Raw genomic sequence first — 57671 nt, forward strand, 5'->3', positions numbered from 1 at the left:
ATGCTTGAGTAATCCCAATTTGAGGTTCTTTTATTCATATCAACTATACGTATCATTATGGTACGTATATTGTACCGCATTTATAAGTGGTTTACAGTATATACGTATTAGAATCTTGGAATTTCTAATTAATGAGAATCTTTTTGTCTCTACTAAGCTTTATCAGCTTACCAAAAGTAAGCAAAAAACTGCTCTATCTTATGAGGACTACCAAAATAAGGACACCTTTGAGCAAGTTAAGCACGAGAGCAGTTTTATGAGCCAAACTGTTAGCAGTGGGGTACGCTATGATCTCTTAGGCAAAATAGCCCAAGAAACCATGCTAACTCGCAATACTATTGCCCAAATTTTAAGCAAAATTCAGCCTTATAAGTTTGATTACTTCAAACATAATCCTGAGGAGTTCATTCAAGAGTGCATTCGTCTTATTACTGACGAGAAGTCCTTATTGATTAAAGACAATATTTCCTATCATGAAATTGAAGGCAAATTTGCTGATGAGATTTTCTTTACCACTAACATCAATCGTAAACCAGAAGATCAGCACAACAAGCTTACCAAAAGCGTGGTTGATCAAGTGTTTACCGATAGTGATGTGGAAAAGGATCTTTTAAAAGAGCTCGAATCTCATGAAGAGATTTTAGTCTATGCTAAATTACCTCGCTCCTTTTACATTCCTACCCCTGTAGGCAAATATACTCCTGATTGGGCCATTTGCTTTGCAGAGGGAGAGGTTCAGTACGTGAATTTTATTGCAGAAACTAAAGGTGATTCTAGCAAAAAAGGTTTAAGAGCTATTGAGGATGCCAAAATTACTTGTGCCAAACAGCTCTTTAATAATATGTCTTCTAAGACCATCAAATATGATGTCATAGCAAATTATGGTGAGCTTGAAACCAAAGCAGGCGTACCTTTAAGCAAAAAAGATGCACTGTCCTTAGAAGAGCAACAAAGCCTTATTAACGTGCTTATACACGACCAACAATAGGCTTAGCTAAGCCTGGCTCCTAAAAGCAAAAAAGCACGTACTTAAGTTGCTCTTAGTACGTGCTCTTTAAAAGTGTTTTTTTGAGGCCGCCAGACAGCATGATGCTAGTAGCTGTCCTGATAGCAGGCTAGCCAGCTTACTTAGGCTTGTTTGCCTGGATAATGGCTTTCAAACTCTTGTAAGAGGGAGAGCATCTGTTCATCCAAATAGCTTAGAGCTTGAGTGCGAATACTATTAGGCACACCGTAATAGGCCTCAGCAACAGCACAAGTTATGGCGGCTAAGGTGTCGCTATCTCCACCTACAGAAATGGCAATACGCAAAGCATCTTCAAAATTTTCAGACTCAAAGAAAGCCTCTAGCGCCTGCGGCACTGTGTCTTGGCAGGTTTCATTAAACTGATAAGTGTCTCTAATTTCATCGATAGTAAAGTCGATAGCATAGTAATGCTTTACTATATAATCTTTAATTTGCTCCAAACTTGAGCCAGTGCGAGCTAAATAAACAGCCACTGCAGTAGCTTGAGCACCTTTTAATCCCTCTATATGATTATGTGATACCTTGCTGACAGCATCACTAAGAGCAATCACCTCTTCAATGCTATTGCCAACATAGCCACAGGCACTAACTCTCATAGCAGAGCCATTACCAAAGCTATTGTAAGGCTGAGGATTATCGCTATACATCCAATGATAGAACCTACCGCCATAGCCTGAGTTAGGGTAAGGACGACCAATGAGTTGCATATAATGTACAGCGCATTCACTTAAGTCACTATAATCACTCTTAGCACTGAGCAATGCCTTAGCTACAGCCAATGACATAATAGAGTCATCAGTAAAACTACAGTCCTCAGTAAAGAGTTCAAAATCTTTATGCCGATAATTGTTAAACTCGAATCTTGAACCTACGATATCGCCAATAATTGCACCTATCATCCCTCTCTCCTCTCAAGCTAAATAAAACCAATACTAAATTCCAGAGACCCTTGCCTAGCAAACTACTGCATACCATGGTATACAGTCCTAAATAATTCTTGTTTTATCGCTCCTAGGCAAGCTTTGCAGCAGCTTTGCTATGACGCTATGACTATAGTAGCCATACCAGAGAACACCCCAGTTTGCTAGGCCATACAATGCACTACACTGCTCTACTTTGCACTGCAGTGTACTGCACTGCCTAAGCACTTATACTCTACCTTATAAGGGCCATCCTAGTTTGAGCGAATATACTGTGATTTTGAGCCCTGATAAGAGAGGCCCTACACAGCAAAGCTATGCTGTGCTTGTGCGTTTTTGCTGGGATAAATACAGCTACAGCTAAGGCTGTGGTACTGACCAACTTACTTAGATTTGTTGTACTGTACATGGCATAGCATAGCAAGTAAAAAGCAGAGCAGAGGCATATTAGCTGCAATGCAGCAGCTGCTTTTGTGTTGCAGCTGCTGGCGATTGGTAATTAGTGGGGCTTTAACTTAATGGTCAAGCTTGTTGTCGTGAGCGGCCTTGCCCACATGGATACGAGATGATTCTGGGCCTGTTACCAGATTAGACTTTTGCTCTTTACGGTGAATATTTGGAGTGGTAGTAGCAGCCCCCAAATCATCAATACCATGAGAAGATAACAAGCGCTCCAAAGCAAGGGCACCCTTGCTTTTTGGCATGTTTTTAACCACGCTGTCAGTTTGAGACTCTTGCTCTTTTTCTGATGTACTCTCGCCGCTAGCATTGTCTTGCTCTGAGTCAACATGATAGGCATGCAGAGCATTTTCCAAGCGCTGCCATTGCTCCTGACTAAGCTTGCCGCTGGAGTTATCAGCTGCCAGATTAGCATTGGTGGTAACACCATAATCAGCATGGTGCTGATTGGTATTTTCACCAGTGCGTATTACATAAGCACTACTACCTCTTTGTTTTTGTGACTCAAGAGTACTCTCGTATAAGCGATAATTAGTCTTATGGGTAGTACCTGAGGCAGTATGAGAGCTAAAAGCATGAATAACTGCATTTAACATAGCACTATTGTCATGTACATCATGAGTTTGAGTACTCTGTTGCTCTTTGTCTTTACCCTTACTATGAATATAACCAAATCCCTTAGCAAAGATATGAGTTTTACCTTCTGTTGGTAGTGCATTATTATCAATAAGAGCTGCTGTAGCTTGCTCTTGTTTAGAGTTAGCCTGATCTTGGGCATAAGCTTGCATAAGCTCTTGTTGAGCTTTGAGCTGAGCCAAATGCTCTTGCTCTTGGCGCTTAATCTTTTCTAATTGTTGTTCAGCAGTAAGTGGCTCTGGACCCTCCATATCACGCAATTTACGACGTAACACTTTACCTAAAGGTGACTTAGGTAAACTATCAACAAATTGAATAACACGTGGCACTTTATAAGGAGTTAAATAGGCACGGCAATATTGCTTAATTTCTTGAGCAGTAAGGCTAGGATCTTTTTTAACTACATAGAGCTTAACCGCCTCGCCAGTACTATCGCTTGGAATGCCAATAACAGCACATTCCATTACACGATTAAAGCGTGAAACAATATCCTCAATCTCATTAGGGAAGACATTAAAGCCTGATACCAAGATCATATCCTTTAAACGGTCAATAAGCTTGATATAGCCACCTTCCATCCACTTAGCAATATCACCTGTACGCACAAAGCCATCATCAAAAATGAAATCATTATGCTTATCGCACTTGTAATAGCCGTGCATTACTTGAGGGCCTTTAATCTCAAGCTCACCCTCTTGCTCCATATTACGAATTTCATTGCCCTCACTATCGACAATACGAGCAATAGTAGATGGCACTACTAAACCTATAGAGCCAGTATAGTGATCTACAGTAAATGGACATACTGAGCACAATGGTGAACACTCAGTAAGGCCATAACCCTCAAGAATGTGGAAGCCTGTCTTTTCAAAGAAGCGTTGCTCTACACCTGATTGCACCGCAGCACCGCCGCCTACTACCAAGTGCAAGTGTTCCCACTTCAAAGAAGTAAATTCCTCATGATGGATAAAGAGATTAAACAGGGTGTTAACACCTGTCATGGCCGTAATTTCAGGATGGTTCTTTAAGTCCTTAGCAAAAGATTTAAGATTACGAGGATCAGTAATTAATAAGTTCTTAGAGCCCAAATAGGTAAACAGCACTAGGTTTACGGTCAGCGCAAAAATATGGTACAGAGGGATAACTGTTAAAATAGTCTCCTGACCAATTTTCAATACTTGACCATACATACCATAGGCCTGGGCAATATTAGACAGAATATTGCCATGAGAGAGCATGGCACCTTTGGACTTGCCTGTAGTACCACCTGTATATTGCAATAAGGCAATATCATTGTAGGCAATCTTAGGAGCTTTAAATTGTGATATTAAAGTTTTGCCTTCTTGAAGAGCATTAGTAAACGAAGTACTAAAAGGGAATTTACTCTCATCTAATTTTGGCACCATGCCCTTAAGGCGCACTGCGGTATTGATTACTAAACGCTTAAGACCAAACCAATCATTAAAGGCATCACCTACCTGGGTTAAAATGATATTTTTAACTAAGGTCTCATCAATAATCTGCTCTAAACTATCTGCATAGTTGGCAATGACCACAATGGAGGTAGCATCAGAGTTTTCAAGCTGATTGCGCAACTCTCTTGGAGTATAAAGAGGGTTAATATTAATGACAGTTAAACCTGCCTTTAAAGCACCAAAGAAGGCAATAGGAAATTGCATGATATTAGGCATCATAATGGCAATTTTATCGCCTTGTTTGAGACCTAATTTCACTTGTAAATAAGCTGCAAAATAAGAAGCGTACTCACCTACCTGCTTAAAGCTAAGCTCTGAGCCCATATTCACAAAGGCAATATTGGAGCTAAACTTAGCAACAGAGCTATCAAACAACTCCACTAAATTTTCAAATTCGTGGGTATCAACAAACTCAGGTACGCCTTGAGGGTAACTTGCTAGCCATGGCTTGTAATAGTCACCATTAGGATCAATGTACTGAGCCTCACTAGCCTTTGCAGCACGTCCATAGAAGCTCTCACCAGGCTTTGCCTGAGGGTTTACTGAACAATCGCAGTTGCTACCACAACCACAACTACTCTTTTTACCCGAACCCACATAAAAAGGACTATTGGAGCAATGCTTAGGATCAATATCCAAAGGGCAATCGGTGCAATTGCTTAAACGACCACGAGCACAGCGGCGATCTATAGCGCCTAAAACAGCAGCTTCGTGTGCCGCTTTGGTAGCTTCAATGCCAGTTAAAACAGCCTCTTGAGCCTCATGGTCTTGATGCTCAATATCATAATCAACTCTATGGCCATCAAGATTATAGACACGAATATTATTAGTTTCACTCATATCTTGGGGTGGAACACCGTCATCCTTGAGGATGTGATCATGCTTACTACTACTTGTAGCCTCATGACTCTGATTGCTCATGGTGCACCTCGCAAAATATCAAAAAACTAGAAAAAGGCTCTTAGACCAGCAGCTCAAAGAACCCAAAGTGAATTAACATAAACCTACAAAGCTAATATACACCTGTATATTACTATATTCATACTAGAAATCTATGATTGTAAAGTTAATGCATAGGTTGTGACACTATTACGCTGCCAACAAACTAACCACCTGCTCTTAGAGCTCATTAATATGTTTGTTGTCTTAGTCAGATATTACTTAATACTTCTAGTGCCTATACCTACTGGTGCTAGCACTAAATTGATACTAAGCATTGTGATTTTAATTTTAATTTTAACAATCTTTTGTTCTTAGCGCAGACTAAAAGCGCCCTAGTGCTCTAAAATTGTGATCATTCGTTCACAAACAGAGCAAAAAAGCAAAAAAACACACACCATTTTCTCTAATTAATTGACATTAATTAAAAAATAAGGCCTGACAGCTTATCACCATCAGGCCTATCAAATAGTATCTTTAAGAACTATTGGTTAATTTTATTTGCCGCCATGAGATTGAGCAAATTCCTTTAAGAACTTAACAAGCACCTCAGCGCCCTCAATAGGCATAGCATTGTAAAGGCTGGCACGCATACCACCTAATACCTTGTGGCCCTTTAAGCCTAATAAGTTGCGCTTCTTAGCCTCAGCTAAGAACTCTTGATTGAGCTCTTCGTTATTGAGGTTAAATACACAGTTAACACGAGAACGATCGCTCTTTGCTACTTGGCACTTATAGAAGTCAGAGCTATCAATATAGTCATAAAGCATATCGCTCTTAGCAATATTGCGACGCTCAAGCTCCTGAACACCACCTAAGCCCTCAATCCACTCAAAGGCTAAGCCAGCCATGTACCAAGCAAAGCTATTAGGGGTGTTATACATGCTCTCGTACTTATCTAAAACAGACCAATCTAAAATAGATGGGCAGTACTTACGAGCCTTGCCTAATAAATCACGACGTACGATAGTAACAGTAAGACCAGCTGGAGCAATATTCTTTTGAGCACCAAAAATAATAGCACCAAACTTAGTAACATCAATTGGTCTGGTTAAAATGTTGGATGACATATCAGCAATTAAAGGCACATCACCAGTATCAGGTAAGTCAAATACCTCAATACCATTTACTGTCTCATTAAGACAGATATAAGCATAAGTGGCACCCTCAGTTACCTTCATTTGTGAAAAGTCAACCACATACTGGCCATCTTCATTCTTATGGAAGCACTCGTGACGTACAGTCTTACCGTAACGCTCGGCACACTCCTTTTCTGCACAAGAAGACCAGTGACCTGTTACAAAGTAATCAGCAAAGCCATCCTCTGGAAGAAGATTTAATGGAATAGCAGCAAATTGACCACGACCACCGCCTTGCTCAAATAGCACAGCGTAATTCTCAGGGATATTCATGATCTTGCGCAATAATGCCTCAGCATCATAGGCAACCTTCATGTACTCAGGCCAGCGGTGAGACATCTCAACCACACCTAATCCCATACCATTAAAATCACAGAACTCTGCTTGAGCTTTAGCCATAACCTCAGTTGGGATCATGCTTGGGCCAGCGCTATAATTCCATGCTCTCATGAAAAATCACCTCAAAAAAAATCAAACATCACAGCTTAGATCATACCCTTTATTGTGCAATTTGGGACAACATATACCAAATTTAAGCAATCGCCCTCCTAAATAGCACTAAGAAAGTGCGACCTCCCTACTATTAATCATAAACCAAATTATCAAACTTGCCCCATCAAACTCTCAACCCTTGCAAGTACCAGCACAAGTGAAAATGCCAGCACCAGCGAAAGAGCAAGTGCAAGAGCAAGATAGAGCATCAGCGAAAATACAAGTAAGAGCGCAAACATTCTCAACCCCTGCCTGCAAAAACGCAAGCAAGCAAGCATAAACTGCCAAACTGGTGCTATCCACCTACTGGCACCATGCAAGAACAAAATCAGTAACAGTACTAGTACAAACTTAAAAGGCATACAGGTATGGAGCTGTTAGAGGCTCAGTTGGCCGCCCTAATCATTGTATTAGCAGTAGTGGTAATAGTAGCATTTACACAAAACAAGCAAGGTGTAGCCTTTAAGGGCTTTTATCCTGTAGCCTTTAGCCTGAGCTGCGGAACTTGTTTAAAGGGCATACAGGTATGTAGCTCTTAGAGGCTAAGTTGGCAGCCCTAATCGTTGTATTAGCAGCAGTAGTAGCATTAGCAGTAGTACAAAACAAGCAAGGTTTAACCTTTAAGGGCTTTTATCCTGTAGCCTTTACCCTGAGCTGTGGAACTTGCTTAAAGGGTATACAGGTATGGGGCTGTTAGAGGCTCAGTTTTCAGCCCTAATCGTTGTCTTAGCAGCAGTAGTAGCATTAGCAGTAGTACAAAACAAGCAAGGTGTAGCCTTTCAAGGGCTTTTATCCTGTAGCCTTTAGCCTGAGCTGTGGAACTTGCTTAAAGTGTATACAGGTATGAAACTTTTATAGGCTCAGTTGGCAGCCATAATCGTTGTATTAGCGGCAGTAGTAGCATTAGCAGTAGTAAAAACAAGCAAGGGCTGGCTTTTAAAGCTGGAAACTATGATGCTGTGAGCCTTTATCTTGGCCATGGTACTAATCTAGTGGGTATGAAAGTATGGCTATGGCAGGCAAGCTCAAATAGCTGGCATAGTGCTACTAAAGAGGTAAAGGATAAGTTTGGGATTGTTGGTTGGACTTATGGACTGATGGGCGGTTTGCAAATTTTGGGACTTAGGGGCTGGAACTTGGGTGCTGGGCGCTGAGCACTGTGGGCTGGGCGCTGGGAGGATAGAAATTAAAAAAGCCAAGCTGGGCTTTAGTGAAGCTTGGCTTGGCTTTTTTGGTCTAAGTTAGATGAGCTTATGGCTCAATTATCTTAGATTTCATCTTGATCATTAGTGCTGTCTTGAGGCTCTTTGATTTCCATATCAAGGGAGCTATCCTCAACTGGAGCAGTCTCATGGCCATTATCTAAAATGTCCTCTGAACCCTCACCAGTTAAGCCTTCTAGACCTTCAGCTACACGGCGCTTTTCAGCAGCACGAGCTAAAGCTGATTCATTGATAGCAGCTACTACCTCAGGGCAAATTTCTTGAATACCAACAATAGATTCGCCTTCCATAGTACGCTTAATCTTTAAATAACCAGCGCCACGGGAGCGGGCGGTTAAATCAGATACACGAGAGCGTAATACGCTGCCATTATTAGAGAATACTAAGTAATCACTATCTTCGTGGGCGCTAATTACACCAACTACACGCTCAGAGCGGGCGCTGGCAGAGCAAGCAAAGTTACCTAAACCACCACGACGTAACTTACCAGGTAAGGAAATTAAGCGGCCACGCTTACCAATACCAGATTCAGTAATCATTACATAGTTAAGCTTTTCATCAGCAAGGTGATCTGCAGGAACTACGATCATGGCAGCTAACTGTGCACCTGGCATAAGCTTGATACCACGATTAGTACCAGCAGTACGGCCACGAGCACGAATACCTGCACCCTTAGCAGTATTACGAGTAGCAAGATAACGGCTAATGCCATCAAGCTCACGGGCAATACGATCTGCCTCACTTAAGCTCTCATCCTCATCGCCATTTTCGCTTTCGCTTTCGTTTTCTGTGGAGTTATCGCTAGTATCTGGTAATTCCTCAGATTCAGCATTGGAGCTATCATCTTGTTCATCACCAGTGTTAACGTACTCGCTAAAGCGCATCATACGTCCGTTGCTAGCAAATAAGAGCACATCATCCTCACCATGGGTGATTTCAACAGCAATCAACTCATCCCCCTCTTCAAGAGTAATAGACTTGATACCATTGTTGTTACAACGCTTTAAGTGGCTCTTAAATTGACTTAAGGCAACCTTCTTAACGCCACCCTTAGCAGTAGCAAAGACGATATAAGCAATCTCAGCGTCGTCCTTTTGAGCATTTAATTGCTCTAAGAGCTCTTCACTAATAGGTAAGATACGACGTACTGATTCACCATCCTCTAAAGTAAAGAGGTTTTGAATTGGACGGCCACGCCAGCTCTTATTGTTAGAAGTTGGAAGATCATATACTTTAGTAATGAAGCAACGACCTAAGTTAGTAAAGCACATTACGCTATCATGGCTGTTACATACTGAGGTAGTTACAATAAAGTCTTCTTCCTTAAGCTTAGCAGCACCCTTGCCAGCAGCACCACGATTATTAGCCTCATATAAGGATAAATCTTGGTACTTAATGTAGCCTTCTTGAGATAAGGTAATTAATACGGCCTGGCGATTAATTAAATCTGCACGAGAAATGCTACCCTCAACCATAATAAAGTTAGAGCGGCGAGGATCCTTAAAGGTATTACGAGCCTCTAACAATTCCTCTCTAATTACTGAGTTCATACGCTCAGTGCTATTGAGAATCTCTAAGTAATTATGGATGTTCTGCTGTAAAGCCTTGTAATCAGCTTGAATTTCTTCAGTAGCTAAATGAGTCAAGCGATTTAATTGTAATGCTAAGATAGCACGGGCCTGAGCATCAGATAAATGATACTTGCCTTCAATTAAACCACGGCCCTCTTCAATGCCTATAGGTAAGCAAATATTAACGCCACGCTCATCGTACTCCATAATGGTGGACACTAAAGTGCCATCCCAGCTTTGAGCCATAAGCTTTAAGCGTGCATCCTCGGAGTTGTCAGCATTAGTAACAATATCAATAATCTTTTGAATATTGCTCTTAGCTACAATTAAGCCCTCATCTAAGAAAGCCTTGCGACGGTCTTGACGTAATAAATAAACGGTACGACGAGTTACCACCTCACGGCGGAACTTTAAGAACTCTTGTAAGATCTCGATTAATGATAATTGCTTTGGTCTATTGTTTACTAAGGCAATCACATTGAATGAGAAGGAGCTTTGCATTGAGGTGTGCTGGAATAAGTTACAGAGCACGGCCTCTTCATAGGCATCACGCTTAAGATCAATAGCAATGCGTACCTGATTGTCCTTATCGGAAAGGTCATTAACCTCAGCAATACCCTCAATCTTTTTCTCACGTACTAAGTCTGCAATTTCCTTAACAATGGTGCTCTTATTAACCATGTAAGGAATCTCGTCTACATAAATAGTAGTACGACCTTGCTTGTCTGTTTCAATATGAGTACGGGAGCGAATCACGCAACGGCCACGACCTGTTTCATAAGCACGACGAATGTCTGGAGATTTAACAATTAAACCACCAGTTGGGAAGTCAGGTCCTGGAATATAGGACATTAACTCATCAAGGGTAATATTTGGGTTATCGAGCATGGCCAAGGTACCATCAATTACCTCAGCTAAATTGTGAGGTGGGATGTTGGTAGCCATACCCACAGCAATACCTGCTGAACCATTTACCAATAAGTTAGGATAACGTGTTGGTAAAACTTCTGGGATTTGCTCATTACCATCGTAGTTAGGATAAGTATTAACTGTTTCCTTATCGATGTCTTGAAGCATCATCTCAGCAATTTTGGTCATACGAACTTCGGTATAACGCATAGCAGCAGCGCCATCACCGTCTAGATTACCAAAGTTACCTTGACCAAAAATTAATGGAGCACGCATAGACCACCACTGGGCCATACGTACAATAGTCTCATATACAGCAGCATCACCATGAGGGTGGAAACGACCGATAACGTCACCTACCACACGGGCTGACTTTTTAGTAGGGCCGTTGTGCCAAATCTTAAGATCGTACATGTCAAATAGGACACGACGGTGTACAGGCTTAAGACCATCACGCACATCAGGTAAAGCACGATCCACAATTACACTCATGGCATAATCGATAAAGGATTGCTTTAACTCATCTTCAAGTTTGACGCTAGGAGAAGAGCTATCTACTGTAGAGCTTTGATAATCACCATTTTCAGTTTGTTGATCATCATCTTTTGGTAACTCAGTCTCATCAATATTAGCTAACGCTGCCAGCTCTTCTTGATTATCGTGGTTCTTATCGACCATGAAATGTACCTTGCATTAATCGGAAAAACACCAACCCAAGTAATTGAACTTATCAACTACCTGAAGTTCAAACTAATACTTAGCTATGCTTTCTACTTACCTTAGATAAAACCGCTAAAATATAAAGCTGTATTTGCCATAAATATTGCCTCCCCTTAATATGGGATACAAAGGCATATATCATGGCTTTTCATATAGTACAGCTATACTGTTTAGCTAAGGTAAGTAGCCTTGCACTCAAGGTTAAGCATTACCCTGCTTTTCAGTACCAAAAGACAACACAAGCGCCTGCAAGGCAAAACCTTACATGCTAACTCAAGTCCATACAATGGGCAGGAACTGCGCTTAGAATCAGCCTAAAAAAGACTATTAATGCGCTTGTATGAGGCAGAAAAACTCATATTATCTCTTTGTTGTGGTTAACAAATAGTTTTTGGAGCTTTTAACTGCTAGAGATACTAAAAAGACAGTAGAATAGATGAAGTTTTCTAGAACTTATCCAAGATCACATTTTAGCACAATTGGCTCATTTTCTCAATTTTTAAGCATCTAAAGCTAACTAAGTACACCCCCACATTAAAAGCCCTAATTACGCTAAATTTGCCATATTACTTAGTTTTTTCACTTTTCATCTTTCTAAGATCGCTTTTTCTCTCTTTTTTAAGCGGCCCTCCTCAGATTTTTCCCCCAAGTCACTTCACCACCACCTACCACAAGTACAGTTTTAGCGCTTAGCATATTCACTGTTAATGCTAATAGCAGAATAATAATAATATGCTCAACCATATACACCATGGCGATTAAGAGTAAACAAGGCCTTGCTTAGCAGCAGTAAAAGCCAATAGGCTTATCCTCTTTACAGCAAGCATGCAAACAAACACATCAACCTACCAACGCAAATTCATACCGCTTTTGCACTTGCCCCTTGGCACTTTAGTCCTTGGTGTCTTATCACTTGGTACCTTAGCTGTTAGAGGCTGGATAACTTTTTAAATCCCTTAGTTGTGCCATTGCCTCTCAATGGGCTTATACTTCTATGTAATTGGCCTATTTAAGGGGTTTGCCCCTTAGTTTGGTAATATATTTTGTACTTAATAATGATTGTAGTTTGGTTTCTTGGTACACTTTTGCCCACGAAAAAATAAAACTGTTAAAAGCTTTATTTGGTTGTTTTGCACACCATCAAGGAAAGAGCCATGTCATTTAAGAATTTGCGTTTATATACAGTTGATCTTTCAAATAATAGCGAGCTAAAAAACATTTTTGCTAACGAAACCTTATTAGAGGAGTGCATTGCCTCTTGTAAGTTTAGAAAAACTATGGAGCAAGAAATGTCCACTTGTGGCTTTGCTCCTTTATTTGGTCGTCATACTGATGCCTTTACTTTTAGCAGCAACCATAATCACTTCTTTAGATTTGTCGAAGAAAATAAGCTCTTACCAAGCACTATCATTAAAGAGGCCTTTTTAGATGAGGTTGATAGAAAGGAAAACGAGCTTAATCGTGCTTTAAAGAAAGACGAAAAGCAGGCTCTTAAGTTAGCTCTTACCAATAAGATGATGGCTCAAGCTTTTGTTACTCGTCGTGAGCTCTTTGTTTGGGTTAACTCTCTTTATGGCTTTGTTGGCGTATCAGCAACCTCAGCTAAGCGTGCTGAGAGTGCTATTACTGTATTAAGAAAGGCTTTGCATGGCTCTTTCCCAGCCAAGCCACTCCAGCCACGTTGTGTAGTTGAAGATCGTTTAACTTCTTTCATTGCCAAAGGCGATCTCCCACAAGACTTTAAGCTAGGCTATGATTGCGTACTTAAGAGCACTGATGATACTGGTGCTACCGTACGTGCCTCTAAAGAAGACTTAACCTGTAAGGAAATTAACTCTCACATTGAGGCTGGCAAGCGTGTAACCGAGGTTCAATTAGACTTCGTAGACAATGCTCAATTTGTTATTACCAGTGAATTAGCCATTAAGCGCATTACCTTAGATGACCAGTACTTAGAGCGCTCCTTACCTCAAAAGACTGATGATAAGATTGCTGATATGCAAAGCTATATGCTAGTTGAAAGTGACGTTTTAACCGCCATTTTTGACAAAGTTATGAAGGCTTTTGACTGCGTAACCAACTAACCAATTAGCTAACTATTATTAGCTCCAGCTCATAATTAAAGGATAGCAAGTTGCTTGCTATCCTTTAATTTCATCAAGCCTCTTTAAGGCTCACAAATATCCCTACCATCATAACCCCCCACCTATCTAACGATCGATCTAACTAATTACCTATATAACTACCTTCATTCCTACCAGCCAACATGTCTATCTACCAGCCTACCAACTAGCGATTAAAGTGAAAAACCATTACCTACTAACGAACCAAAGAGGTAACTTAATTAGCTAATTGTTTTGTGCTTTTCGACAATTTTACTGGCTAATTGGATTAGTGGTATTTGTGCAATGAGATTTCAATTTAACCACTAGCCTGCCAGTTTGTCTGTCTGCTTGCCTATGCCAGCCAGTCAGCATGCCAAAAGCCTATCAGCTTGCCCTCACAATATGATGCTTAGGTATCAAACCTATTGGGCTTTTAGCTTGGCAAAATAATCACTAATCTTTATCTGCTCTAAAAGCACTTTTGGTGGTAAAAATAGCAATTTGGCCCTTAAACGCTAAAAATAAGCGTTGCACTAATACCGTTTTGGTTTAATTTTTTTGTACAATAGAGCGCTTTTTAATAAGCATCCTCAGTAAGTTTGGCTCTTATTTAGGCCAAGTCTTTTACAAAGTGATACTATTATTAAGATTTTCAGGCGGCAGTTAAACTAGATCTAACTGCTAAGCTTTTAGGTGCTACGCGCTTGTCTTTGTGGGTGCGTGGCTAATGCTTTTTTTATCGGTTTTTTACTGGTTATGATTAAGATTAGACCAAATACCCATTTATCTCATCAAACTCTTATGTCAGGCTGCTCTTGTGGTAGCTCTTGCGGCTGCTCTAGCAATGCCTTTGAAGAGGAAAGCTATTTAGAGTCAGCTACTAAAAATGGTGCCTTAAATGACACTAAAGTAGCTAAGAAGGCCTCTGGCTTAGGTGTAATTGGTGATAATGGCAGTGGCAAGATTCTGCTTAAAAAGCCTGAGATTTTAGCCCCTGCTGGCTCCTTACAACATCTTTATATGGCATGCGATTACGGTGCTGATGCCGTATATGCAGGTATTCCTCGTTGGTCTTTACGTGTTCGTGGCAATGGCTTTACTCGTGATGACTTTGAGCAAGGTATTAACTATGCCCATTCTTTAGGCAAGAAATTCTTTGCAGTATTAAATGTTATTCCTCACGTACGTCGTAGTGGTGCCTTTACCCCTGCTTTAGATGAAGTTGCAGCCTTAAAGCCAGATGCCTTTATTATGGCAGACCCTGGCTTAATTGATCAGGCCTTAGAGCGTCATCCAGAAATTCCTGTTCACTTAAGTGTTCAGGCTAATACTGTAAACCCAGGTACTGTAAAGTTCTGGCAAAAATTAGGCGTAAAGCGCTGCATTTTAGCCCGTGAGCTTTCCTTAAATGAAATTGAAATGATTCGCAATGAGTGCCCAGACATGGAATTAGAGGTCTTTATCCATGGCGCACTATGTATTGCTGTTTCTGGTCGTTGCTTAATTTCTGGTATGCTCGCTCGTCGTGATGCCAATGTGGGTGCTTGCAATAATTCTTGCCGTTGGAATTATCGTATTAAGGACTTACATCTTGAGGATGCCTCTACTACTGAGCGTATTAATCCATTAGATTTACGTGATAGTCCAGCCCTATGTACCGAAATTGAGGAAACCTCACGTCGTCAAGGCGAGTGGATGCCTATGGAGGAGGATGAGCACGGTTCTTACCTCATGAACTCCAAAGATCTCTGTGCTTTATCTGTGGTAAAGCGCCTTATGGAAATTGGTATTGATAGCCTTAAGATTGAAGGCCGTTCTCGCTCTCCTTTCTACGCTGGTGGTATTGCTCGTGCTTACCGCTTAGCTGTTGATGCTTTAGCTCAAGGTGAGTCTATTCCACAAGAATCTTGGACTATTGTTAACTCTATCCCAGCTCGTGGCTATACCACTGCTATGTTAGAGCCAACCAATAAGCCAAATGAGATGCAAGATTATGAGACCAATGCTCCAAGCCCAGGCATGTGGCAAGTAGTTGGTCAAATTGAACGCCAAGAAAATGGCCGTATTTATATCAAGGTAAAGAATCGCTTTGAGTCTACCTCTAAGCTTATGATTTATACCCCTCAAGGCCCAATTTCTCTTGATGGCTCCACCATGCTTGACAAAAAGGACAACCCAACCACTGTTGCCCCAGGCGATGGTTACTACGTATCTTTAGCCTGCTCAAGCACTTTAGACCTTCGTACCGCTGTACTCTTAAGAGACGATAGCTAGCACGATAGCAAGGTTTTTATAATTCCCTAAAAAAGGTTGCTCTCTTTAATGCCCTCAAGCCTTAAAGTTAGCAGCCTTTTTTCATACCAGTAAACAAAAAAGCTTGCCCCACTAATTTTGGCTCCATCCTAGTAATGGAGAGTCTCTTACTCACAGCCCAAATCAAACTCATTCACAACCAGTAACTTTAAAACACCACTCAGTACAAAAATGAACAAGGGCCAAATCTAGCCTAAGCTAAATTTGACCCTTTAAGTGATTTTAGATGTGTAAGTTAACTACTAAGTTAGAGCTTTACTCATCTTTTGAGCAGAAACTTGTCTTAAGATTGTTAGTAAATCTTACTTCTTGCCATTCTTTTGTAAGAAAGCAGAACCTAAATCAGGGAAGTCAGTAAATACACCGTCAGAATCAGCATCAATTAAGATAGCCTTGAAGAGCTCATCTACATTGTTGCAGTATGCAGGTAACTTATCAGCACGAATGGTGTATGGGTGAACCATCATGCCATTAGCGTGAGCATTCTTTACTAGATCGGTTACTACAATAGCGCCCTTCTTGGACTTCTTGCCATCAATAACCATGTCTAAGGATGGGCCCATGCCAGTTGCATACTTAGCAACTTCCTTCATGTTCTTTGGATCCATTAAGTAGTCAAAGTCATATGGCACCCACTTGCCATCCTTAAGCTCATAAGTCTCATTCCATGAGTTCTCAGCTAAAAGCACAACAGTCTTTAAGTCGATACCCATCTTAGGCATTAACTCGGTCTTAACATACTTAAGATCAGGATAGTCGAAGGTTTGGAAAATTACGTTGGAGTCTTTAGAGGTGTAACCATACTTCTTTAATACTTCTAAAGTAGCCTTAGAAATATCTTTACCTTCTTGCTTGTGGAACCATGGAGCCTTGGTCTCAACATAAAGACCAATGTCCTTACCCATAGTCTTATTTAAGCCCTGAATGAACTCAATTTCCTCTTCTAAGGTATGGATCTTAAAGACAGAGGTAAACATAGGGAAACGGTTCTTGTAGCCCTGAACACGCTTGCCATTTACGATCTCAAAACCCTCAGTGAAGTTTAAGGTCTTGATCTCGTCTAAGGTAAAGTCGATTACGTAATAACGACCATCCTTACGGGCACGCTTTGGGAATTTGTCAGCAACGTCAGTAACACGATCTAAGAAGTGATCATGAACTACAACTAAGCGATTATCCTTAGTCATAGCAAGATCTTGCTCTAAATAGGCAACACCCATGTTGTAGGCTAAAGCCTTAGACTCTAAAGTGTGCTCTGGTAAGTAAGCAGAAGCACCACGATGAGCAACAATGATCTTATCTTGGATATCACCTGCGTAGGCACTGTTTAACATAGCGCTAGAACCCATAACAGTTGCAGCCATCACAGCTGCGTATAAAGCAGTCTTTACAAACTTCATAATCAACAACCCTAAAGGTGGATAAATAATGCATTGCTCAGCATAATTTAGCGGCCATATCCAATCTTCAAACAACCAAAAGATGGAACTTTTCCTTGGTAAAAATTTTTCAGCAACAACAATAGCGCTTAGGTATTAAACATAAGCACTTAGTTTTCCTGTTAGCACAATAAGCAGCACTTTCTGCCACCAAAATTATTGGTAAACCAAATAAACTTTGAACAGCGTAAAGATAAATAGCGATGCAAACTTAAAAAACAACAAAGAAATCAGGAAAACTAATAATCTACAACACCCAAGTTAGGCGGACAAAGCCAAGATGGGTTGTAACAACTTAATCAGACATAATTGCAAACCATTGCATTAAGGAATAGCACACTTAGCATTATGATTAGCCTTATGTTCGACTATTACAGCTATCAGCAGTAGCTGTAATTTAAGAAAAAATTCAACCTTCTAAATTAACCGTTATGCAACAAACAAAACAAAGAAACTAAAAGCTCAAATATCAAGACTTAACAAAAGCTAAATACCAGTCTGCCAACAATAACTAAAGTTATTAGTATTAAGCTTTTTTTCAGCAATGAGACGCAAGCTCAAAGTGAAAATCATTGTAGACAGGCATTGTCAAATACACATCAAAATATCGTTAAAAACTTGTTGCAGATCACAACTTGAGCAAATAGTTTGCTCTTTTAGAATGATCTATCTAGCTATAATTTTTATACAAACCCCATGTAAATATGATTCTTAAGCCATAAACTACTTGTATGACAGCACTTATCGCTTTTTAACAAAAGTATGATATGGCACCTCTATCAAAGCCACTTAATAATATTATTACCATTTACCCTACATTTCCCTTAAACCTATTGCTTACACCATTTCCAGCCACCACTCAGATCAGACACAAGCCCCATCTTCCCATCCCCAAAATAAACACAATCATATTGACTAAGATTGATTTTCTGTAGCAAATCGGCACTTCTGTCCCAGCATCAACCACCACACCACACAAACCCAAAGCCACAAAAATTTGTTTTCTGCCCAAACACGGCCATGAGCCTTAGCAAGCACATATGTTTATCCTCACATCAAGACTAGCTCAATTGAGCCACTACACTTTTGTTAGCAGCCTCTATTATCACGCCCGCTCCGCCATGATTACCCTCACCATTTACTATCCAAAGGCTATGTTCTTGCCGCTCTTTGCCACACCACCCAACACATCTGCCAAGGCAAGACTCATCTGCCTGTACAAGCTCATAAAACCTGTAACTCGCCCGCTCATCTGCTTATTGCCTTAGTAATTATCAACTAACAACTAACAAATATCAGTTGCCATCATGGCCACCTACGACCAATTTATATCAAAACACCATAAAGCACACTAATAGAAGGATAAGCTAGGCCCATTGATGGTAGGTATACAAGAACTTTTACAGGGCTTAGAAATGAAAAAAGCGCTCTAAACAGAAGCGCTTCTTTTTATTAATCTATACAAGGCTATAGTGTCGCAAGCCAAAACCGAGCAACTATTATTCAACCCACGACACATTTATACGTAAGCTTCCTTTAAAAGGGTAACAGCTGATATTAAAAAATTAATATAATTTTTAAATTATATCACGAAAATTTGGCATAAATATGCCAAATCTTTTTTGATTTTCATATTAAAAAATATCATAAAAATATTATGAAATAAATGTACAAAATGGTAACAATTTGTACGTAGTTTATATGGGGCATATTTATTGAGAGAAACATGAGTAAAGATATGCGCAGCATAGTATGCTAAGTTGGAAAATATAAAGCTATATTTATATAAATTTCTCCTTTAGCTACTATTATGTAGCGATATCATCTTATTCGAATATTTCCTCTAAATCAGGTTGCACTTGTTACCGGTTTAGAGGAAATTTACGTTATAAAGCCTCTAGTAAAAATATTTAGCTAAACTACATTAAACCAACTTAGAGGCATATCCCGAACCTTTATCGTCAGTAAAACTAAATTTTTCTAAACATTTCTACGAATGAATTATTAATAATCTACTGTGATTTTCAATCAAATCAACTGTTTATATTCAAAATCCCAAGTTTGCTCAAAGTTTAAATGATTTTAGCCATCATTTTTAGCTAAAAACTTAAGAAACATTAGTCCTGATAGATTAAAGACTTAATATGCTTAACCTTATTGAGCATACCCTCTAAAGCCTCACGGCGCTCATTAGAAACATCGCCCTCTTGAAGCTTATCCAAATTAGTCTGGCCAATATTAATATAGCGCTCTAAGCTTTCTTTAGTAGCAAAAATCTTAATAAAGGTTTCAATCTCATTGCGATAGTGGTTAACTCTAAACTCGTATTGAGCTAAAGCCTCACGAGCTTTCTTAAGCTCATTTAACAAGCTTCTTGATAAGAGAGCCTGAGTAAAATACTGTTGCGCATTATCTTTTAAAGAAAGCACAAAGGAACTGTAGTCCTCATAAGCCTGATACCAATGAGTTTGTTGCTTCTTTAAATCCTCGTTCATTGCATTGAGATCAAAAGGCATACATTGATCTGGATTGTCCATGTCTTTTGGCAAAAGATCACGAAAATCCCCAATACGTTTTAACAAGTCCTGAATCTGCATATCCACAGATAGAGCCTCAGACTTAAGCATGGCAAAAGACTGCTCAATAGGATTAGTCTGACCCGATTGTGAATTTACATTAACTGCATTAGCCCCTAAAGCATTTTGCTGTTTCTTTAACTTCTTATTGCGACTTTTCTGGCCCATCGTTGCTACCTAAAATCTAATTTGTGTATTCTATGTGCCACATTATACCAGCATCACAGTACAAGCCCTTTAATATTAAGCCCTAACCCAAAAGCAAAATCTATCTACCATCCCAAACTCACTCCCCCTAACGAAGCCAACTTGCCACTAGCAGTAGACTCTCTTTTATTTAGCCATACTGTGCTCATTAACTAATAATAGGCTCAACTATATATTGCTTTTGCAATCACTACTTCTGTACCTTAACAGTATTTTTGCTACTGGCAGTAGCCGTTCTTTTATTTATCCCTACAGTAATCATGAACTAATGAGAAGCCCAACTGTATATCCATATCGCAATCACTACTTCTGTACCTTAACAGTATTTTTGCTACTGGCAGTAGCCGTTTTTTTATTTATCCCTACAGTAATCATGAACTAATGAGAAGCCCAACTGTATATCCCTATTGCAATCACTACTTCTGTTCCTTAACAGTCAGATTGCTTATATTGTCCCCCTATGTAGTGCCTTTATATTTGGGTAAGGTATTATTCTTAAGATAGATAATTATCAAAACTTTGCCGCAATTTGGTGCTTTTGCCGCCCTATGGGCAAAGAGCACGCTTTTACCATATACCTAAAGAGACAAAATGGTTAAATTTGTATGTAAACAAATATGACTTGATACTAACTGCTATCTACTTTAATTGTAAAAACAATGTGTAAAACTAGGCCTAAACCCCTGTAATTACGCCATTGTTATTTATATTTAGCAAAATAAAAAATGATTATTTATAAAACATGGCACGCAGGTTGCTTTATCTTAGACATAACAAACTAGCTCAGGAGAGAAGGTTTTGGCTTTCTAATTTAGTTATAAAGAAAAGAATAGAGTTAGTTAGCTAGTTTGTCTTAATTATTTTGGAGTATTAAGTCATGTTCGGTATTTCAGTAAGCGGCATCAAGAACTCTCAGAAGCACATTGATGTAACCTCAAATAATATTGCCAATACTAATTCGTATGGCTTCAAGAAGTCACGTGCTGAATTTGCTGACGTTTATGCAAACAGCATTTACTCAAATTCTAAGACTGCCTCTGGTATGGGTGTGGTTAATACCGTAGTATCACAGCAGTTCACCCAAGGTTCCTTATCAGGCGATACTGGTAATCCATTGGACATGGCTATTCAAGGTAATGGCTTCTTTGTTCTCAAGGGCAACGATAGTGATTCCCTCTCCTTTACTCGTAATGGTGCATTCCAATTAGATAAGGAAGGCTACATCGTAACTGCTACTGGTGATTACCTCCAAGGTTGGGACGTAAACACCGATGGTACTGCCACTTCCTTAGACCTCAACGGCACCAAGAAGCTCCAGCTTCCATCCGACACTGGCGCTCCACAGATGTCTACCAATATCGGTATTGGTGTAAACTTACCAGCTGATAAAGAAGCTTATAAGGTTCCTACTGTAGGTGAAGATCCTTGGAAAGTTCTTAATGCTACAGATTTAACTGCTGACAAGATTCAATATGGCATTGTTCGTGATGGTAAGGGTGCTGTAGTTCAAAACCCACAAACTCCATTAACAGCAGATCAATATAAGCAATACTTTGTAAACTTTGATCCAAAAGACTCAAGCACTTACCACGCTTCAACTTCTCAGACCATTCATGACTCTTTAGGTGGTGCACACACTTTAACCTATTACATGATTAAGATGGGCCCTGAGTCTGCTGGCTCAAACAACACTGTATGGAATGTCATTCCATTTGTTGATGGCCAGCCTGTTGACGTTGCCCAACAAGGTAATGAAAACCCTGTTGTAATGACTGTACCTAATGGTAATTCTTCAGTATCTGGCGCTAACTTCTTTGGCTTCCAAGTTACTTTTGAGCCAAATGGTGAGTTTAAGTCACAAGTTCCAAGCAAGATTGAGCTTGTTAACCCAACAGTAGCAAATCCAGCTCCTGGCGCTTCTGGATTAACAAACAGCTTACGTGAAAAACTTTTTGGTGTTAACGGTGCTGCAAACAATGCTGGCGGCTCTTTAGGTAAAACAGATTACTATGATTTAACCTTTGAAATTGACACCAAAACAAATCCAGATAAGAAGCCTTTATTCAAGGGTAATGGTTCCTTACACACCTCAATTGGTCAGGGTGTAGATCCTTTACAGAGCGTACATATTTCATTCACTGCAACCCAGTATGGTTCATCTAACTTCCAGGTAACTGGTGCACCTACCAATGATGGTTATGCAACTGGTATCTTGACTGGTATGTCTGTTGATGAGAACGGCGTAATTCAGTGTGAATACTCAAATGGCCGTTTACTCCAGATTGGTAAGGTTGCTATGGCAGACTTTGCCAACACCCAAGGCTTATCAAAGATTGGTGACACTCAGTGGAAGCAATCCATTAGCTCTGGTGAGGCTATTGCCAAAGAGGCAAATACTGGCTCTGCTGGTTCCATTAAGGGTTCTAACTTAGAGCTTTCAAACGTAGATTTAACTTCTGAGTTGGTTGAGCTTATTACCGCACAGCGTAACTACCAAGCAAATGCTCAGTCACTCCAGACTAACAACACTGTAATGGATAGCATCCTTAACATTCGTTAGTCTCTAACTTAACCGATTAAAATACTCCACTAAAGCCGAGCCACAAGCTCGGCTTTTATTTTGTTCAGAAGAAAAATAAAGCTTTCCCTCCAGACACCATCCCAATAATCAAAATTTATATTTAGCTAATTACAGACCTTTAAATAGAGCGACTTCTATGAGAGATTATAAGTTTTTAGTAGTTTTTAATGGCTATATTAGATGGCTCTTAGTGCATTTTTTGCCTGCTATTAATTTGTAGGTAGTCATAAAAAGCTAAAAAAGCTATAATTGAGGGCTTAATAAGGTTGTATAGGCTAAAGTTAGTTTGCTACAACCAAAGGATAAGTAGCTATTTTGCTATTGTAATTATGTTATAAATTTAGCCATTCTAGTATTTACTAGTATGGAATTGTTTTTAGGTTAACCATGCCTTTTTACGAGTATCGTTGCTCAAACTGTGGTCACTCATTAACTAAGCTACAGTCTATGAGCGCCCCTGCTTTAACCACTTGCCCTGAGTGCAAACAAGAGACCTTAGTAAAATTAATTAGTGCCTCCAATTGCGATTTAAAGGGTGTGGGTGTGTTTGGTAATTCTAAGAGTCCTTTTAAGAACGATAGTTGTTCTGCAAGCAAGAGTCCTTGTGCCTCTTGTCCAAACGCATCAAACTAGCTTTAGCGAACGATTAATTTCTTTTTTTAGTTAGCTTTTCTTTGCTATCTGATTAAAAGTTATTTAGTTTTAGCTCTCTTATACTTAAGCCGTAAGGCTAGACATTTTTGTTTAAACATTAATAGTCAAAGGCGATTTTTATGTCAATGCGTTCACATTACTGTGATCAAGTTGGTCTGAATGAAGATGGTCAGACCATTACCCTATGCGGCTGGGTCAACAAGCGCCGTGATTTAGGTGGACTGATCTTTATCGATTTACGCGATAGAACAGGTTTAGTACAGGTTGTATTTGAGCCTGATGTAAAGGATGTGCACGAGTTGGCTGCCACCTTACGTAATGAGTTTTGTATTAAGGTAGTTGGTACTGTTAGAAAGCGTCCAGACAGCCAAGTAAACTCTAATATGAAGAGCGGTGCTATTGAAGTTTATGCCAGCTCTTTAGAGATTTTAAATAAGTCTGCTGTTTTACCTTTAGACTTCAATCAGGACAACACTGAAGAGCAGCGTTTACGTTATCGCTACTTAGATTTACGTCGTCCTGAGATGGTTAAGAACTTTACCAAGCGTCACAGCATTACCCGTTTTGTACGCTCCTTCTTAGATGATAACGGCTTTATTGATGTTGAGACTCCAATGCTCACCAAGGCCACTCCAGAAGGTGCTCGTGACTACTTAGTTCCATCCCGTATTCACCATGGCAAGTTCTACGCATTACCACAGTCACCACAGTTGTTTAAGCAATTGTTAATGATTGCTGGTTTTGATCGTTACTACCAGATCACTAAGTGCTTCCGTGATGAGGACTTACGTGCTGACCGTCAGCCAGAGTTTACCCAGATCGATATCGAAACTTCCTTTATGTCATCACAAGACGTACGTGATGTTATGGAAGAAATGATGGTAGGCTTATTCAAGCGTGAGGAAAATGTTGATTTAGGCACTTTCCCAGTATTAACTTGGACTGAGGCCATGGAGCGCTTTGGTTCTGATAAGCCTGATTTACGTATCGATTTTGAACTCCACACCTTAGACAATTTAGTTAAGGATAGCGAGTTTAAGGTACTTTCTGAGTCTGCTAACGATGAAGGCTCAAAGGTAGTAGGCTTTGCTCTTCCAGGCGGTGCTTCTTTAACCCGTAAGAACATTGATGGCTACACCGACTACGTTAAGAAGTTAGGTGCCTCTGGTCTTATCTATATTAAGGTTAACGAGCTTGCCAAGGGTGCAGAAGGCTTACAATCCTCTATTGCTAAGCACGTAACCCCAGAGCACTTATTAGCTATGGTTAATGAGTGCGGTGCTAAGGATGGCGACATCGTATTTATTGGTTGTGGCAAGACTGTTAAGTGCCAGACCTTTATGGGTGCCTTACGTTGCCAAAGCGCACGTGATCACAATTTAATTAACCCAGGCTTCAAGGCTTTATGGGTAGTTAACTTCCCAATGTTCGAAATGACAGAGGAAGCTGGCTTAACTGCAATGCACCACCCATTTACCGCTCCAGCTAACGTAACTCCAGAGCAGTTAATTAATGATCCAATGAACGTATTTGCTGATGCTTACGACATGGTAATTAACGGCTATGAAGTTGGTGGTGGTTCTGTACGTATCCACTCTGATGAGATGCAAAAGGCTGTATTTAAGGTATTAGGTATCAGCGATGAAGAGGCTCGTGAGAAGTTCGGCTTCTTATTAGATGCTTTATCATTTGGTGCACCTCCTCATGCTGGTTTAGCTTTTGGTCTTGATCGTCTAACTATGTTACTCACTCACACTGAGAACATTCGTGACGTTATTGCTTTCCCTAAGACCACTGCTGCTTCTTGCTTAATGACTGAGGCTCCAAACTTAGCCTCTGAGGCAGCTTTAACCGAACTTGCAATTGCAGTAACTGATATCGAAAAGTAATTTAGGAGAATATCATGGCAGGTCACTCCAAGTGGGCCAATATCCGTTTCCGTAAGGCAGCTCAAGATGCTAAGCGTGGTAAGATTTTTACCAAGTTAATTCGTGAAATTACCTCTGCCGCTCGTTTAGGCGGCGGTGACGAGTCTTCTAACCCACGTTTACGTTCAGCTGTTATTTCTGCTTTAGCCCAGAACATGACCCGTGACACCATTAAGCGTGCTATTGAGCGTGGTGTAGGCGGTGGTGAAGGCTCCGATCTTGAGTCTATTACCTATGAGGGCTATGGTGTAGGTGGCGTAGCTGTTATGGTTGAGTGTATGACTGACAACCGTAACCGTACTGCCTCTGACGTTCGTCATGGCTTCACCAAGTTTGGTGGCAACTTAGGCACCTCTGGTTCTGTTAACTACTTATTCACCAAGAAAGGTGTAATTAACTTCTTGCCAGATGAGGCAGGTAACATGCCAGTTGACGAAGAGACTGCAATGGATATCGCTCTTGAGGCTGGTGCAGATGACGTTATCACCAATGATGATGGCTCCATCGATGTATACACCACTCCAGAGGCCTTCGTTCCTGTAGTTGATGCTTTTGCTGCTAAGAACATTAACCCATCTAATGCTCAGGTAACCATGACTCCATCTACCGAAACTGCATTAGATGCCGAGGCTGCTGCTAAGTTCATTCGCATGATTGATTACTTAGAGGACTTGGACGACGTTCAAGAGGTTTACCACAACGCCAACATTCCAGATGACGTTGAGATTGAGTAATCTATTTGCTTGACTAGCTTATGCTTAAGCCTATAAGGCTTAAGCGCAATATCAATGCCGCACTATCTCAGATGAGAGATTTTGCGGCATTGCTTATTAAGTATTAAGAGTGCTAAGCCAATGGTTTTTTATGTACAAATTATTGGCTTACCATTTTTCCATTACAAACATAATATATTGGGCTTTGTCTATGAATAAGTCTAAACAGCCTTACAAGATTTTGTGGTACTCCCTACCTTGCTTAATTGATAGCTCTAATGGCGCTGCCATTAGCAATAAATTCATTTTAGAGCAGTTAGCCTTGCAAGGAATGGAGGTAAAAGCTCTTAATGCTACTATTGGAGATGATCCTAGTGGTTTACAGGGTCTTAATGCTATTACTGAAAAAGTAGAAGAAAACCCTGCTGGCTTTTATCAATTTCGACTCTCAAATATCGAGTATTTCGTAGTTAAGACTAGCTCAACTGGCCTGAGAGAAATTAAGGCCAGCGAACAAACCACTGTTTGGTCTTTATTTGTCAAATTGCTTGAGGTTTACCAACCTGACATTGTAATTGGCTATTGTCCAGATCTTTTCTCCTTAAGCTTACGCCGTGAAGCAAAGGCCCGTGGTATTGCTACTGCTTATGCTGTTTGTAATGCCTCTCATGATAATTTTGCTTTTCCAGACTGCGATGTAGTATTAACTAATTCTCAAGCTATCAGCATGTACTACAATCGTCGCCCTGATAGAAAAACCACGGTTAAGCCTTTTGGTATTGTCATTAACCCTGAAAAAGTCTTGGGCCCTAATGAAAATAGAGACCAAAGATATATAACCTTGGTTAACCCTCTACCATACAAAGGCATTGCTGTGTTTATTGGTCTCATTAGAGCCTTTATTAACAAGTACCCAGCTGTGCCTTTAAGATTTTTAGTAGTTAAAAATCGAGGCTCTTATGATGAGATTATTCAATCTCTCAAAAACCATGATGGCTCAAAATTCCTCGAAGGCCCAGATGCCCAAAAGATCTTATCTTGTATTGATGTTGCCGAGCATACTACCAATATGAAGGCTGTTTATGCCTTAACTAAAGTAATGGTTTGCCCATCATTATGCTTTGAGGCTTGGGGCATGGTAGCTACTGAGGCTAATATGAGTGGCATTCCTGTACTGGCTAACAATTATGGCGGCCTACCTGAGGCTATTGGTCGTACATTTGCTACCAATGAACAAGGCCAACTAATTATTGATGATAGCAATTTAGGCGGTATTGTTGTTGATCCTCCTGCTAGCAGCTTTGCTGATAATAATGTTATTCCTAATGATGAGGAAATTGTTCCTTATTTAGCCGCTTTAGAACATTTATTAACTCACGATTATAGTGAGCAATGCGCCAAGGCCAGTGCAGTAAATGATCCTAATAAGAATTTAGAGCGCTTTAAGAACTATATCATTCCTTTAATGGATGAGGCTCAAGAGCGCAAAACTCCTTTAAACAACTCTTTCTTCCTGGCTGATAGCTATATGGCCGAACAAAGAGAGGCTAATGCTAAAAAGGAAGCTGCGCTCCAGGCACAAGCAACAGCACAGGCTAATCACCAGCAGGATAATAGCGCCCGCCCTGCTAGCAAAGAAAATCAAAACTCTGCCTACCAAGGCATGCCAATTAAGGGCGTACACCAAAAGTCCAAAAAAGCTGGCAAAAACACTAAGAAAAAGCGCTAATTTCCATAATTTAGCGTCCTTTTGAGTTTGTTACTCTCAAATCAAAAAAGCCATGATTAGTGAAAATAATCATGGCTTTTTCATTTAAGTCAGCTAGCGCTTAAACCAACCTCATATCGCCCTCATGCTTTGCCTAAGACAAATATGCTAACAGTTAGACTGTATAAGCTGCCTTATGGCCTCTAGTTAGCTCTATACGCTTGATAGAGGCCCTTTATTAAGGGCCTATAGCCTATAGCCTCTAGCCTTTATCTTAGGCAAGATGGTCTCTTTGAGGTTTTTTAGCTTAAGTTAGCTTTTAGTGGCATTGAGCTTACGGGTAATAAACATTACTACACCAAGCATAATTACCAACAAGATAGTTCCTACTAACAGTGCGTATGCCTGAATATGAACAATAGCAAAGAGTACAGCATACATAGCTAAGAGGAGCAAAAACACACAAATAGCATTGCGTTTTGAATCCAATACGGCCTTTAAATATAAGGCAATCATGGATGACATTAAGAGCGCTGCCACTATGTAAGATATAGTGAAATTAGTATGCTCATTTAAAGAGAGTAAGACCATATAGAACAGCACTAATGCCACGCCAATTACTACATATTGCACTAAAGAAACAGTACGCTTAGCTACAATTTCAAAAGCCAAAACAGTAACAAAGGTCATAGCAATAAAGAGTAAGACATATTTAGTCAGTCTCTCAATTAAAGTATATGACATAGAGCGATCAGCAATAGTAATTACATAGCTATTTTCATCACTAAATCTAAACTTTTCATCAAGTTCGATTTGTCGTCTTCCTGAGGCTAAATTACTTTGCTTGTAGATAGCATCAAATGACAGTGCCTGCTCATCAATACTATGCTCTGTTGGTAAGTAATTACCTGCAAAAGAAGGCACAGTACCTACACCTGAAATATTGGTAAAGGTTTGATTACCTAAAGCCATATATGCAAATTTTTGTGAGCCGCGAACTTCAAACTTGGCGTGATAGCGCAGCTCGCCAGGACGTAATAAGTTAAAGTTAGAAAACTCTTTTTCCCCTGCTTGAGCAACAGCATTATTGCTCTCATTAGCTTTTACCGCCTTAGCATCTAAAGAATTATATAAAGCAGGAGCATTGCTATCTTGATTACTAGTGTGACCTAAAGGTTCTCCATTTATAATCTTTCTAACCTCTGATGGGCTAATAGTAACCATAAAGCCAGTATCAAAACTACTTGGCTCTACTACAAAGTCCTTACCATTGATATTCACAAAGGCAATTTCTCCAATAGAGCGCTTATACTCTACAGGGAAGTATAAATAGATTTCGTCATAGCCAGCATGATCCACCTTGCTTAAAGCCATAATGGACTCATAAGCATGCCTTAAGTCAAAGCTACCCTTTTGCTCGGTATTAACCTTATACAAGGTGGCAACATAATTACCACGAGCTCTCTTTTCTAAGCTTAGCTTGTTTTGGGAATTAGCCTCATCAGGATAAACATAGAAGTTCTTAGTCTCGACGCTTTCTATTAATGTAGTTTCATCATTTGAGTTGACATATTTCTTAGAAAGCATAGGAGTTGGCACTACCACTATAGGATCGGATAAAGTTTGGTCCTCTCCCCATGGGGTAACAATAGATTCAATGGCCATCTCTTCGGTATACTGGCGATCATTAAGCACATACTCAAAGAACATGGTAGGAATTAATAAGCACAAGGAAATCACAGCCACCATTAAGATATGGAAGGCAAGATTATCACTGAGCTTTTCCTTTTTAGCATAATCCATATCATTATTGACCATAGTCTGATTCATGCGTGCTTGGGCCATAGCCTGAGCTTGGGCTTGCGCTTGAGCTTGGGCCTGATACTGGCCTTGATTGTGCCCATAATAAGCACCTTGGCTTTGGCCCTGACCTTGAGTTCCAAAGCCCTGGCCCTGGCCTTGGCCATGGCCTTGTTGAGCTTGTCCTGCCATACCACTTGCCCCAAAGGCTCCTGCTGCTCCTTGCGTCCCAGACATGCCTTGCATACCTGGTGCTTGGCCCTGCCCTAGCGCCTGTCTTAGAGCATTAGCTTTCATATTAGCCTGTGCCTGTGCCTGCGCTTGAGCTTGAGCTTGAGCCTGGTTCATATACTGGTTATAGTTAGAGCCCTGTCCAGAGCCATAAACTTGTCCATGGGACTGAGCTTGTCCTTGGTTTAAGCCTTGGCCTGGGCCTTGGCCTTGGCTTTGACCAGGGGCGTGAGCTTGATTATTAAACAGATGGGCAAAGCGGGCTGGGTCTTGTGCTGCACTATTTGCTCCTGGCCCTTGCCCTGGCACTTGCCCTTGATAATAGCCTTCTTCTGCTGGTGCCTGATTGCCTTCGGCACGCATAGCATCATTATGATGGGCTAAGCGCTCCATAAACTCAGACCACTGCTGTCCACTAGGAATTTGCTCTTGATTGGAAGCAAAGTCTGATGTGCTTTGTTGTTCTGAAGCTACATTGGGCTCAGAATGGTGCTCTGGACTTTTCATTTCATACTGCTCTTGATATTGATCATCTGGGGATACGGAATCTAATACTTGATTAGGTTTACGGCCTAAACTATTAGTATCAGAAAGATTATTTTCTTGTACTAAGTCAGCATTTAGCGCTTGACCATCATTGAGGCTTGCTCTTGGATTGGCCTCATGTTGTGCTTTAGTAGTTGTTGTAGCTTCAATGCTATTAGCAGCTGTAGTTTGACTGCCAGATTTTAAGCTTGATGCCTGCTCATAATTAGCCCCAGCTTCATCTGGGTATTGAGATAGACGGCTCATAAAGTCAGACCATTCCTTACTACTTGGTATCTGATGGTCTCTATCAGTCTTATGGCTATTATTGCTTGAGGCGCTAGTATCAGGACTATTAGCAGTAGTAGCTGTATTGCTAGCAGTAGTATTAGTAGAAGTGGTGGTACTACTATCCTCAAGAGAGGCTGGCTCTTGAATCTCAGCTGTATCTTCACTCTCTACATAGATTTGAGCATCTTGAATAGCACCATTACTGCCAGCCAACTTAGCATTAAAATGCTCATCAATACTATGGCCAGCGCTGCCGCTAGCACCAGTGCTATAAACTGAGCCCACATCAGCGCTAGTGTCAGTGCCTGCACCCATGCCAGTGCCCGTGTCCATACCAGTGCCAGAGGTGGAGGCAGTGCCATTAAAGCTATTGGTGTCCCATACCGAGGCATTATCAGGCTGATGAGGCATAGGCCTTTTGGTTCTTTGTAAGCTTTCATCTTGATCATCATAGGCATCAAAGGTTGAGCCTACATGAACCTGATTGGGGTTAGGCATGTTAGTTTGATAGGCTTTTTTAGCCATGGCAGCATAAGCCTGTGCCCCCATAGTGGCACGCTGGCTGTGGACAAAGGCTCTACTTTGCTCAAAAGAATCTAGATCTCCTGAGAATAAAGTATGTTTAGAACTTTGACTTAACGAGCCTGCCTTATCCTCAGCGGCACTGTCCTGCTTTGCCTTATGATCATTGATATTTTCATTTTGAGCCATAAACTACTACCCTCAACCTGACTACTCATCTTTAGTTTTTAGGCAAAAGCTTTGCCAACTAAACTATTAATCAAGTCCTTTAGCTACCAACCTATATGACCTGTTTTGCGAGTATTTTCTACTTTAGTATATTTATTATTTTTGATAAACAGTCATTATGCAAAAATTGTCAACAAACTTTGTGATCTAAATAGGTTTATACCATGCTATTGCATTAGCTTAGACTGTTGCTTATGCATTATTAGGAGCTTTATCTTGAGAGTTAGGTCTTGGCCCGTGGCCTGGCCTGGCCTGTGCCTAGGCTGCGGCTTGGCTTGCAGCTTGGCAGTAGTCTGACCGTATAAGCAGCAGAGGCCTTAGCTTAGCTTAGCTTAGCTTAGCTTAGCTTACGCTGTAGACGTGGCTTGCCCATTGGTGTAGCTTGGCCCGTAAAAGTAGCTGTAGCTGTAGCTGTGGCTAAGCCCGTGGCCACTGCCATGGACTTGGCTTTGGCCTTGGTCATGGCCATAGCCTTAGCTTTGGTCATGGCCAAGGTCGTGGCAGTTGCTTGGAGATGGGGCTTTAGGTTTGGGCGTTTTGGGCCTGGCTAGTGATGATGGTTAAAGAATTTGCCATAGTAGTGCAATAGTGCACTGTAAGGAAAAGGAAGGGGAGCTTTTAGGTAAATTTGCGCAAATAAAGCGCATTTGGCAAAATATAAGATAAAATGCATCACTGTTTGATGTATTCATCACAACAAAGAATTTTTTATCAATTTGGCCCCTAATGCAGAATCCACCCTATAAACATCTTTTGCGTAGGAGCTGAGCACAAGCTATTTTTTAAGGAGAGCTTCAATGGGAAACTTGAATAAAGTATCAGCATTAGCCATAGGCGTGGCACTTGGTTTAAATGTTGCCCATGCTCATGCTGCGGGGGCTACCAACCTTCCTACTGATAAAGTATTACGAGTAGGTTGTGATGCAGCTTTTGCCCCTTTTACTTATACTGATGATAACGGCAAACTTATTGGCTTTGACGTTGATTTAATCAATGCTATTGCTAAGGAAATGGGCTATACCGTTGATATGAAGGGCTATCCTTTTGATGGTATTATCCCAACCTTAATTACCAATAATATTGACCTTATTATTTCAGGTTTTACCATTTCTCCAGAGCGTGCTCAAAGAGTGGACTTCTCTGATCCATACTATCGTTGTGGCTTAACTTACTTAGTTATGAAAGATGAAGCTACCAAGTATGATAGCTTTGAGAAGATTGAAAAGGCGGAAATTTGTACCCAAATTGGTACTACTGGTGCTTTATACCTACAAAAGACCTTAAAGTCCCCAGATCTTAAGCAATTTAATTCTCCTCCAGAGACCTATTTAGAGCTTCAAAATGGCGGTTGTGATGTAGTAGTAAACGATCGTCCAGTTAACGACTTCTTCTTAGCTCAAAATCCTAAGAACAAGGATATTGTAGTATCTCGTGATATTACCTCTGCTCAAAATGAGTACTATGGTATTGCCGTACGTAAAGGCAATAAAGAGCTATTAGATGTTATTAATGAAGGTTTAGACCGCATTATTGCTAATGGTGAGTTTGCCAAGATTTCTAAAAAGTGGTTCGGCTACGACATTACTGACGACCTCAAGGCTCATGCCAAAGAGGCTCAAAGTGCTGGCCAAAGCAAGTAATTAAGTTTTTGTCCATAATTAGCAACTAAAGCCCTCACAACCAAAATTGTGAGGGCTTTTTATTCGCCAAGAATATGAATTTAAACTTAAACTTGGTAGAATACGTCTACCTCTATATACTCAGGCCTCTGCGCATATTGGTATTTTAAATGCGGAGGCCTTCTTTTAAGCTCAAATAAGCTCCAAGAGCTTTACAGCTCCAGTAAGTCCCAATCTCTTTGTAGCTCAAGTGAGCACACCTATCTTTACGCTCCAGTGAGCGCCCATATCTTTGTGCCCAAGTAAGCTCCAAACAATTATCAGCTCTAAAAAGAGCCAATAATGCTCTAGTAAGAGAGCATGCAATTCAAGAAAGAACCAATAATGCTCTGGTAAGAGCCAGATTTAAGTATTACCACTTTTTCTTGCGCTTATTTTTGCCCCCATTATTACTTGCAAGGCCAAAATAAGTCACTAAGGTTGGACGAATTACACCTGAGAGAATTGGACATTGGATCAACATATAGAAGTTTTCTAAACGTTTATTGTTGTCATTAAACAAATCAATTAAAGACCAAGTATTACTATTAATACCATGCAAGTACACTAATAGCTTATTACCCTGACTATCTTCCACCTCAACATTCATCAATTCCTTTTTGAAGTTATTAACCGCATTTAACTTATGCACTTTAATTACATGCATAGTTTGAGTCTGGTTTTCAGGAACAAAGTACTGACCTGAGGTCTCGTAAACTAGTTCTTTTAATGCAGTAAAATCAGTAAAAGCAAAAATATCATAAAGACGCTTGAGATCCTGCTGATAATTGCCATCTCCGAACTTAGCTTTTTCCTCTTTAGAGCCATCTTCATTAATAGAGGTGACCTTATCTTCACGACAGTGATCTAAAGCAGTTGAGTGTTGAGAGTTAGTAACTTTGTTGTCTACTACAAAAGCATCAAGGAAAGTTAAGTGACAACGAGATGCTTTGTCCAGCCCCAATACGTGACCACGAGTTGCTGTATCCTTCCACGAATTGACTTCAAACAGCACATTGGGCGAACTAAAGTAGTCCATGACAACGGTTTTAATTACTAAGAATCTTTTGGAGACAAAGTCATAAAAATAGTAGCGATTTGACTGATTGGTGCTATTTGAGTTTGAAAAATCAAAACAGTTATAGCCACAGCCGACGACAGGAATGTTTTTAACTACATACTCATGCCCTTCGTTGAGACCATAGAGCGTAATAAGCTTATCTCTATCGCTTTGATACTTCATGGCCTCAACAGTATTGATAATCTTACAAATAAGATTAAAAGCACCATTTAAATTAGCATGGGTTCTATCATCCAGCGTGTTTTGCAGCATGGTATAGAGTTTATTTAAGGCCTTTCTTAAAAACTCAATACGGTAACTAGCTGATTGAATATAAAGGGCTTTAACTTTTTCGCTAACATCATAATTAATGTTGTTAAGACCTAAAACAAAAATCTGGCTTAGAGTATTAATTACCTCAGCAAAGAAGTCTTTATAAGTGTCCTTTTGCAAAAACAGCTTACTTACCTCATCTTCACAATCTAATTTGTTGATCATGGATAAATAAAACAAGTAAGTATGCACTATGTCAAAAGCACTAAGGGTTTCTGACTTCTCCTTGCCAGCTGTAGCCTTAATATCAGCTGTATTAAGGGCAAAAAGATCCTCATCTTTTCTCAAGGCAACTTGTTGGCCGCAATCTACAATGTTGCAATAGAGAATGTCGCTCTTACTATCATAAGTAAAATAGCTCTTATCATCGCACATAGCAGCCATAGCAGCAGTTAAGAACTGCTTATTAGTCATAACTTGTTGAGCAAACTCGTTCTTAAAATCTTTAAGGCAGCCATAATTGCCTTGGTTAACCAAGCTAATTAACTCATCTATGCTTAAAGCAGTGCTTTTATCGGCAAGTGGAGTAAAGGCACTTTCTTCACAATTAAAAAAGTAAGACAGAGTCTCTAACTCTTCTTTAGTATAGTTAAGACTAAGTTGCTCTTGATGGTATAGCGCCTCCTTTTCTTTGGTTAACTCATTAAGCTTATTTAAAGCCCAATGGGTCTTATCCACAGTATTATCCAAAGTCGCATTCATTGTATTAGCGCTCTTATTACTCTTTTGCATACCAATACCCTACCCAAACCTATTACCAAAGTACCCTACTAAAGACTTTCCCAAGGGCTGTTCTACCGACCTGTAAACAAACCTGTTTACAGGCCTTTTTACTATCCTGTTGCACAGGCTTTTCAGCAGATGACTACTACTTACTAGTCATTGTCAGAGCTCTGCTCTGTACCTAAGGCACTGAGCATGTGCTCTAAGCTTTCCTCTTCATCATCACTGGTCTCGCCACCTAATTTAAGGTTGGCCAGAGCAAATTGCAGTAGCGCAATGCTTTTGGTAACTTCCATTGCCGTACCGTCATTATTGATACGCAAGTAATTATTACAGGCGGTATAGAGGTTTTCTATTAATGCTCTGAGCGCATCAAATCCCATAGAACTGGCACTTTGGGACAGATTATCCAGCTCCAATAAATAGGCATCTTCAATAATGCCATAGCCCAATAACAGCAACTCTTTTAAGGTATTATCAAGCTGAGATAAAAAAACTTCATTGTTCGACATACCAATACCCCTATCTTGACTTATACCTTGCGCACTAATTGAGCTACATACTCAACTAAGCGATCTGGACTTAAGACAGCTACATTAGCGCCTACTGAGGCTAATTTATTGGCTACGGTCTGATAATAGTTAGGAGCAGTATCGCTAAGTGATGGCAATACTAAATATTTCACGCCCTCTCCAATTTGATCTTTAATCATGGAGACCATTTTTGCAGGCTCACTGTCGTAAAGGTCGGAAATCAAAACCACAATAGTTTTGCTCGGCTCGGTAATGTAGCGCTCAATATAGCTCAAGGCCTTACAAGTTTCGGTACCGCCACATAATTGCGACTTAAATAAGAGTTCTAAGACATCATCAAGGTAATCGGTATAGTCAACCACATCAGTTGAATAAACGACCATACGAGTGTTTAAACAACCTAAAGAGGCAAACACAGAGGCAATAATGGCACTATAAGCATAAGAATCCAGCATAGATCCACTTTGATCTACGACCACAAAGATATTGTGCATAGGGCTTCTAATGCTCTTGGCAGTAAAAAACAACTGATTAGGGATAATATAGCCCCCATCTGGTTGGTAGTTCTTAATGTTAGCCTTGATAATGCGCTTCATATCCAAATTTCTAAAAGTACGCACTGGCATGGCATTCAAATCACGTTTGCCATAAAAAGCACGGCGTGCCTCGAGCTTAAAATGCTCCCTAAGCTCGTCTACAACCTTTTTTACTAAGAGACGGGCATTTTCCATAGCTTTAGCAGGTAAATTATTATTTAAAGCTAAAATGGAAGTTAACAGCTCCATATTAGGTTCAAGCTGGGCTACAAATTGATCATCTTGTAATAAAGCATCGATATGACCATTGGCCAAGGCATCTTTTTGCACAATCTCATAAATGCCCATAGGAAAGAGCTTTTTAGAGGTATTAAGCCAATTAGCCGCTGTGATTCTAGGCTTTTCCTTGCCGCCCTTGACCTTTTTATCACCACTATGTCCATCAGTCATATCTGACTCATAGACATAATCAAGGCACTGGTCTAAGTCGCCTAAAGTATAGCGACGAGAACTGTCCTCTTCTGATAAAAACTCCTGATCACCATCAAGAGGCATATCTTCCTGAGCAGTTTTGCCTAAGATAAGTCGCCACTTATCTTTAATGTCAATATCAACCATCTATCTTCCTATTAAGTAAAACTTGGCTTGTAAGTAAGTTTTGAGCACCTTTTAACTATTAATGCTCAAAACTTTTGACTTATGCCCACTGCTATTAAAGACTATCAGGATTGAGTTCTAACTCACCACCATCGCTTGCGCCAGCGTCTACGCTCGCACTTGCAATAGCGTCTGCGCCCGCACCTTTGCCACTAGCAACGCCCGAACCAGCACCAGCGCCTGAGGCCAGGCATTGGCTCTCTCCTGAGCCTGGGTACTGGCCCTGGCCAGTGCCTGGGCTCATGGCGTTAAGATTAGGCCGCTTATCGTTAGAGAGTAAAGTACTTCTGGAGAGATCTTGACCAGTTAGCTCCTCTACCAAACCAGTAGTAGCAATTTGCTCTTTGTGTAAGTTAGCTGCCTCTAAGATATTTGCTACAGGCAACCAAGCTGACATCTTGGCAAACATATCACGGTCATACATGCGGTTTTGCACAAACTCAGCATCAGTAACCTCAAAGATATTCTTAGTCTGAGCAATACCATGGATCTTCTTCAAGAGAGTAACTACTTTGTAAATTTCCTCTTTACTAAAGGAGGCAAAAGAGCGTCTTAGCATTACTAATACTTTTAAGAACTCCTCTCCTTGGAGCGAGGCAATATAAGCATTGAGTAATTGCAAAATACCATTACGATAGAAAATACTGGCCTTTGATACCTTTAAAATCGAGTAGAAGAAGCCAATACAATCATTGTTTTCAATAATAGAACCATAGACAAATTGATCGACAAAACGCTCAAACTCATCATAAGTAATTTGCTTGTTCTTAAATAAGAATGATACGTAAGCACCTTGTAAGCTAGCACCTATATCAGAGTCCTTACTTAATTCAAAAAGCAGCTCGTAATAAGACTTAGTAATGTACTCATACTTGTTAAAGTAATAATCAAGCTTCATTAAACTATCAATATACTCATCAAGCTCGTCCTCACTAATATCAACAGTGTCTGTTAAGACCTGTAGAGCACGCTTGAGCACTAATTTAATTAAACCATCGATAACCTTTTGGTTGTCCTTAGTGGTTTTAGCAATCAAACCATAAGAGTTAAGCATATCTAAGGAACGGGCAATATCAGATAAATTGCGCTCATGATAGATGGTATTAGTAATCAGTTGTTGCAGACGCTGGTATTGTCTTTCAATACCCATGTCTATGCAGTCTTTAAATAAACCACAGAGCTCAACTAAAGACAAACCACCTTGCTCGAGGCTCTCTTTTACTTTAGCCTCACTGGCAAGTTCTAAAGTATCACCATATTCAGCCGCCTCAATAATGGACATCACTACCTGATCGGTAAAACGATAAGTGTAAGTTTCAGTACGCTTGATATAGTTAGCGTTGTGGTGGCGATTATATTGGTCTACTTCAAAACCTGGACATAAGTAAGACACTTGGGCAAAGAATCGACCTTTAAGGACATTTTTTTCATCCTTAAAAATATCGATATTGGCCTTATGCACCTCCTGATCGTCACTCTTAAGAGCAAAGGTTTTGGCTTTATAAACAAAGTCACGCCAGATAGGAGGAACATTAACGTCTAAAGGCACCTTACCTAAAGGAACAGTGGTTAAAGCCTTTTGTAAGTTAATTAAAATGTAATGAGAGTCGTTGTACTCTTCTTTGATAAAAGTACTTTTGACCGCATCAATTAACTCATGAACCGAAGGCGCAAGCTTATCGCGCAATGAGGCCAAGCCTTTGAGCATTACCTGACAATCGAGTTGTACCGCCGTGCTCATCTTGTTTTGGCGATAATCTTTAACTTTTCTGGCAAAGAAGAAATTGTTGGCATCACAAGCATTAATGATTTGCTCTTGATTAGCTTTAAATGACAATAAAGCCTCTTTTTGAGCCTCATTATAAACAGTAGTGTCATAAGAGACCTTTAATTGCTTTGAGCTCTTATTCTTATTGATACCCAAAGCATTTTGCACTTGAGCAACCTTGGCGCTAAAAGTTTCACTATCCTTAATCTTAGCCTGATCTTTAATCGAACCAAGCTCTTTAATAGTGTTTACCACATCCAAGAGTCTACCTGCTGGCGTAATTGAGCCCTGGGCAGCATTATTATGCTTCTTGCGTTTCTTCTTTTTCTTACCAGAACCAGCCTGGCCATTAGGATCAGCTTGATTAGCTTGATCATCCTGTTTAGCACTTGCCTCTTCTTCATCGAGAACAGCCTTGCTAATCTTGTTATCCAAATGACAAATGGCTGATAGCGGATCATCCCAGTACTCAAAATTCTCACTATTAGCAGCAATAGCCTGATAGCCCCCAATATCATCACCTGATAACAACTTAGCATCAGGGCCAAAAGATAAGGAAGTGCTAATAGCTTGATAGAGCTTATGATAGTAGTAAGGAAATACAATGCCTGAGGCATACTCACTTTGAACATCAGTAGCCTTGAAAGAATAAGGAATTAAGAAGCAATTGTCCTTAGATTTAGGGAATTTTAAAGGCTTCTCTTTTTTCTTCTTATAGTAAAGATAGTCGCATAAAGCTACTGAGTGCATACCGCCAGTAATCACCAAAATGCGCTTATGGTTCTTTTGGGCAGCAGTAATGTGCTTGAGCATAAAGAGCTCACGCTGAACCATATCAAGCACTTGCTCGTCAGAAATGCCTTTTCTAATGCAATAGCAGTAGCTATAAATATTGTGGAGAAAAGTCTTAGTATCTTGCGCAAGAGCATTGATCTCAAAATTGCGATCCCAAAATTCCTCAAAGCTCAAATCGCCGCTTTTCTTAAACAGCTCTTGATAATAGCTAGAACGACCAAATTCTTTTTCATCGCTACTGCATTGATTATGATCTTGATCCAAGATCTCTTGGCTTTGCTGTTGTTGCATACAATGATCAATGTAGTCTTTTTCACAAGAGCTTAAATCAATGCATTGATACTCAATGTTACGCTTAAGAGCTTCTTTTAATGCTACATACTCAGGAGAGTAAGACAGCATAGGATAGATATATCTAAAGCCAACATCCACCTCTTGCTCTTCTAAGGCTGACTCAGGATCATCCTCATTAACTGGAACTAATTGAATAGTCTTAGTGGAGCCATAGCTAAAAAAAGCAATAGGAGGTACTACCTTCTCATTAGCCAAGTGTTTTACTTGATCTTGGCAAATGTGAGGCATCTCTACAGCAATAAAATCAGGCTGATAAGCATCAATAATTCTAGGCAGGTGCAAGCCCATAGCCACAGAGTGATGGCGTATTGGTACTAATAGTACAGGCGCATTAAAATCTAATGCCTTGGCAGCATGAGCCTCAATGCTTTCTTTAGACATAGGATCATCTTGAACCTTAGCCTTCTTAGCTGCCTTAGAGGTTTTCTTAGCCTTGCCCTTTTCCAATTCAGGCTCGGTTACATCACAATTAGCCTCAGCACTCATACCATCTTGGTTGTCGCTATTAGTTGGCTCTTGAGCTTGTGCTTGAGCTTGGCCCTCATTGCAAGTATCGCTAAGTGCACCAGACACGTTCTTAGCACTAGCCTTTGCAGTTTCATTAGTACCCTCAACCTTAGAGCTTTCACTATCAGCTAAAGCACCCTCATCTTCGCAAAGGACACTATCAGTGCTAGCCGAGCTAGCAGAGCTGACTTTGCTAGCTTTGCTGTTTTTGCTAGAAGCCTTGGTAGCTTTAGTAGCCTTGGCTGCCTTAGGCTCGGCCTCTGCCTTGGTAGACTTAGCCTCTGTAGTGGCCTTGGTAGCTTTGGCCTTGGTAGCTTTGGCTGTCTTGCGGACTTTCTTGCCATCAGCGCTAGCGTGCTGTTCCTGAGGATCTAAAGACTGATCCTCTTGAGAGACTGCAGCGCCAGTTGTTTCTGTACTAATGGCAGTATCAACAGAGCTAAGTTCTGATTGTGAGGCTTTGGTAGTTACTTGAGCTTTAGACTTACGAGTACGCTTGGTAGCAGTTTTTGGGCTGTCCTGTTTTTCCTGAACAAGAGCATCATTAGTCTCTGGAGCTTCATTGGCTTGTGATCCACGCAAAGTGGCCATAGCGCACCTCCTTTAGCACTTAGCTACTAAATTAGCAAAATCTTGGTACAAGGTATCGTCGGTCTTTTCTTGGGTCTTAGCCATAGCCTTAACATAGTTTTTAAAGAGCTTAAGGTCACTTTCCTTATCTTTAACAATGGCAGAGCTAATATTGTTTACCAAAGTTTTTAAGGACAATTGATCATCATGGTAGAAGTGAGCATCAACAACTGTTTGATGGTAAACCTGTACCGCTTCGGCAGTAGAAAGGACGGCCTCAGGCTTATCAAACTTACCACCAGAACTATTTTGTCCAGTACGTAAATCTCTAAAGGTAGTGGCTAATAAATCAATCATAGAGTCATCCAGTAAAGTCTCTGGCATATCAGCACAAAGCTTGGAGCACTCCTTTTTAATTACTGCCATTTCCATATTAATATTGTTAATAGGACGTACAGTCTCAAAGTTGAAACGACGCTTAAGAGCTGCGGACATTTCATTAACGCCCTTATCTCTAGTATTAGCAGTAGCAATAATATTAAAGCCACGTTGAGCCATGATATATGGCTGATCTTTAAGCTCAGGAACTGACAAAATCTTATCTGACATAACTGAGATTAAAGAGTCTTGAATTTCTAAAGGAGCACGGGTGATTTCCTCAAAGCGAGTAATAATGCCTTGAGTAAGGCCAATATATAAAGGAGATGGTACCAAAGCCTCTGGAATTGGGCCTTTAGCAATTAACAAAGCATAGTTCCAAGAGTACTTGATCATATCCTCAGTAAGACCAATACTACCTTGAATAGTATTGCGGCTGTTATTGCAAATGGCGGCTGTTAAAAGCTCGCTTAAATAAGATTTAGCAGTACCAGGCTCACCAATGAGCATTAAAGGACGAGAGCTAGCTAAAGCCACAATACAACGCTCTACTAAGGCATTATCGCCGTAGAACTTTTGACTAATAGTGATACTTTTGCCATTGTGCTCTAATGGCTTGTCTCTACCAAGAATAAAATCACGAACTGCTTTAGGTGATAACTGCCAATTAGCAGGACGCTCACCCTTATCATTAGCAGCTAAAGCCTCAAGCTCTTCTTGGTATAAAACTTCCATGCATGGCTTTAAAACTTCACTCATAAATCACCCTATCGAAATGTAAAAACTTAATATCAAAAAATGCCGCAATCACTATTCGAGCTATAAAACACTCATTACAAGTATAGAAATTATTGTACTATAATGCAATAGCCTTGCATCACATATTAAATATACATGTATCCATTAACAGATTAACTAAGTATATTGCCTTAATCTATATCCCTTACCCACAGGATTTAGCTAGCCTTCAACTACACCAAACAAAACAAATTACCAACTCCATCACCAGTGCAAACTCCAGTGCCAGCTCCAACAGCAGCACCAGCAGCAGCACAATGGATCAATACCAACGGCAACGGCAACGGCAACGGCCATAACCAAGGCAACGATAAAGGCAACACCAAAAGCGCACCACTACTACCTAAATAGCATTAGCACCAATAAATGGCCTTAGCAGTGCAGGCATGCGCTATGCGGTGTACTAAGGCAATGTCTGTGCTTTATGTTATGAGCTTTTAGCTTAAGCTAAGGCTTAAGATAGAGTCTAAGCTTGCTCTTTAGCAAGAGCTCATACATTAGTTAGTGATATAGAGTTAATCTGTACAGCACTTTTGTGCCCTGCTGTAATGTTAGCCTTAGAAGCTAAGCCATTAGGACTGCTGATTATGGACTGTGGCTTGTTGTTCTTGGGCATCAGCTGGTCAGCTGTAAGCTTCAAACTGCAAGTTGTTAGCTGTAGGATTCTAAACTATGTGCGGTTAGCTAAGGACTGCATGATGTAAACTTGAAGTTTGCTGCTTGCAGCTTGCTGCTGCTGGCTGCAAGGTGTAAGCGGCGGAGTGAAGCTTTGCTGTGAGGTATTTTTAGGGCCTAAAAAAACAATAAGGCTCTCTGTCAAACTAACACCAGAGAGCCTTATTAATGTGAGCTATTGCCTTTTAGCTCACTAACTCAACCAAACATTATAAAAAAACCAATTCATGTCATAAATTAGCTTTTGGCAGGGTTTGTCCCTGCAAGGTTAATTATAGGCCTATCTTAACAAAATACAATACTACTCATATTTGAATGATGAAGTAAGGCGCTTTAAGTTATTAGCTTGAGAGCTTAACTCATTGGAAAGATCAGAAATCTTTTGTGAGGCCTCATTGCCGCTCTCAGCCATAGAGCTAATATTGCTAAATGATGAGCTAACCTGCTGCAAGATATTGTTCTGACTATCAGCAGCTTGTGCGATTTGGTTAGACATGTCTTGAATGTCATTTACTCTATTGTTAATAGAGTTTAAAGCAGTACCAGCTCGCTCAGCCTGTTGTACCACTAACTTAGCTTGATCGCTAGAGTGCTGCATAGCCTCAGTAGCTCTTCTGGTTTGCTCTTGGTTAGTTTTAATCAGATCGATAATACCATTGGTAGAATCCTTGGTACGACCAGCCAAGGCACGCACCTCATCAGCTACCACGGCAAAGCCACGACCATGTTCACCAGCACGAGCAGCCTCAATAGCAGCGTTAAGAGCTAATAAGTTAGTTTGCTCAGCAATTTCAGCAATAATCTTAATCACATTGCCAATTTCTTGGGCATTAGTATTGAGGTCATTAATAATATTAAGTACTTGGTCTAAGTGAGATACCAGGTTGTTGATGCTCTCAATAGTCTTTTGTACTTCCTCATTACCGCTGCTAGTCTCTAAAGTTGCGCCCTGGGCAGTGTTGGCACCATTGTCGGCTAGCTGAGCAACATTGTTTACACCAGCTACTAAATCCTCAATAAAGGTATTACCACTATGAGTCTCTTCTTTTTGATGCACACTAAACTCGGCGTTTTGAGAAGCAATAGAGGAGAAAGAGTGAGCTGAGTTATTTAAGCTTTCAGTTAAAGTTGAAATCTTACCAATAGTGGCAGACAACTCTTTGGCCATCACATTTAAATAATCAGCAATGGAATCTTTGTATTGGGTTTGAGAGCGTACAGTCAAATCGCCATTGGCAAACTTCTTAATGAAGTCTACGGCATCTTCTGGATTGCCACCAACGACACGCTTAATATTCTCAATGGAGCTAAAGCCGATAATTACACCTAAAATTACTGAGAATACTGAGCCAACAATAATAATGTAAAGTAAGCTGGTAGTTTGAGCTCTTACATAATTAACCTCAGATTGGGATCTTGCCTCTATCTCATCAATAAAGGCATTAATTACTCTTAACCAATCCTCAAAGTCCTTAGCTACTTCATTAACAATCAACTGCTCAGCAGGATCAATTTGATCTGCATTGATATAGCCTATGATCTTGTCTAGTTTAGGAGAGGTTCTTTTATCTACTGATTTAATGTCATTATAAAGACGCAATTGAGTTGCATCGACATTAGGATCAGCAAAAATAGTTTCCATTAAGCGGCTGGCTCTTAAATAGTCTGCTCTTAAGTCAGCAACAGTAGCTAAATGTTTTTGCCTTGATGAACTATCACGGGCTAATACAGCATCACGAATAGCAATAGAGCTATCATGTACCGCACCACGAAAATCAATAGCATGACGTTGTCTTACTGCTAAGTTATCGTTGATATGGCTCAAAGTACTATCAATGGATGAGACATAAATTAAGGTCGTGCATGCCATTAATATGAAGAGGAAAATAAAGGAGCCAAAGCCTAGATAAAGACTTTTGATAATTCCTAAATGTCGCATAAATGAGTTCCAAACTAGAGAAAAAGATTAACCAAATTAAAATCTGACCCCAATTACCAACATAAAGGAGCAAATAAGCTCATAAAGGACTCCATTATGCAGCGGTAAATCAAAACAACAGCTCAAATAAAATCAAACTATTACTAGATAATAGACACACATAGTAAGAATGATTCTTAGGATTAAGATTAATACCTTATGACCTGATAAAAAAAAAAAAAAAAAAACGAATAGCTCACGGCTTGTTAACATTTAACTCTATCTAAATAAGTACAGTTAAAGCTTATAAGCGGCGGTTCTATTGTTAGTTGTTAGTGTTTTAGCGGCGGAAAAATTAAGAGCTTTAGGCTCTAAATGATTTTTTTTTACCATCACCAAATATAAACACAATTGTACTGCAAGATAAAGATTAATTATCATCTTAGACCAAGCTTTTCTTACTTGAGCGTTATTAGTTTTAATGAGCGTGTTAAAATCATACATTTTTATAGTTTTCTAATAGCAAGACAGACAAAGGACTTTGCTAAATGACTGATCAAAAGGGTAACTTTAACCAAGGTCGAGGCTCTTATTCGGGCAATTACCAAAATTATGGTAGTCAAAATAGAGATTTCTACCAAAAAAATCGTAACTCCTCATCAGGCCCTAATGGCAATAATGCAGGCTATGGCGCAGGTGCTGGTGCTGGCCCTGATGGCTATTCACGTCAATATGGTCAAAATACTAATTACCAAGGTAATGAGCCAAGACCAAATAACCGCAATGGCTCAGGATTTGATAATAATGGCAAGGGCAATAATCGTGGCCCTAATGTAGTCAATGTGCCTTGGGATCAATATGAGCTGCGCAAAAAATCTCAGCATGGTTCCATTTGCACCCTATTGTTAACCTTAGGTGGCTGGATCACTTTTGCCCGCAACTTTGTCTTTAATATAATTTTCTTGCTATTACTATTTGTAGTATTTGGCGGTTACATGGCTGTTACCAGTCTTATGGATAACGGCATTTCCCTCTCTAGCAGCACTATAGAGGAAGTTAATGATCAATTGGTGCCTCCTGAGGTACTTTACTTTGATTTAAGTGGCCCTATTAGTGAGATGCCTTTTAGCTCAGGTGGTCTTAACAATCTACAAAGAGAGTTAGAGGTAGCACTTTATGGCAAACAAAGCCATGAGCTTATTGCCATTGAAAAGGCCCTTAACTTAGTTGCTCAAGATAAAACCATTAAAAAGGTCATTTTAGATCTTGATCAAATGGGCCCTATTAACCTTTCTATGGCTGAGCGTATTGGCAAAGCTATGGATAACGCTAAGGGTGTAGCCAAGCGTAATAGCGAAGATGGCTTTGAGCGTGAGGTGGTAGTAATTGGCTATGGCTTCTCCCAAGCTGCCTATGCTATTGCAGCTCATGCTGACAAAATTGTCATGGACTCTTTAGGCGAGATTGATTTTAAAGGTATTGCCATGTCCTCCCTTTACTTTAAGGACATGTTAGATAATGCCAATATCACTCCTTATATTTTCCGTGCTGGACACTTTAAGAGTGCCGTTGAGCCTTTTATGTTTAATGGTATGTCTTATGATGTAAGACGTGAATATCAAGCCATTGCTTTTAAGTCTTGGGACTTATATCGTCAGTCTATTGCAGCTCGTAAGCAAACTACTAAGACCAACATCCTTCCAGATGCTGCTACTTATGTCCAATGGATTAATCGCAGCGGTGGTAGCCGTGCTCAGTTGCAATTAAGCCAAGGCTTAGTTGATGAGGTTATGCCATTAACTACTTACTTTGAGTTATTAAGCACTCAAGTAAACACTGACTATGATGCTCCTTACAAGCCAGCGTTAATCACCTATCAAGACTATTTATTACGTCACCACTTTAAGCAAACTGGTTCTAAGCTTAATGGCACTTTATCTCAAGTAGATGTTAAAGAAGCTGCTCTGTTAGCCTCCCCATTCCTCAGTGATACCAAGGCAGCAAATCTTACTGCTAATGCTGCTACCTCCCTAGTCAATACTAGCATCTCTGGCTTACAGGATAAGGTTACTACTAAAGGAGCTATGGAATTTAACGAGGTGCAACTGATTAGCCAAGCTGCTAAGCAAATTGAGCGTCGCCAAAAAGAAGGCTCTAAAGTGGTTAAAGGCAAAGGTAAAGTTGCTGTTATTTACGGTATTGGTGAAATTATGGACGTAGGAGAAAAGCCTACCGACTTTACTCCTGATAACATCATTCCACTTATCGAAGATGCGCAAAACGATCCTGAGGTGCAAGCTGTAGTGCTTTACCTCAATAGCCCTGGCGGTAGCGTACTAGCCTCAGAGCGTATTCGTCGTGCTGTTGAAACATTCCAAAAGTTTAGCCTCAAGCCAATTGTTGTTTCTATGAATGGCACAGCAGCCTCTGGCGCTTATTGGATTGCGTCTCAAGCTGAGAAAATCTTTGCTACCCCAAGCACTATTACTGGTTCTATTGGTGTCTTTGGTGTTACTTTTGGCGCTCATAAGCTACTCAATAAATATGGTGCCTACCAAGATGGCGTAGTTACTAATGAACTAGCTTTAACCGCTATTGCTAAAGAAATGCCTTACTCTCAACAAACCATGTACAACTTATCTGTTGAGAACACTTATAAGGACTTCATTGAATTAGTAGCTAAAAATAGAAACTTAGTGGCTAACACTTATGAGGTCTTTGCCGAAGGTCAGATTTTCTTAGCCCAAGAGGCTCAGACTTTAGGCTTAGTTGATTATCTGGGCCCACTATCTGATGCTGTTGCTTATGCAGCTAAACAGGCCAATATCAACCCTCAAGGTGTAATTGTAGAGCACAAGGCCCCAGGATCTGGCTCTAATATGGGTATCTTTGATAGCATTATGTTTGGCTTTGCTCAATCTTATCTACCAAATGAGCTCACCTACAGCCTAGTAAAAATGCGTCAAGTTAGCAAAATGACCGAACAAAGCAGACCTGCTATTATGGCCATTTCTCCAGTTACCGAGCCAACACTCTAAAGACCTAGCTAAGAGTCACAGCTCAAAAACTTGCTATTTACCAAAAGCCATGGTCTTAGTCAGATCATGGCTTTTTTATTGGCCCACCTTAGCACATTAGCTTCTTAGCTCCTTTGCAGCTTAGCTGCTGACCCTATTAAGTCCTGCACTATCAAAGCTAACAAAGAGTCAAACAGCAAAAACTCTACCCTCAGCCCTGCTTATCAATGCCCAAAAGCTATGCCCACATTTTACCCTTACCCTATTAATGGCAATTTATTACCTTCATTTCACCATTGCTTAGGCTCGCAATCTCGTAGTAGCGATGGCTTATAAATGCCCGTGTCGCATGGGCGTAGGAGCGTTGGAGCGCATGAGTGCAGACACTTAGAAGCGCTGCTGCTTAATTTCTTGTGTAGCTTGTTAGGCTTTGAACTTAGGGAAGCTAAAGGGGCCAAGAGCTAAGGGCTTGTTGGTCTTTTATGATATGGAGGTTTTGAGCGCTGTGGCGTTTGGGTAGCAAGCGCCAAGCATGGACTTGGGCGTTTAGGGACAAAGGTCAAGAACCATGCCTAAGCATGGAGCCATGCTTGGGGATTGGGCTTTTGGACTTGGGGCAAGCGCCAAGCGGCAAGCATGGGATTTGAGGTCGCATTTGTGGCTTTGAGAGAGGTTCAAATACAACAAAGCCATGGGCTTGGTCAGACCATGGCTTGTGCTTAATAATTGAACTTAAGAGCCCTAGCTAAAGCTAGGAAGGGTCTCTTAGGGCTCTTTAGCAAGATTGAGCCTTTTTAGTAGGAGCTTTGGAGCGGCCTTTAGATGGGCCCTTTGGTTGCTCCTCACTCTCTTGAATAGGATTATTCCTAATCTCAGAAACGCTAGCCTCTGAGGCATCCTTAATCTCCATAGAGATCTTACGATCCTCAGCCTCTTGCTTAAGCTTGCGCTTATGCTCTGATTCTAAGTAATACTTTAGAGTCCACTCTTCTAAAGTCTTAGGCTCAAACTTATGAGGATCGTTCTCCAGTGCGATGTCTAAAACCTCTTGGATAGTCTTAACAGGCTTAATAGTTAAGCTATTTAATACTACCTTAGGCATATCCCAGAGATCCTTTTTATTATCATAAGGGATACATACAGTCTTAACACCACCACGGAGCGCAGCTAAGAGTTTCTCTTTTAGTCCACCAATAGCTAACACATCACCACGCAAGGTAATTTCACCAGTCATGGCCACATCAGAGCGTACTGGATTGCCAGTTAAAGCTGAAACAATAGCGGTAGTGATAGCACAACCTGCTGATGGGCCGTCCTTTGGAATAGCACCTTCAGGGAAGTGTAAGTTTAGATCAACACATTGATAGAAACTTGGAGATAACTTAAAGTTTCTAGCCTGAGATCTTACCCAAGCAATGGAGGCAAAAACTGACTCTTTCATGACTGAGCCTAATTGACCAGTCAAGAGATGAGAGCCCTTGCCCTCATTGGCAATAACTTCCACTTGTAAAATATCGCCACCTACCGAGCTTACTGATAAGCCGTTCACAATACCTACACGGTTTTCTTTGAGCTTGGAGGTAAAGTCAAAGCGCTTTGGACCGATGAGCTTTTCAATCTCCTTAACGCCTAAAACAACCTTTTTAGGTGTCTTTGGAGGATTGATCATTAAGTCTTTAACTACCTTACGGCACAGCTCACCAATAATACGCTCTAAGCTACGAACACCTGCCTCTAAGGTATAGTGGGTAATAAGCTGCTTTAGGCCTGCATCAGAGATATCAAACTCACTCTCTGATAAACCATTTTTTACTAACTGCTTAGGCAATAAGTGCTCACGGGCAATATGGAACTTCTCATCAGCTGTATAGCTGGAAAGATCAATGATTTCCATACGATCACGTAAAGCTGGTGGAATATTGTAGCTATTAGCAGTAGCAATAAATAAGGTATGGGATAGATCGAAATCTAAATCCAAATAATTGTCATTAAAGGACTTATTTTGCTCAGGATCTAATACCTCAAGCAAAGCTGCTGAAATATCGCCATGGAACGAATTGGTAGAAACCTTATCAATCTCATCGAGCAAGAATAATGGGTTGTTGACACCACACTTGATCATAGATTGAATAATACGACCAGGCATAGAACCAATATAAGTACGTCTGTGGCCACGAATTTCGGACTCATCATACATACCTCCTAAAGCAACACGAACATACTTACGTCCAGTAGCTTTAGCAATGGAGCTTGCCAGTGAGGTTTTACCAATACCTGGTGGGCCCATGAGACATAAAATCTGGCCATGAGCATCAACATTTTCACGACGGGTTTGCACAGCTAAGAACTCTAAAATACGATCTTTAACTTTATCTAAACCGTAGTGATCATGCTCTAAAACATCACGGGCCTTACCTAAATCACGGTTTAAAGTGGATTGGGCACGCCATGGAATCGAGAGCACGGTTTCAATGTAGTTGCGAACAGTAGAGTTCTCGCCTGAGTTAATAGGCATATTAGCCAAGCGGCTAATTTCCTTCTTTAAACGGGCAATAACCTCTGGAGGTGCGTCTAAGGCCTCAGTCTTATTGTTGAGTTCATCAATATCAGAACTATCATCAATATTGATATTAAGCTCACGCTTAATAGCCTTTAATTGCTCATGTAAATAGAACTCACGCTGGGACTTATCCATAGCAGCACGAGCTTCTTCGGCAATCTTTTTATCAGTCTCAGCCTTATAGGTATAATTGTTTAAATAAGCAATAATAGCCTTGGCACGAGCTACTGGATTGAGGGTCTCTAAGATGTAGTTCTTGTCATAGTGAGGCAAGCTCAATAATTGAGCTAAGGCATCACATAAGGTTCCTAAGTCAGCGATCTTGCGAACCTTTTTGAGCATTTCCACAGGAACGCCACGATCAAGAATATTGCGACCGCCCTTGTTCTGTTGTTCTAAGGCTAAATCTAATGCATTTAAGACAGCATTTAAATAGCGCTTAGCAATATTGTCATCCACTTCAACAGATGGCACTACCTCAACTTCAACACGACGTACATTGTCAGTAGGATCATCAACAATACGCTTAATAATGATGCGCTGCTCACCACAAATAGTAGCACGGAACTGATCTTGATCGTTATAGTCGCCATCTAGCACCTGAGCTAGTACGCCATAACGACTTAAATCTTCCTTTTCTGGGCGTAGATCAGTGTCATTAGTCTGGCTAAAAACAGCAATCTTGGTATGAGTATCCAAGGCATCATACATAGCAAGCACAGTGCTTTCACGGCCTGCAATTAAGGCTACATTAGCACCTGGGGTAATAATAGAGCGTAAGATTACTAATGGATAAGTAGTAACCTTGTTATTATCCTCTACTACTAACACGCCATCTTCCTTTGACACATTGTCATTGGAGCTCTTAGCACTACCTTTATTGCTAGTTTTAGCGCTACGTGTTTTAGCTGTAACTTTAGTAGACTTAATAGCGTTAACAGCCTCTTTAGTGGCACTATTAGCACCATCGCTGTCACTAACTGCATTTACTAAAGTATCAGTATTGCTACCTAACTGTTCAGCTTCATCTGCCTGTAAAAGCTCTACTTTGCTAGCGCTCTTCTTAACTGCATTAGCATTGCTAGTTTTAGCTCTAGCAGGGCGCTTAGCTGATGTTTTCACATTAGTAGTTTTGGACTTAGCAGCAGGCTTTTTATTTTCTGCTTGATCCTTATCTTGTGATGCTTGTGAAGAAGTCTTTGCTTTTACCATCTTAAAATCTTTGGTTAATCAAATACCATAAAAGAAATAAGCGCCATTTTTGCTCTTGAGGCTAAAATGGTACTTTGATTGAGCTTTTATCCAAATTTAGCTATTAGCTGATTGTGCAGTAGCTTCGTTCTTTTTAACGATTTGAGGCTCAGTACCCTCACGTACGGTTTGCTCAGTAACAATAACCTTTTGCACGTCACTTACAGAAGGAATATCGTACATAGTATTTAAGAGCAAGCCTTCTACTACAGAGCGTAAGCCACGGGCACCAGTATGACGCTCAATGGAAGTGTCAGCAATTGCGCCTAAAGCTTCATCAGTAAACTCAAGCTCTACGCCTTCATATCTAAAGATAGCTTGGTACTGCTTGATTACAGCATTCTTTGGCTCAGTTAATACGCGAACTAATTGCTCACGATTTAACTCTTCTAAAGCTGAAATAACAGGTAAACGGCCTACGAACTCAGGAATAATACCGAACTTAACTAGGTCATCAGGCTCTACCTTGCGATACTTCTCAGTTAAGGTCATTTGCTCATCTTTGCCCTTAACATCAGCACCAAAGCCAATGCCGCTATTAGTAGTAAGACGCTTATCTACAATCTTCTCTAAGCCATCAAAAGCACCACCGCAGATAAATAAGATCTGAGAGGTATCAACCTCAATCATAGGTTGATTTGGGTGCTTACGACCACCTGTAGGAGGTACAGAGGCTACAGTACCCTCAATGAGCTTTAATAAGGCTTGTTGTACACCCTCACCTGATACATCACGGGTGATGGATGGATTTTCACTCTTACGTGCAATCTTATCGATTTCGTCAATATAGATAATGCCCTTTTGAGCCTTTTCTACATTGCCTTCGCAAGAGTTTAATAAACGTACGATTACATTTTCTACGTCCTCACCTACGTAACCTGCCTCGGTTAAAGTAGTAGCATCAGACATAGCAAAAGGAACGTTTAAATAACGAGCTAAGCTTTGAACTAATAAAGTCTTACCAGAACCTGTAGGGCCAATCATTAAAATATTGGACTTACCAAGCTCAACATCAGTCTCGACATAAGACTGACGTAGACGCTTATAGTGGTTATAAACAGCTACGGACAACACCTTTTTAGCATCATCTTGACCAATAACATATTGATCTAAATGGGCTGCAATTTCGTGTGGGGTTGGAATATTGTCTAAGTCAATATAGCCAGGATCATCTTTATGAGGATCCATTTCCTGCTTTCTTTGCTTAACAATTTCGTAACAACGCTCGACACAATCAGAACAGATACAAGAACCTGCTGAAGATTGAATCAAAGTACGAGAGTCATTAGACTGCTCGCCACAAAAGACACAATAATTTTTCTTTTTAGTGGTCATCTCGCAAAATTCCCGTTAATTACGTCCTTTACCGTTAGCATTATTATTTTTGCCACGACCTTTATTCTTTTCTTGACCATTAGGCTTAACATTTGAGCCGCTTTGGCCTTGGTTTGGTGGCATATTTTGTCCCATATTGCCCATCATGCCAGGAGGAACCATGCCTTGGCCTCCCATCATGTTAGCGCCAAAAGGATTAGGCATAACAGGCATACCCCCCATCATACCCTGACCATTATTCATTCCCATGGCGTTGACATTCTGACCTTGAGGCAAGCCATTATTTTGCATAAAGGACTGCATAACCTGACCTAAAGGTGAATTAGGGTTAGCTCCAGGCATCATATTAGGGCGAGGCATATTGTTATTAGCACCCACCATATTATTAGGCATACCAAATGGTGGCATCATCATGCCATTAGGAGCCATAAATGGAGGCACACCCATCATAGGGGCAGACGGAAACTTTTGCATATTGTTCTGACCGCCTAATTGAGGATTAATGCCCTGTCCATTAGAGTCATTTGTGCCACTAACAGGCATTGCCCCAGCTACCCCAGGTACTCCTGGGGTGATAGATGTACCTGCGCTGCCTTGAGCAGCAGGCGCAGCTGGTGCGCCTTGGTTTTGGGCTTGGGCCTGAGCCTGAGCCTGAGCTTGAGCTTGGGCCATAAAATTAAAAAAAGCCTTTAAATCAATATTGCCACCATTAGCACCTAAAGCGGCGGCTAAGGCATTAGCATTATCAGGACTTAACTCTTTATTTGCCTCAGGAGCACTATTTTCTGCATTGGCAGCATCTTTGTTATTGTTGCCATCAGGTAAGCTTCCAGCTACAGCAGATTGTTGTGCAATAGTCTTATCTAAATTTAAAGCTAAATCCTTAGCATTTAAATCTTGAGCTTCGACTACCTTATCTCCAGGATCTTGAGTACTGACACTTTTAGCGCAAGGCTCAATAATTAGCTCATCTTCGCTATTATCACTATGAGCCTTAGCATTTACTAAAGAACCACTAGGGGCAGCATTTTTAGTCTCATTATTTGGTACAGCATTGACCAAAGAACTAAAAATGGTAGCCATATCTGGGCTTAAAGAAGTCTCGTTGTTAACTATAGGTGCTCCGCCGGCAGGGCCGGGGCCATCATCATTAGGGTCATCACCATCAGGTCTCTTAGAAGAGCCATGGTTTTCACCGTTAGATTGACGCTCTTGAGCCTCCTCGCCACGACGAGTAATAACCTTATCAATTAAGCCATAATTTAAAGCTTCTTGAGCTGACATGAAGTTATCACGCTCACAGTCAGCCATTACTTTTTCTAAAGGCTGATTAGTATTAGCAGCTAAAATTGAGGTTAAAGTGTGCTTGATACGCTCAGTTTCTTTGGCGTGGATCATAATGTCAGTAGCCTGACCTTTAAATCCACCTAAAGGCTGGTGAATCATAATACGAGCATGAGGTAGAGCAATACGTTTGCCCTTAGCACCACCTGCAAGTAAGAATGAGCCCATGGAGCAAGCCTGTCCAATACATAATGTGCAAACATCTGGTTTGATGTATTGCATAGTATCGTAAATAGCCATACCAGCAGTCACTACACCACCAGGGCTATTAATATATAAGTAGATGTCCTTATTAGGATCATCAGACTCTAAGAATAGCAGCTGGGCGATAATAAGATCGGCCATATGGTCTTCTACTTCGCCAGTTAAAAAGATCACACGATCCTTCAACATGCGAGAATAGATATCAAAAGAACGCTCACCGCGTCCTGTCTGCTCAATCACCATTGGAACGAGATTGGCCATTCTAGTTTGAAGCTCACTGCCAGACATGAAGCGCTCAACTCCCAAATTAAACATTAAAAACTCATTAATAACTTGCACTTTATCTAATAGCTAACTTATTAACGCTATTAGACTCAACCTCAAGAAACTAACAACTTGACCTTAATTAATTATGCCAAACCTTAAAAAGGACAAATTATAAAAATACCATGGATCCAAGATTATAGCCTAATCTTATAGCCATGTCGCTTATCTATTGAAAACAAGACTCAAATGTAGCTAAATAAAAAAAGTGCCCACTCTACTTAATTTGAGAAGGCACCCTTTGCCAGTATGACCTAGCAAAAGTTTTGACCAAAAACCTTAAACTAAACCTAGAACTTTTGGTCAAAACTTTTAAGAAAACTACTGACTAAACTCATAAAATACAGCGCCCATAATGAGCGCTGCATTTTTATCCTAGCTAAAATTTAGCAAGAATAAGCTACTTAGAGATTAATTAATCAGCAGACTATTCTTTATTTGACTCAGAAGCAGCCTGTGCCTTCTCTTGTAACTTTTTACCTTTGTCAGCCTCAAACTGGGCTGCGAGATCCTTTAACTCATTGAAGGACTTCTCAGTTACAGTGCAATCAGTTAAGTCGGTAAGAACCTTAACTAACTTACGCTCAGAAGCGATATTGGCCATAGCGGTTACGGCCTTCTTGTCCTTCTTAATCTCGTTCTTGTACTCTTCTGGATCCTCGTAAGCTACGGAGAGATCATTGATAACAGCATCGATGTCTTCGAGATTAACTACAATGTCAATGTTGTTGTTCTTGAGAATGCCGTGGATTAAAACTTGAGTACGAACACGATCCTCAGCTAATGGTACGAAGGAAGCCATTAAAGCCTTCTTTAACTTCTCATCAACCTTAGGCATCTGGAGCTGGCTGCTTAATAAACGCTCAGCCTCTTTTTGTACTAAGACCTCAGGAAGCTCGATCTCACCATAGAGCTCACCAATCTTCTCAACAATGTTCTCAATGCTTAAGTTTACACAAACACTTTCACCTTGCTGAGCGATGTTTTGAGATAAGTTGCTCTTGAACTCTTCTACGCCCTTATCGCCGTAACCGAAGGCCTTTAAGAAGTCCTCATTTAACTCTGGTAAAACGTACTTAGATACGCTATTTACCTTGATGTCGAAAGTAGCAGCAGCGCCAGCTAACTCAGCTACGTGATAGGACTCTGGGAAGGTGCAGTTAATGGTGAACTCTTCGCCAGCCTTGTGACCCTTGATGTTCTCGATAAAGCCAGGAATCATCTGGGCGTGATCGATGTCTAAATCAAAGCCCTTAGCTTCGCCACCACTAAATGGAACACCGTCCTTCTTACCTAAGAAGTCAATGTTAGCTACAGTACCGTCTGCAACCTCACCACCATCGATTGGCTCAAGCTTAGCTTGCTGAGTACGTAACTGATCTACAACCTTGTTTAAGTCGTCCTCAGATACTTTAACAGTGAAGGCCTCAGTCTTAACAGACTTTAAGTCCTTAGACTCTAAAACAGGATATACATCAACAGTCATAGAGAAAGTGAACTCAACGTCTTTTTCTAACTTACCAACATTAACAATAGATGGATAGCTGCCTGAAATCATGTCAACTTCTGACTGCTTTAAAGCCTCAGGAACAAACTTGTTGAAAAGCTCATCTAAAGCATCAGCCTTTACACGCTGACCATACATAGATTCAAAAGCGGACTTTGGAATGTGGCCCTTACGGAAACCATCAATACGTGCATTCTTATAAATCTTGTTATAAGTAGCAGTGTAAATCTCATTTACACTTTCAACTGGAACTACTACATCTAATTGATCTTTAGTAGCATTAATGTTTTTAACAGTAACCTGCATTGTTAAACCTCAAAGTGCGAGTGCAGAATGAATATATGCCCAGCTCTACAGCATAATGCCCAATACTGGGGAGTAAAAATCAAGAAATAACTATCTTGATTTTGCTTATAATCGCCTGTTTACTTATACCTAAGTAAAGACTTAATCACTTGCTGCACCAAGTCGCAGTTCTGAGTGCTCTTAGTACATAGTGCCATTTAACTATATGTGGTCGGTATAACCATTTTTAAAGTCTAGGTACTAAAATTTTTAATGAAATTTAAAACTGCCACTTGGTACAACAAGTCCTCAGCATCTGCTGGGTTAAGATTAATCTTTGCTATCGGCATTTAGCGACAATAAAACCAAAAGATTATAATAGTATAATCGTTTAAATTCCATAACCTAGACACAAAAATGCCCTACTAAGTATATAAGTATTGTCTCTACACATAATCTTTTACAAAAGATCAAATACTCTTACCAAAAGCCAAAGCACCTCTCCCCCAATAAGAACTAGCTCATCCCTTAAGCACCATTACCACCCCTAAACATAAGCACCCGTCACCACCTCCATCCATAGCCTCCCCTTAAAAAAACAAAGCTTAGCACCGCACCGCTCTGCCTAGCCGTGCCATGCCATGCCATGCCACTCCGCACTACCCTGCTCTGCCGCACCGCCGCTGGCGCTACCACCTACGTAGCTGTTAGAGCTATTGCATCTTTTGCTGTAGTAGCGGTTGCTATATTGTGCTTTATCTCAAGCTACAGCCACTAACTCTTTAGAAAGCTATCTTGCTCACCTCAAGTAACGGGCTTAGCAATGTCGATTAAAGTGCACCAATCTTAAGAAAGTGATTGCTTTTCTACTTTTCTTGATACTTGCCTACCTTGCGGTATGAACACATGCTTGGCAGCATAATGACAAGCTGCTTTATATTGATGAAACGACCAAAAGATAGCAAAGCAGGAATTGGTTTTCTCAATGAAAGGCCTCCCCATACTTGGCAAATTTATGGTGGTAGAAAAAAAGCGGCTTGTTTAGCTTGCTTGTCGTGCGTGTTTAGCGGGCTAGATTAGCTTGCTGGTTTAGTAAGCTTAGCAGGCTACCTTGCTGGCGGCAGGGCTGGATGAGAGGTGTTTTTGATTGGTTGGGACAGCGGGGTTGGGATGTTAAGTATTGCTAAAGCTAAGTTAGCGTTCTCTACTTTGTGGCAAGGTTCAAGCTTGTATTATGATTACATTGACAA

28 protein-coding genes and 1 pseudogene are annotated in these 57671 nt (G+C 40.5%); 11 read left to right on the plus strand and 18 right to left on the minus strand.

Features of this window, described 5'->3' with window-relative positions; translation table 11 throughout:
* The first annotated feature begins 115 nt into the window (after positions 1–115).
* A complete protein-coding gene (locus tag MXE38_RS01655) occupies positions 116–988 on the plus strand; it encodes a hypothetical protein (RefSeq protein WP_246910446.1) in 873 nt (290 codons plus the stop codon).
* A 140-nt stretch (positions 989–1128) separates the two neighbouring features.
* Here the strand turns inward: MXE38_RS01655 and MXE38_RS01660 are convergent, their stop codons facing one another.
* The 4 genes from MXE38_RS01660 to gyrA all read right to left on the minus strand — a co-directional run bounded on the left by MXE38_RS01660 (position 1129) and on the right by gyrA (position 11468).
* Entirely contained in the window at positions 1129–1926 is a 798-nt protein-coding gene (locus tag MXE38_RS01660; RefSeq protein ID WP_246910448.1) for an ADP-ribosylglycohydrolase family protein, read from the minus strand.
* Between the two features lie 536 nt (positions 1927–2462).
* The gene (locus tag MXE38_RS01665) at positions 2463–5438 is read right to left on the minus strand and encodes an AMP-binding protein (protein ID WP_246910450.1); all 2976 of its coding nucleotides are present in this window, start codon (positions 5436–5438) and stop codon (positions 2463–2465) included.
* 515 nt (positions 5439–5953) lie between these two features.
* Positions 5954–7045: a 3-phosphoserine/phosphohydroxythreonine transaminase gene (gene serC / locus MXE38_RS01670; protein WP_246910453.1), complete on the minus strand. Its 1092-nt coding sequence runs from the start codon at positions 7043–7045 to the stop codon at positions 5954–5956.
* Between the two features lie 1309 nt (positions 7046–8354).
* Complete coding sequence (gene gyrA / locus MXE38_RS01675) at positions 8355–11468, minus strand: DNA topoisomerase (ATP-hydrolyzing) subunit A (RefSeq protein WP_246910455.1); 3114 nt, start codon at positions 11466–11468, stop codon at positions 8355–8357.
* 1196 nt (positions 11469–12664) lie between these two features.
* Between gyrA and rdgC the strand changes: the two genes are divergently transcribed.
* Both rdgC and MXE38_RS01685 read left to right on the plus strand, forming a co-directional pair.
* Positions 12665–13594, plus strand: a complete 930-nt coding sequence (gene rdgC, locus MXE38_RS01680; RefSeq protein WP_246910457.1) for a recombination-associated protein RdgC — start codon at positions 12665–12667, stop codon at positions 13592–13594.
* Between the two features lie 777 nt (positions 13595–14371).
* Complete coding sequence (locus MXE38_RS01685; RefSeq protein WP_246910460.1) at positions 14372–15889, plus strand: U32 family peptidase C-terminal domain-containing protein; 1518 nt, start codon at positions 14372–14374, stop codon at positions 15887–15889.
* Between the two features lie 341 nt (positions 15890–16230).
* On the opposite strand, the gene glpQ is transcribed toward MXE38_RS01685, so the two are convergent.
* Positions 16231–17328 carry a glycerophosphodiester phosphodiesterase gene (glpQ, locus tag MXE38_RS01690; protein ID WP_246910462.1) on the minus strand — a complete coding sequence of 366 codons (1098 nt, stop codon included), beginning with the start codon at positions 17326–17328 and terminating at the stop codon, positions 16231–16233.
* 2156 nt (positions 17329–19484) lie between these two features.
* Complete coding sequence (locus MXE38_RS01695; RefSeq protein WP_246910464.1) at positions 19485–20111, minus strand: hypothetical protein; 627 nt, start codon at positions 20109–20111, stop codon at positions 19485–19487.
* Positions 20112–21027: 916 nt separating this feature from the next.
* On the opposite strand from MXE38_RS01695, the gene MXE38_RS01700 reads away from it, so the two are divergent.
* From MXE38_RS01700 to MXE38_RS01720, 5 genes are all read left to right on the plus strand, one after another.
* On the plus strand, positions 21028–22710 hold the full coding sequence (locus MXE38_RS01700; protein ID WP_246910467.1) for a flagellar hook protein FlgE: 1683 nt from the start codon (positions 21028–21030) through the stop codon (positions 22708–22710).
* Between the two features lie 408 nt (positions 22711–23118).
* Entirely contained in the window at positions 23119–23364 is a 246-nt protein-coding gene (locus MXE38_RS01705; protein WP_246910469.1) for a zinc ribbon domain-containing protein, read from the plus strand.
* A gap of 146 nt (positions 23365–23510) precedes the next feature.
* Positions 23511–25274 carry an aspartate--tRNA ligase gene (aspS, locus tag MXE38_RS01710; protein ID WP_246910552.1) on the plus strand — a complete coding sequence of 588 codons (1764 nt, stop codon included), beginning with the start codon at positions 23511–23513 and terminating at the stop codon, positions 25272–25274.
* Positions 25275–25288: 14 nt separating this feature from the next.
* Complete coding sequence (locus MXE38_RS01715; protein ID WP_246910471.1) at positions 25289–26047, plus strand: YebC/PmpR family DNA-binding transcriptional regulator; 759 nt, start codon at positions 25289–25291, stop codon at positions 26045–26047.
* A 190-nt stretch (positions 26048–26237) separates the two neighbouring features.
* The gene (locus tag MXE38_RS01720; protein ID WP_246910474.1) at positions 26238–27755 is read left to right on the plus strand and encodes a glycosyltransferase; all 1518 of its coding nucleotides are present in this window, start codon (positions 26238–26240) and stop codon (positions 27753–27755) included.
* Positions 27756–28046: 291 nt separating this feature from the next.
* Here the strand turns inward: MXE38_RS01720 and creD are convergent, their stop codons facing one another.
* Positions 28047–31292 (minus strand): cell envelope integrity protein CreD, encoded by a 3246-nt coding sequence (creD, locus tag MXE38_RS01725; RefSeq protein ID WP_246910476.1) that lies wholly within the window; start codon positions 31290–31292, stop codon positions 28047–28049.
* A 376-nt stretch (positions 31293–31668) separates the two neighbouring features.
* Complete coding sequence (locus tag MXE38_RS01730) at positions 31669–31818, minus strand: hypothetical protein (protein WP_246910479.1); 150 nt, start codon at positions 31816–31818, stop codon at positions 31669–31671.
* 310 nt (positions 31819–32128) lie between these two features.
* Here MXE38_RS01730 and MXE38_RS01735 point away from each other — a divergent pair, with 310 nt between their 5' ends.
* The gene (locus tag MXE38_RS01735) at positions 32129–32971 is read left to right on the plus strand and encodes a basic amino acid ABC transporter substrate-binding protein (RefSeq protein WP_246910481.1); all 843 of its coding nucleotides are present in this window, start codon (positions 32129–32131) and stop codon (positions 32969–32971) included.
* A gap of 391 nt (positions 32972–33362) precedes the next feature.
* On the opposite strand, the gene MXE38_RS01740 is transcribed toward MXE38_RS01735, so the two are convergent.
* The 5 genes from MXE38_RS01740 to MXE38_RS01760 form a co-directional block, all read right to left on the minus strand.
* Positions 33363–35114, minus strand: coding sequence for a hypothetical protein (locus tag MXE38_RS01740; protein ID WP_246910484.1), 1752 nt, complete (start codon positions 35112–35114; stop codon positions 33363–33365).
* A gap of 143 nt (positions 35115–35257) precedes the next feature.
* Positions 35258–35617: a hypothetical protein gene (locus MXE38_RS01745; RefSeq protein ID WP_246910487.1), complete on the minus strand. Its 360-nt coding sequence runs from the start codon at positions 35615–35617 to the stop codon at positions 35258–35260.
* A 20-nt stretch (positions 35618–35637) separates the two neighbouring features.
* On the minus strand, positions 35638–36792 hold the full coding sequence (locus MXE38_RS01750; protein WP_246910490.1) for a VWA domain-containing protein: 1155 nt from the start codon (positions 36790–36792) through the stop codon (positions 35638–35640).
* A 94-nt stretch (positions 36793–36886) separates the two neighbouring features.
* Positions 36887–40846: a DUF5682 family protein gene (locus MXE38_RS01755; protein ID WP_246910492.1), complete on the minus strand. Its 3960-nt coding sequence runs from the start codon at positions 40844–40846 to the stop codon at positions 36887–36889.
* 12 nt (positions 40847–40858) lie between these two features.
* Complete coding sequence (locus MXE38_RS01760) at positions 40859–41962, minus strand: AAA family ATPase (protein WP_246910494.1); 1104 nt, start codon at positions 41960–41962, stop codon at positions 40859–40861.
* 249 nt (positions 41963–42211) lie between these two features.
* Here MXE38_RS01760 and MXE38_RS01765 point away from each other — a divergent pair, with 249 nt between their 5' ends.
* Positions 42212–42352 carry a hypothetical protein gene (locus tag MXE38_RS01765; protein WP_246910496.1) on the plus strand — a complete coding sequence of 47 codons (141 nt, stop codon included), beginning with the start codon at positions 42212–42214 and terminating at the stop codon, positions 42350–42352.
* 625 nt (positions 42353–42977) lie between these two features.
* On the opposite strand, the gene MXE38_RS01770 is transcribed toward MXE38_RS01765, so the two are convergent.
* A complete protein-coding gene (locus tag MXE38_RS01770) occupies positions 42978–44615 on the minus strand; it encodes a methyl-accepting chemotaxis protein (RefSeq protein WP_246910498.1) in 1638 nt (545 codons plus the stop codon).
* A 527-nt stretch (positions 44616–45142) separates the two neighbouring features.
* Between MXE38_RS01770 and sppA the strand changes: the two genes are divergently transcribed.
* Positions 45143–47632, plus strand: coding sequence for a signal peptide peptidase SppA (gene sppA / locus MXE38_RS01775; RefSeq protein ID WP_246910501.1), 2490 nt, complete (start codon positions 45143–45145; stop codon positions 47630–47632).
* Between the two features lie 754 nt (positions 47633–48386).
* Here the strand turns inward: sppA and lon are convergent.
* The 4 genes and pseudogenes from lon to tig form a co-directional block, all read right to left on the minus strand.
* Positions 48387–51383, minus strand: coding sequence for an endopeptidase La (gene lon, locus MXE38_RS01780; protein ID WP_246910503.1), 2997 nt, complete (start codon positions 51381–51383; stop codon positions 48387–48389).
* A gap of 96 nt (positions 51384–51479) precedes the next feature.
* Complete coding sequence (gene clpX / locus MXE38_RS01785; RefSeq protein ID WP_246910504.1) at positions 51480–52757, minus strand: ATP-dependent Clp protease ATP-binding subunit ClpX; 1278 nt, start codon at positions 52755–52757, stop codon at positions 51480–51482.
* A 1224-nt stretch (positions 52758–53981) separates the two neighbouring features.
* Positions 53982–54593, minus strand: a pseudogene (clpP, locus tag MXE38_RS01790) (ATP-dependent Clp endopeptidase proteolytic subunit ClpP); the annotation flags it as partial.
* A gap of 463 nt (positions 54594–55056) precedes the next feature.
* Positions 55057–56442, minus strand: a complete 1386-nt coding sequence (tig, locus tag MXE38_RS01795) for a trigger factor (protein ID WP_246910506.1) — start codon at positions 56440–56442, stop codon at positions 55057–55059.
* Between the last annotated feature and the right edge of the window lie 1229 nt (positions 56443–57671).

Origin of the sequence: Anaerobiospirillum sp. NML120448, from assembly GCF_023050945.1 — a bacterium.
In the GTDB taxonomy this organism is placed as follows: Bacteria; Pseudomonadota; Gammaproteobacteria; order Enterobacterales; family Succinivibrionaceae; genus Anaerobiospirillum.

Excerpts from the sequence above, each read along its gene's own strand:
- MXE38_RS01660 (WP_246910448.1), bottom strand. The coding sequence starts at position 1,926 with ATGATAGGTGCAATTATTGGCGATATCGTAGGTTCAAGATTCGAGTTT.
- MXE38_RS01665 (WP_246910450.1), bottom strand. The coding sequence starts at position 5,438 with ATGAGCAATCAGAGTCATGAGGCTACAAGTAGTAGTAAGCATGATCAC.
- serC (WP_246910453.1), bottom strand. The coding sequence starts at position 7,045 with ATGAGAGCATGGAATTATAGCGCTGGCCCAAGCATGATCCCAACTGAG.
- gyrA (WP_246910455.1), bottom strand. The coding sequence starts at position 11,468 with ATGGTCGATAAGAACCACGATAATCAAGAAGAGCTGGCAGCGTTAGCT.
- rdgC (WP_246910457.1), top strand. The coding sequence starts at position 12,665 with ATGTCATTTAAGAATTTGCGTTTATATACAGTTGATCTTTCAAATAAT.
- MXE38_RS01685 (WP_246910460.1), top strand. The coding sequence starts at position 14,372 with ATGATTAAGATTAGACCAAATACCCATTTATCTCATCAAACTCTTATG.
- glpQ (WP_246910462.1), bottom strand. The coding sequence starts at position 17,328 with ATGAAGTTTGTAAAGACTGCTTTATACGCAGCTGTGATGGCTGCAACT.
- MXE38_RS01695 (WP_246910464.1), bottom strand. The coding sequence starts at position 20,111 with ATGGGCCAGAAAAGTCGCAATAAGAAGTTAAAGAAACAGCAAAATGCT.
- MXE38_RS01700 (WP_246910467.1), top strand. The coding sequence starts at position 21,028 with ATGTTCGGTATTTCAGTAAGCGGCATCAAGAACTCTCAGAAGCACATT.
- MXE38_RS01705 (WP_246910469.1), top strand. The coding sequence starts at position 23,119 with ATGCCTTTTTACGAGTATCGTTGCTCAAACTGTGGTCACTCATTAACT.
- aspS (WP_246910552.1), top strand. The coding sequence starts at position 23,511 with ATGCGTTCACATTACTGTGATCAAGTTGGTCTGAATGAAGATGGTCAG.
- MXE38_RS01715 (WP_246910471.1), top strand. The coding sequence starts at position 25,289 with ATGGCAGGTCACTCCAAGTGGGCCAATATCCGTTTCCGTAAGGCAGCT.
- MXE38_RS01720 (WP_246910474.1), top strand. The coding sequence starts at position 26,238 with ATGAATAAGTCTAAACAGCCTTACAAGATTTTGTGGTACTCCCTACCT.
- creD (WP_246910476.1), bottom strand. The coding sequence starts at position 31,292 with ATGGCTCAAAATGAAAATATCAATGATCATAAGGCAAAGCAGGACAGT.
- MXE38_RS01730 (WP_246910479.1), bottom strand. The coding sequence starts at position 31,818 with ATGACCAAAGCTAAGGCTATGGCCATGACCAAGGCCAAAGCCAAGTCC.
- MXE38_RS01735 (WP_246910481.1), top strand. The coding sequence starts at position 32,129 with ATGGGAAACTTGAATAAAGTATCAGCATTAGCCATAGGCGTGGCACTT.
- MXE38_RS01740 (WP_246910484.1), bottom strand. The coding sequence starts at position 35,114 with ATGCAAAAGAGTAATAAGAGCGCTAATACAATGAATGCGACTTTGGAT.
- MXE38_RS01745 (WP_246910487.1), bottom strand. The coding sequence starts at position 35,617 with ATGTCGAACAATGAAGTTTTTTTATCTCAGCTTGATAATACCTTAAAA.
- MXE38_RS01750 (WP_246910490.1), bottom strand. The coding sequence starts at position 36,792 with ATGGTTGATATTGACATTAAAGATAAGTGGCGACTTATCTTAGGCAAA.
- MXE38_RS01755 (WP_246910492.1), bottom strand. The coding sequence starts at position 40,846 with ATGGCCACTTTGCGTGGATCACAAGCCAATGAAGCTCCAGAGACTAAT.
- MXE38_RS01760 (WP_246910494.1), bottom strand. The coding sequence starts at position 41,962 with ATGAGTGAAGTTTTAAAGCCATGCATGGAAGTTTTATACCAAGAAGAG.
- MXE38_RS01770 (WP_246910498.1), bottom strand. The coding sequence starts at position 44,615 with ATGCGACATTTAGGAATTATCAAAAGTCTTTATCTAGGCTTTGGCTCC.
- sppA (WP_246910501.1), top strand. The coding sequence starts at position 45,143 with ATGACTGATCAAAAGGGTAACTTTAACCAAGGTCGAGGCTCTTATTCG.
- lon (WP_246910503.1), bottom strand. The coding sequence starts at position 51,383 with ATGGTAAAAGCAAAGACTTCTTCACAAGCATCACAAGATAAGGATCAA.
- clpX (WP_246910504.1), bottom strand. The coding sequence starts at position 52,757 with ATGACCACTAAAAAGAAAAATTATTGTGTCTTTTGTGGCGAGCAGTCT.
- tig (WP_246910506.1), bottom strand. The coding sequence starts at position 56,442 with ATGCAGGTTACTGTTAAAAACATTAATGCTACTAAAGATCAATTAGAT.